The 57,137-nt window shown below is 53.7% G+C and carries 61 protein-coding genes, 5 tRNA genes and 1 other annotated feature (1 of these 67 running past the window's edge); of the genes, 35 read left to right on the forward strand and 31 right to left on the reverse strand.

Going from position 1 to position 57,137, the window contains the following annotated elements; translation table 11 throughout:
• Positions 1–540: 540 nt before the first annotated feature.
• The 11 genes from V2546_RS10230 to leuS form a co-directional block, all read right to left on the reverse strand.
• Positions 541–1,380, reverse strand: a complete 840-nt coding sequence (locus V2546_RS10230; RefSeq protein WP_329752253.1) for a hypothetical protein — start codon at positions 1,378–1,380, stop codon at positions 541–543.
• Between the two features lie 281 nt (positions 1,381–1,661).
• Positions 1,662–3,644, reverse strand: a complete 1,983-nt coding sequence (locus V2546_RS10235) for a S9 family peptidase (protein ID WP_329752254.1) — start codon at positions 3,642–3,644, stop codon at positions 1,662–1,664.
• 194 nt (positions 3,645–3,838) lie between these two features.
• Positions 3,839–4,795 (reverse strand): ABC transporter ATP-binding protein, encoded by a 957-nt coding sequence (locus V2546_RS10240; protein ID WP_329752255.1) that lies wholly within the window; start codon positions 4,793–4,795, stop codon positions 3,839–3,841.
• Positions 4,795–5,799, reverse strand: a complete 1,005-nt coding sequence (locus tag V2546_RS10245; RefSeq protein ID WP_117469695.1) for an ABC transporter ATP-binding protein — start codon at positions 5,797–5,799, stop codon at positions 4,795–4,797. The genes V2546_RS10240 and V2546_RS10245 overlap by 1 nt, the downstream gene beginning before the upstream one ends.
• A 13-nt stretch (positions 5,800–5,812) precedes the next feature.
• A complete protein-coding gene (locus V2546_RS10250; protein WP_118531965.1) occupies positions 5,813–6,709 on the reverse strand; it encodes an ABC transporter permease in 897 nt (298 codons plus the stop codon).
• 12 nt (positions 6,710–6,721) lie between these two features.
• Positions 6,722–7,654, reverse strand: coding sequence for an ABC transporter permease (locus tag V2546_RS10255; protein WP_118531963.1), 933 nt, complete (start codon positions 7,652–7,654; stop codon positions 6,722–6,724).
• A 202-nt stretch (positions 7,655–7,856) separates the two neighbouring features.
• A complete protein-coding gene (locus V2546_RS10260) occupies positions 7,857–9,449 on the reverse strand; it encodes an ABC transporter substrate-binding protein (RefSeq protein ID WP_329752256.1) in 1,593 nt (530 codons plus the stop codon).
• 267 nt (positions 9,450–9,716) lie between these two features.
• Positions 9,717–10,604, reverse strand: coding sequence for a MurR/RpiR family transcriptional regulator (locus V2546_RS10265; protein WP_329752257.1), 888 nt, complete (start codon positions 10,602–10,604; stop codon positions 9,717–9,719).
• A gap of 286 nt (positions 10,605–10,890) precedes the next feature.
• Positions 10,891–12,486 carry an ABC transporter substrate-binding protein gene (locus V2546_RS10270; RefSeq protein WP_329752258.1) on the reverse strand — a complete coding sequence of 532 codons (1,596 nt, stop codon included), beginning with the start codon at positions 12,484–12,486 and terminating at the stop codon, positions 10,891–10,893.
• Positions 12,487–12,915: 429 nt separating this feature from the next.
• Positions 12,916–14,511 carry an ABC transporter substrate-binding protein gene (locus V2546_RS10275; RefSeq protein WP_329752259.1) on the reverse strand — a complete coding sequence of 532 codons (1,596 nt, stop codon included), beginning with the start codon at positions 14,509–14,511 and terminating at the stop codon, positions 12,916–12,918.
• 304 nt (positions 14,512–14,815) lie between these two features.
• A complete protein-coding gene (gene leuS, locus V2546_RS10280; RefSeq protein WP_329752260.1) occupies positions 14,816–17,227 on the reverse strand; it encodes a leucine--tRNA ligase in 2,412 nt (803 codons plus the stop codon).
• Positions 17,228–17,403: 176 nt separating this feature from the next.
• Positions 17,404–17,677, reverse strand: a binding site (T-box leader).
• A 189-nt stretch (positions 17,678–17,866) separates the two neighbouring features.
• On the opposite strand from leuS, the gene V2546_RS10285 reads away from it, so the two are divergent.
• Complete coding sequence (locus V2546_RS10285) at positions 17,867–18,625, forward strand: sulfite exporter TauE/SafE family protein (protein WP_015554655.1); 759 nt, start codon at positions 17,867–17,869, stop codon at positions 18,623–18,625.
• 181 nt (positions 18,626–18,806) lie between these two features.
• Here V2546_RS10285 and V2546_RS10290 read toward each other — a convergent pair whose 3' ends face one another.
• Positions 18,807–19,826, reverse strand: coding sequence for a glycosyltransferase family 2 protein (locus V2546_RS10290; protein WP_215702480.1), 1,020 nt, complete (start codon positions 19,824–19,826; stop codon positions 18,807–18,809).
• Positions 19,827–20,233: 407 nt separating this feature from the next.
• On the opposite strand from V2546_RS10290, the gene arcC reads away from it, so the two are divergent.
• Positions 20,234–21,163 (forward strand): carbamate kinase, encoded by a 930-nt coding sequence (arcC, locus tag V2546_RS10295; protein ID WP_117552390.1) that lies wholly within the window; start codon positions 20,234–20,236, stop codon positions 21,161–21,163.
• 218 nt (positions 21,164–21,381) lie between these two features.
• Here arcC and V2546_RS10300 read toward each other — a convergent pair whose 3' ends face one another.
• The 10 genes from V2546_RS10300 to V2546_RS10345 form a co-directional block, all read right to left on the reverse strand.
• Positions 21,382–22,176, reverse strand: a complete 795-nt coding sequence (locus tag V2546_RS10300; protein WP_117484145.1) for an RnfABCDGE type electron transport complex subunit B — start codon at positions 22,174–22,176, stop codon at positions 21,382–21,384.
• Positions 22,177–22,189: 13 nt separating this feature from the next.
• Positions 22,190–22,765, reverse strand: coding sequence for an electron transport complex subunit RsxA (gene rsxA / locus V2546_RS10305; protein WP_021904899.1), 576 nt, complete (start codon positions 22,763–22,765; stop codon positions 22,190–22,192).
• A 15-nt stretch (positions 22,766–22,780) separates the two neighbouring features.
• Positions 22,781–23,614: an electron transport complex subunit RsxE gene (gene rsxE / locus V2546_RS10310; protein ID WP_015554659.1), complete on the reverse strand. Its 834-nt coding sequence runs from the start codon at positions 23,612–23,614 to the stop codon at positions 22,781–22,783.
• Positions 23,615–23,627: 13 nt separating this feature from the next.
• Positions 23,628–24,245: an RnfABCDGE type electron transport complex subunit G gene (locus V2546_RS10315; RefSeq protein ID WP_015554660.1), complete on the reverse strand. Its 618-nt coding sequence runs from the start codon at positions 24,243–24,245 to the stop codon at positions 23,628–23,630.
• Positions 24,232–25,176 (reverse strand): RnfABCDGE type electron transport complex subunit D, encoded by a 945-nt coding sequence (locus tag V2546_RS10320; protein ID WP_015554661.1) that lies wholly within the window; start codon positions 25,174–25,176, stop codon positions 24,232–24,234. Before V2546_RS10320 ends, V2546_RS10315 begins: the two co-directional genes overlap by 14 nt.
• Before the next feature lie 12 nt (positions 25,177–25,188).
• Positions 25,189–26,517 carry an electron transport complex subunit RsxC gene (gene rsxC / locus V2546_RS10325; protein WP_021904897.1) on the reverse strand — a complete coding sequence of 443 codons (1,329 nt, stop codon included), beginning with the start codon at positions 26,515–26,517 and terminating at the stop codon, positions 25,189–25,191.
• Between the two features lie 242 nt (positions 26,518–26,759).
• Positions 26,760–28,634: an ABC transporter ATP-binding protein gene (locus tag V2546_RS10330; protein ID WP_329752261.1), complete on the reverse strand. Its 1,875-nt coding sequence runs from the start codon at positions 28,632–28,634 to the stop codon at positions 26,760–26,762.
• Positions 28,631–30,391: an ABC transporter ATP-binding protein gene (locus tag V2546_RS10335; protein WP_329752262.1), complete on the reverse strand. Its 1,761-nt coding sequence runs from the start codon at positions 30,389–30,391 to the stop codon at positions 28,631–28,633. The genes V2546_RS10330 and V2546_RS10335 overlap by 4 nt, the downstream gene beginning before the upstream one ends.
• Positions 30,392–30,449: 58 nt before the next feature.
• Positions 30,450–31,799 carry an MATE family efflux transporter gene (locus tag V2546_RS10340; protein ID WP_329752263.1) on the reverse strand — a complete coding sequence of 450 codons (1,350 nt, stop codon included), beginning with the start codon at positions 31,797–31,799 and terminating at the stop codon, positions 30,450–30,452.
• Between the two features lie 201 nt (positions 31,800–32,000).
• Positions 32,001–32,993: a DUF4397 domain-containing protein gene (locus V2546_RS10345; RefSeq protein WP_329752264.1), complete on the reverse strand. Its 993-nt coding sequence runs from the start codon at positions 32,991–32,993 to the stop codon at positions 32,001–32,003.
• Between the two features lie 205 nt (positions 32,994–33,198).
• Between V2546_RS10345 and V2546_RS10350 the strand changes: the two genes are divergently transcribed.
• A tRNA-Thr gene (locus V2546_RS10350) sits at positions 33,199–33,271 on the forward strand.
• A gap of 260 nt (positions 33,272–33,531) precedes the next feature.
• Here V2546_RS10350 and rlmB read toward each other — a convergent pair.
• From rlmB to V2546_RS10375, 5 genes are all read right to left on the reverse strand, one after another.
• Positions 33,532–34,278, reverse strand: coding sequence for a 23S rRNA (guanosine(2251)-2'-O)-methyltransferase RlmB (rlmB, locus tag V2546_RS10355; protein WP_015554667.1), 747 nt, complete (start codon positions 34,276–34,278; stop codon positions 33,532–33,534).
• Positions 34,268–34,744, reverse strand: coding sequence for a Mini-ribonuclease 3 (locus V2546_RS10360; RefSeq protein WP_118531945.1), 477 nt, complete (start codon positions 34,742–34,744; stop codon positions 34,268–34,270). The genes rlmB and V2546_RS10360 overlap by 11 nt, the downstream gene beginning before the upstream one ends.
• The gene (cysS, locus tag V2546_RS10365) at positions 34,729–36,138 is read right to left on the reverse strand and encodes a cysteine--tRNA ligase (RefSeq protein ID WP_118531943.1); all 1,410 of its coding nucleotides are present in this window, start codon (positions 36,136–36,138) and stop codon (positions 34,729–34,731) included. The genes V2546_RS10360 and cysS overlap by 16 nt, the downstream gene beginning before the upstream one ends.
• Positions 36,139–36,180: 42 nt before the next feature.
• The gene (ispF, locus tag V2546_RS10370; RefSeq protein WP_118532113.1) at positions 36,181–36,732 is read right to left on the reverse strand and encodes a 2-C-methyl-D-erythritol 2,4-cyclodiphosphate synthase; all 552 of its coding nucleotides are present in this window, start codon (positions 36,730–36,732) and stop codon (positions 36,181–36,183) included.
• A 71-nt stretch (positions 36,733–36,803) separates the two neighbouring features.
• Complete coding sequence (locus V2546_RS10375; protein WP_118299215.1) at positions 36,804–37,730, reverse strand: diacylglycerol/lipid kinase family protein; 927 nt, start codon at positions 37,728–37,730, stop codon at positions 36,804–36,806.
• A gap of 437 nt (positions 37,731–38,167) precedes the next feature.
• On the opposite strand from V2546_RS10375, the gene V2546_RS10380 reads away from it, so the two are divergent.
• Positions 38,168–39,079 carry a hypothetical protein gene (locus V2546_RS10380; protein WP_329752265.1) on the forward strand — a complete coding sequence of 304 codons (912 nt, stop codon included), beginning with the start codon at positions 38,168–38,170 and terminating at the stop codon, positions 39,077–39,079.
• Positions 39,080–39,231: 152 nt separating this feature from the next.
• On the opposite strand, the gene V2546_RS10385 is transcribed toward V2546_RS10380, so the two are convergent.
• The 4 genes from V2546_RS10385 to V2546_RS10400 all read right to left on the reverse strand — a co-directional run bounded on the left by V2546_RS10385 (position 39,232) and on the right by V2546_RS10400 (position 39,583).
• Positions 39,232–39,305, reverse strand: a tRNA-Met gene (locus V2546_RS10385).
• A 28-nt stretch (positions 39,306–39,333) separates the two neighbouring features.
• Positions 39,334–39,406 (reverse strand) — tRNA-Val (locus V2546_RS10390).
• Positions 39,407–39,412: 6 nt separating this feature from the next.
• A tRNA-Met gene (locus tag V2546_RS10395) sits at positions 39,413–39,486 on the reverse strand.
• 24 nt (positions 39,487–39,510) lie between these two features.
• Positions 39,511–39,583 (reverse strand) — tRNA-Val (locus tag V2546_RS10400).
• A 180-nt stretch (positions 39,584–39,763) separates the two neighbouring features.
• Here V2546_RS10400 and V2546_RS10405 point away from each other — a divergent pair.
• The 31 genes from V2546_RS10405 to V2546_RS10555 all read left to right on the forward strand — a co-directional run.
• On the forward strand, positions 39,764–40,024 hold the full coding sequence (locus V2546_RS10405) for a helix-turn-helix domain-containing protein (protein WP_020989852.1): 261 nt from the start codon (positions 39,764–39,766) through the stop codon (positions 40,022–40,024).
• A gap of 205 nt (positions 40,025–40,229) precedes the next feature.
• On the forward strand, positions 40,230–40,652 hold the full coding sequence (locus V2546_RS10410; RefSeq protein WP_329752266.1) for a hypothetical protein: 423 nt from the start codon (positions 40,230–40,232) through the stop codon (positions 40,650–40,652).
• Positions 40,653–40,665: 13 nt separating this feature from the next.
• A complete protein-coding gene (locus V2546_RS10415) occupies positions 40,666–41,052 on the forward strand; it encodes a hypothetical protein (protein ID WP_329752267.1) in 387 nt (128 codons plus the stop codon).
• On the forward strand, positions 41,040–41,771 hold the full coding sequence (locus V2546_RS10420) for a hypothetical protein (protein WP_329752268.1): 732 nt from the start codon (positions 41,040–41,042) through the stop codon (positions 41,769–41,771). Before V2546_RS10415 ends, V2546_RS10420 begins: the two co-directional genes overlap by 13 nt.
• Positions 41,768–41,947 carry a hypothetical protein gene (locus V2546_RS10425; protein ID WP_329752269.1) on the forward strand — a complete coding sequence of 60 codons (180 nt, stop codon included), beginning with the start codon at positions 41,768–41,770 and terminating at the stop codon, positions 41,945–41,947. The genes V2546_RS10420 and V2546_RS10425 overlap by 4 nt, the downstream gene beginning before the upstream one ends.
• On the forward strand, positions 41,944–42,648 hold the full coding sequence (locus tag V2546_RS10430) for a DUF6273 domain-containing protein (RefSeq protein ID WP_329752270.1): 705 nt from the start codon (positions 41,944–41,946) through the stop codon (positions 42,646–42,648). Before V2546_RS10425 ends, V2546_RS10430 begins: the two co-directional genes overlap by 4 nt.
• Complete coding sequence (locus V2546_RS10435) at positions 42,641–43,351, forward strand: 3'-5' exonuclease (protein ID WP_329752271.1); 711 nt, start codon at positions 42,641–42,643, stop codon at positions 43,349–43,351. The genes V2546_RS10430 and V2546_RS10435 overlap by 8 nt, the downstream gene beginning before the upstream one ends.
• 4 nt (positions 43,352–43,355) lie before the next feature.
• The gene (locus tag V2546_RS10440) at positions 43,356–43,619 is read left to right on the forward strand and encodes a hypothetical protein (RefSeq protein WP_033120894.1); all 264 of its coding nucleotides are present in this window, start codon (positions 43,356–43,358) and stop codon (positions 43,617–43,619) included.
• A gap of 12 nt (positions 43,620–43,631) precedes the next feature.
• Positions 43,632–44,312, forward strand: coding sequence for a cell wall hydrolase (locus V2546_RS10445; RefSeq protein ID WP_329752272.1), 681 nt, complete (start codon positions 43,632–43,634; stop codon positions 44,310–44,312).
• Positions 44,309–44,455, forward strand: a complete 147-nt coding sequence (locus V2546_RS10450; RefSeq protein ID WP_195278354.1) for a peptidylprolyl isomerase — start codon at positions 44,309–44,311, stop codon at positions 44,453–44,455. Before V2546_RS10445 ends, V2546_RS10450 begins: the two co-directional genes overlap by 4 nt.
• On the forward strand, positions 44,452–44,739 hold the full coding sequence (locus V2546_RS10455; RefSeq protein WP_329752273.1) for an N-6 DNA methylase: 288 nt from the start codon (positions 44,452–44,454) through the stop codon (positions 44,737–44,739). Before V2546_RS10450 ends, V2546_RS10455 begins: the two co-directional genes overlap by 4 nt.
• Before the next feature lie 17 nt (positions 44,740–44,756).
• The gene (locus V2546_RS10460; protein WP_329752274.1) at positions 44,757–45,134 is read left to right on the forward strand and encodes a DNA-methyltransferase; all 378 of its coding nucleotides are present in this window, start codon (positions 44,757–44,759) and stop codon (positions 45,132–45,134) included.
• Positions 45,131–45,763 (forward strand): host-nuclease inhibitor Gam family protein, encoded by a 633-nt coding sequence (locus tag V2546_RS10465; protein WP_329752275.1) that lies wholly within the window; start codon positions 45,131–45,133, stop codon positions 45,761–45,763. The genes V2546_RS10460 and V2546_RS10465 overlap by 4 nt, the downstream gene beginning before the upstream one ends.
• Positions 45,764–45,775: 12 nt before the next feature.
• A complete protein-coding gene (locus V2546_RS10470; protein ID WP_271949202.1) occupies positions 45,776–46,567 on the forward strand; it encodes an ERF family protein in 792 nt (263 codons plus the stop codon).
• The gene (locus tag V2546_RS10475; protein WP_329752276.1) at positions 46,567–46,989 is read left to right on the forward strand and encodes a single-stranded DNA-binding protein; all 423 of its coding nucleotides are present in this window, start codon (positions 46,567–46,569) and stop codon (positions 46,987–46,989) included. Before V2546_RS10470 ends, V2546_RS10475 begins: the two co-directional genes overlap by 1 nt.
• 74 nt (positions 46,990–47,063) lie before the next feature.
• Complete coding sequence (locus V2546_RS10480) at positions 47,064–47,915, forward strand: hypothetical protein (RefSeq protein WP_227144320.1); 852 nt, start codon at positions 47,064–47,066, stop codon at positions 47,913–47,915.
• Positions 47,830–48,795: an ATP-binding protein gene (locus V2546_RS10485; protein WP_329752277.1), complete on the forward strand. Its 966-nt coding sequence runs from the start codon at positions 47,830–47,832 to the stop codon at positions 48,793–48,795. The genes V2546_RS10480 and V2546_RS10485 overlap by 86 nt, the downstream gene beginning before the upstream one ends.
• Positions 48,796–48,805: 10 nt before the next feature.
• Entirely contained in the window at positions 48,806–49,303 is a 498-nt protein-coding gene (locus tag V2546_RS10490) for a DUF7768 domain-containing protein (RefSeq protein ID WP_329752278.1), read from the forward strand.
• Positions 49,304–49,308: 5 nt separating this feature from the next.
• Positions 49,309–49,926, forward strand: a complete 618-nt coding sequence (locus V2546_RS10495) for a Holliday junction resolvase RecU (RefSeq protein WP_329752279.1) — start codon at positions 49,309–49,311, stop codon at positions 49,924–49,926.
• Entirely contained in the window at positions 49,910–50,554 is a 645-nt protein-coding gene (locus V2546_RS10500; RefSeq protein ID WP_329752280.1) for an MT-A70 family methyltransferase, read from the forward strand. The genes V2546_RS10495 and V2546_RS10500 overlap by 17 nt, the downstream gene beginning before the upstream one ends.
• Complete coding sequence (locus V2546_RS10505; RefSeq protein ID WP_008981445.1) at positions 50,514–50,882, forward strand: hypothetical protein; 369 nt, start codon at positions 50,514–50,516, stop codon at positions 50,880–50,882. The genes V2546_RS10500 and V2546_RS10505 overlap by 41 nt, the downstream gene beginning before the upstream one ends.
• A 13-nt stretch (positions 50,883–50,895) precedes the next feature.
• Positions 50,896–51,162, forward strand: coding sequence for a hypothetical protein (locus V2546_RS10510; RefSeq protein WP_195278362.1), 267 nt, complete (start codon positions 50,896–50,898; stop codon positions 51,160–51,162).
• Positions 51,159–51,530, forward strand: a complete 372-nt coding sequence (locus tag V2546_RS10515; RefSeq protein ID WP_227107443.1) for a hypothetical protein — start codon at positions 51,159–51,161, stop codon at positions 51,528–51,530. The genes V2546_RS10510 and V2546_RS10515 overlap by 4 nt, the downstream gene beginning before the upstream one ends.
• A gap of 33 nt (positions 51,531–51,563) precedes the next feature.
• Entirely contained in the window at positions 51,564–52,277 is a 714-nt protein-coding gene (locus tag V2546_RS10520; RefSeq protein WP_329752281.1) for a hypothetical protein, read from the forward strand.
• A gap of 54 nt (positions 52,278–52,331) precedes the next feature.
• A complete protein-coding gene (locus tag V2546_RS10525; protein ID WP_329752282.1) occupies positions 52,332–53,108 on the forward strand; it encodes a hypothetical protein in 777 nt (258 codons plus the stop codon).
• A gap of 15 nt (positions 53,109–53,123) precedes the next feature.
• A complete protein-coding gene (locus tag V2546_RS10530; protein WP_329752283.1) occupies positions 53,124–53,342 on the forward strand; it encodes a hypothetical protein in 219 nt (72 codons plus the stop codon).
• A complete protein-coding gene (locus V2546_RS10535) occupies positions 53,342–53,689 on the forward strand; it encodes a hypothetical protein (protein ID WP_329752320.1) in 348 nt (115 codons plus the stop codon). The genes V2546_RS10530 and V2546_RS10535 overlap by 1 nt, the downstream gene beginning before the upstream one ends.
• Positions 53,682–55,409, forward strand: coding sequence for a DNA methyltransferase (locus tag V2546_RS10540; RefSeq protein ID WP_329752284.1), 1,728 nt, complete (start codon positions 53,682–53,684; stop codon positions 55,407–55,409). Before V2546_RS10535 ends, V2546_RS10540 begins: the two co-directional genes overlap by 8 nt.
• Before the next feature lie 12 nt (positions 55,410–55,421).
• The gene (locus tag V2546_RS10545; protein ID WP_195385490.1) at positions 55,422–55,919 is read left to right on the forward strand and encodes a hypothetical protein; all 498 of its coding nucleotides are present in this window, start codon (positions 55,422–55,424) and stop codon (positions 55,917–55,919) included.
• 239 nt (positions 55,920–56,158) lie between these two features.
• Positions 56,159–56,797 (forward strand): serine/arginine repetitive matrix protein 2, encoded by a 639-nt coding sequence (locus tag V2546_RS10550; protein WP_329752285.1) that lies wholly within the window; start codon positions 56,159–56,161, stop codon positions 56,795–56,797.
• 243 nt (positions 56,798–57,040) lie between these two features.
• A protein-coding gene (locus V2546_RS10555) for a protoporphyrinogen oxidase (protein WP_227144331.1) crosses the window boundary here: on the forward strand, positions 57,041–57,137 show its 5' end (the start). 479 nt of this gene lie beyond the right edge of the window; 97 of the gene's 576 nt are visible here — the first part of the coding sequence; the start codon lies at positions 57,041–57,043; its stop codon lies off the right edge, out of view.

Consider the following 57,137-nt stretch of genomic DNA (forward strand, 5'->3'; position numbering starts at 1 on the left):
TGTTTGCCATACAGAAAAACAGAAAATTTCGCCATAGATTACTTGTATTATAGCATAGATTCCGCTTTTCTTCTTAAAAATCACTAGATTATAAGCAACTTTTAAAAGAGCGGTGGAATTTACTTTTGCACTGGAATTTACTTTTTCAAGTCAGCTTTTTTGCCCATTCGCGTCGATTTCTGTACTAAATACATAAAGTTTGATGGATTTTATCCATTCCGTTCAGTGAAATTTCAGAGCTGTTATCCGTGTAGCGACAGATTTTGTCCTGCTTCTCTTCCTATTATAATGTGTCTTTTTATAATATGTCTCTGTGCCATAGGGAACTTTTTGAATTTTCCAATCATAAAAATAGACTACGCCTTGGCACATTCTCTTGTCTCGCGCGGTCGCTTGTGACAATCTACATCTTCGCGCGGGTGCGCACCATTGGCGCGTTAGTGCCTTTTGTGTAATAGGAAATTCCTCGGAATTTCCTATTACACAAAAAATGCCTCCGGATATCGTTACTGTATCCATGAGGCATCTTTCTCTTCTTATTTAGTTCACCATATCTTCCAGATCTTCTACTTCCCCGGCGATCATGATTCTGGTCCCGGAATCCATAGACTGGATCAGCATTCTCACATAGGACTGGGCGAGCTGGATCCCGCAGAGAGATCTGTTCTTCGCACCGGACTGCTGGCAGTTTACCACCAGAGCCGGATACCCTTCCGCGCCCTCCTCCGGTTTTAATATCATTCCAAAATTAGAAAAAGCACGCATTGCTTCCAGATTGACAAATTGAGCCGCCGGAAGTCCTTCCGGCTTCTTTCCGGCGATCACGCCGAAACCGTCTGCTTCCGGATCCGTGATCCAGTAATCATTTTCCGTAAGTTTCCGGTATGGTGCAAGACTGCCCGGGTCATTCTCACTTCCGAAGGTACTCTCCAGACGGTAAACACCATACACCTCGGAGTCATCCTCCTGTCCGCCGGAAACATAGCAGTTGACCGAAAAATTTTCCTGCCAACCGGTATCCGTTCTCGAGAGGTAGAGAAGTCTCGAGTTCCCCGGAAGCTGTTTTCTCTTCGCGCGGACAACCTTCTCGCTGGAGGTACGATCTTTTGTTGTTTTTACTGTATCTGTTTCGGTGTCCAGATTATTGATGATCAGGAGCAGGCTGTTTACATCGTCACCAATCCCCATCTTATCGATCCAGCGTCCTTTATCCTGCTGGGTTTTCCAGCCGAGGTCTACCTCTACCTCATCATCGGGCATCTCTGCGTCCATCGTGATCGTATCGACTTGCGCAGATCTTACTGCGCCAGACGCAGTACCGCCAGAAATCCCAACTGCTGCTGTCAGCGCAAGAACTATCGCAAATAAGCGTTTCCGCATGCAAAAATCTCCTTCTCTGATCCGGTCCCGCCTCAAAGCTTACTGCTTTCGCATTCCCACAGGGATCACGTTTTTCGAAAACCGGATATAAAATCGAATTCCTTCCGGGATCTGTAAAGACAGACCCACGCTTATATGTATCGTACCATACTTTACACCGCTTGTCACTGAAAAATCTACACTGACGAAATTTTGCCACAAAAATTCCATAATAAAGGCTGCCCTTTCGGACAGCCTCTTTCCTTTAATATAAATTGCTGATTTTTCTGTTGTCTGCCATCTTACTTCAAATACTTCTCAAACCACTCCATCATCTCCGTCATTCTGCGGATCCTATGCTTCGGCTTACCGCTTCTTGAAAGTTCGTGGTTCTCGCCATGGAAGAGGCACATGCGGGCTTCAACGCCGAAGTATTTTAACGCGGAGAACATCTGGATCGCGTCGCCCATCCAGCAACGGTAGTCTTCGTCCGACTGGATAAAGAGGGTCGGGGTCTTAGCCATGTTAGCGTATTTTAACGGGGAGTGCTGCCACATCTTTTCCGGACTGTTCCACGGGTCTGCTTTGATCTGGTCCATGTTAAAGTAGTATCCGATATCGGTGGTCATGCACTTGGATACCCAGTTGGAGATACTTCTCTGGGAGCAGGCCGCCGCGAATCTAGTGGTGTTTCCGATCACCCAGTTTGTCATGAAGCCACCGTAGCTTCCGCCCATAACGCCCAGGTGCTTCTCGTCAACCTGCGGATAGCGCTTCAATACCTCATCTGTGAGTGCCATGCAGCATTCAAAGTCGATTCCGCCGTGCTTTCCGGTGATGTCTGCGAACTCATTTCCGCGTCCGTCACTTCCAAGCGGGTTCGTAAAGAATACGAAATATCCGGCATTCGCAAATACCTCGCTCTCGTGGAAGAACGTCGGTCCGAAGGTTGCCCGCGGACCGCCGTGGATCGTTAAGATTCCCGGATATGTCTTATTCGGGTCAAAGTTCACCGGTTTGATCACATAGCCGTCCAGCTCCAGATCTTTATATGTAAAGGTAAACTCCTCAACCGGGCAAACACTTCTCTCCGCCATCACCGCGTCGTTAAAGGAAGTGAGCTTCGTCTCCTCTTTTCCGTCAAACGCGTAGCACTCGATGAGTCCCATATCGCGCATTCCGGTAAAGTAGACGGTATCGCCGGACTTCGCCAGTGTGTGGACACTTCCCTGACGGTCCACGATCGTCTCCATGTGACCCTCAGCGTCAAAGGTACGAATCACGCTCTGTTTTCGCAGCGTCGCGATAAAGTAGATCTTGTCGTCGTCATGGATCGCGGAAGCTCCGTCCGCAAACTTGCAGTCGCAGCAGATCGAGTTGTGGACGCTGTCATCATAGTCGGAAAGAAGCTCTACCCTGCCGTTCTCCACCGTATACAGCTTGTCATTCTCATTAAAGCCGTATTCTTTCATGTAGGAACCGAAGAAGGTTACTTTTCCCTTGAGGATGCACGCGTAATCGATGCTCATATCCTTTTGCTCTACAAGAGTCTTTAACTCACCCGTGGAGATCGTATACTGCTTTAATCCCTGGTAGACATCCTTTTTATCCGTGTAAAGGCTGGAAACATAGAGGATCGTATCATCGCCTTCGACCCAGGAGCTCTCGACATTCTCGTAATCCGGAGTCACAATCTCACAGGAACCGCTCTCCATGTCATAGATTGCAAGTCTCGTTCTCTTCTTATTTACAATGCCCTGACCATTCGCCCAGAACGGAAGCTCATCGAAGACTTCATAGTCTTTCTCGTCCTTCCACGCCTTTAAAGCAGCTCTCTTCTCCTCGCCCTCTTCCATGTGGGAGAGATCCGGCTTGTTGTAATCATATTTCACTGTGAGGACAAGTTTCTTTCCGGCTTTTTTCATCTTCACTGCCTTATACGGAACAGCGAACGCGAACTGTGCCTCACCGCCATGGATGTTCAGGGTGTAGAAGCAGGTCCAGTCTTCCTCATTCTTCGCTTTTTCCTGATAAGTCTTCTCACGGTCCGCAATAAAGAGGATCGTCTCGGAATCCATCCAGATGAAGGTGCGCTCTTTCTTTCCGCCTGTCAGTCTGGAAGTTTTCTTTGTCTCCATATCATAGAGCCATAAGCAGGACTCATAGCAGTTGTCCTTCTCGTTGGCATCCACCACCGCCATCACCGCGTGCTTTCCATCCGGTGCCGGGATAAAGATCGTAGGATAATGATAATTTGTAAAGTCTCTGATATCGATCTGTTTCATGGTTCCAGGTCCTCTCTTTCCTTTTTATATATGTAGTTTTATCGCAGGATCATTTCCCTGTCAAATTTATTATACTTACAAAAGAAGCTGCCCTCACAGCCCTGCACAGCATCCACTGCATCCATTTCTGTCGGCATTTCCTATTACACAAAATACCCCCGCCAGAATACCGGCGGGGGCATACGAATGTCTCCTTATTTGCCTTCCGTCAGATGGCATGCCACGAAATGATTCGGTTCGATCTCGCGGAGCACCGGTTCCTCGCTTCTGCAGCGGTCTGTCGCATACGGACAGCGGGCAGCAAAACGGCAACCTGGCTTCGGGTTGATCGGGGAAGTGATCTCACCCTTTAAGATGATACGCTCTCTCTTCTTTTTCAGGCTTGGTACCGGAATTGCAGAGAGCAGAGCCTGTGTATACGGATGAGTCGGCTTATCGAAAAGCTGTTCAGACGGAGCTTTCTCGATGAGCTGTCCAAGATACATAACCGCGATATCATCCGCAAAGTGGTTGACAACGGAAAGGTCGTGTGTGATGAAGATATAGGTCAATCCCATCTGTTCCTGAAGATCCTGCATCAGGTTTAAGATCTGTGCCTGAATGGATACGTCAAGGGCAGAAACCGGCTCGTCGCAGACGATAAGCTTCGGTTTCATCGCAAGTGCTCTCGCGATACCGATACGCTGGCGGCGGCCACCGTCAAGCTCATGCGGGTATGTATTGATCAGGCGGTCTGCAAGACCTACGACCTGCATCAGCTCACGCACTCGATCCATACGGGCTTTCGGGTCCGTAATAAGCTTCTGGAGCTTTAACGGCTCAGCAATGATCTCACTGACTGTCTTTCTCGGGTCAAGGGACGCGTACGGGTCCTGGAAGATCAACTGCATGTCACGTCTTAAGAGACGGAGTTCATTTTTATTCTTTTTACATACATCCTCACCATCGAAGATGACCTCACCGGCAGTCGGCTCGATGAGACGTAAGATCGAACGTCCTGTGGTGGACTTACCGCATCCGGACTCACCTACGATACCGAGGGTTTTTCCACGTTCCAGAGTGAAGTTCACGTCATCGACCGCATGGAGCAGTCCCTTTGGAGTGTTGAAATATTTTTTCAGGTGTTTTACTTCAAGGATCGTATCTGCCATTACTGCTCACTCCTTTCAATGGAAAATCCCGGCTCTTCGTAGCGGACGCAGCGCACATAATGCGTATCGCTCGCCCACTTCTTTTCCGGTCTGTCTTTTTTGCACGCTTCTGTGCAGTACTTACATCTCGGGGAGAACGGGCAGCCTTTCGGAAGGTTTGTCGGATCCGGCATCAGGCCCGGAATCGGCTGAAGTCTCGCCTTGCGGTCTTCAATGTTCGGAAGGGAACCGAAAAGACCTTCTGTGTATGGGTGCATGGTGTGGTTGAAGATATCTTCCAGAGTTCCATGCTCAACGATCTGTCCCGCGTATACAACGGAGACCTCATCACAGACCTCTGCGATAATTCCCAGATCATGGGTGATCATGATCATCGCGGAACCAAATTTCTTTCTTAAATCCTTCATTGTCTCGAGAACCTGTGCCTGGATCGTCACATCGAGAGCGGTTGTCGGCTCATCGGCAAGAAGAAGCTTCGGGTTACAGGCAAGAGCCATAGCGATAACGACACGCTGCTTCATACCTCCGGAGAACTGGTGCGGATACTCACCGAAACGTTCTCTCGGGATACCTACCACTTCCAGCATATCGCCGGCTTTCTGTTCAGCCTCTTTCTCACTGATCTTATCATGGAGCTTGATAACCTCGGCGATCTGGTCACCGACGGTGAGCACCGGGTTTAAGGATGTCATCGGATCCTGGAAGATCATGGAAACGGTATTTCCACGGATCGCCTCCAGCTCCTTCTGCGGCATATTTAAGATATCTTTTCCGTCAAGAAGGATGGAACCGTTTTTAATAACTCCCGGCGGGTCCGGAACGAGACGCAGGATTGAAAGAGCGGTTGTTGTCTTTCCGGATCCGGTCTCTCCTACCAGTCCTAATGTTTTTCCGTGCTCTAACTGGATATCGATGCCGTTTACCGCCTCTACAACGCCGTCATCGGTCTCATAATGGATCACAAGATCCTTAATATCAAGAATTAAGTTTTTGTTATCTTCCAATATTTTGTCCTCCCTACTTCTTCAGTTTCGGGTCTAATGCATCACGAAGACCATCGCCTAACAGGTTCAGGGAAAGGATCGTAATGATAATCGCAATACCCGGGAATATGGTCAGGTGCGGAGCGTTTCTTAAGTAAGCACGTCCGCCGGAAAGCATTGCGCCCCACTCCGGTGTCGGAGCCTTTACGCCAAGGCCCAGGAAGCTTAAGCCGGATGTAGAAAGGATCGCGGATGCAACCTTTAAAGATACCTGAACGATGATCGGTGCCATACAGTTCGGGAGAATATGGGAGGAAATGATCTCGAAGTTGTTTGCTCCGATACATTTCGCCGCCTCTACGAATTCCTGATCCTTTACGGTAAGGACGGAAGCCCGGACGATTCGCGCGTAGCCAGGCACAGAAGAGATCGCGATGGCAAGCATTAAGTTGAAGATGCTCGGTCCAAGTGCGGATACGATCGTGATGGAAAGAAGAAGGCTCGGTACTGCAAGGAAGATATCCATGATACGCATGATCACGTTATCGATCTTTCCGCCGTAGAAGCCTGCGATCGCTCCTAAGGATCCACCGATCAGAAGTGCGATGGATACAGCTACAACGCCGACACTTAAGGATACTCTTGATCCGTGAACAAGACGTGCCAGAATATCGCGTCCGAACTCATCTGTTCCGAGCCAGTGAGCTGCACTCGGAGTCTGGAGACGGATGGCTGTGTTCTGCTTGATAACAACGGTATTGTAATCGAACAGGAAATCTGCAAAGATGGAGATCAGTACGAGGAAAACGACGATTCCAAGACCGATCATTGCCATTCTATTCTTTTTCAAGCGGCGCCAGATCTCTTTGAACTGGCCGCGCTTCTTTACAGTCGCGCCGGACGCCGCTTCCTGATTCTTTGATGTTCCCATACGCTTTCCTCCTTATTTTTTCTTATACTGCGCTTTGATACGCGGGTCAATGAAAGCGTAGAGAATGTCCACGCAAAGGTTTACGATACTGAAGGTGATCGTCATCATGATAACGCCGCCGAGGACTAACGGGGCATCTTTACTCTTGATGGAGTCTACCAGGAGACGGCCAACGCCAGGCCATGCAAATACAGTCTCGGTAAGAGTCGCGCCGCCAAGAAGGGAACCGAACTGAAGTCCGATAACGGTAACGACCGGGATCAGTGCATTCTTTAATGCGTGTTTCCGGATCACCATTTTCTCCGGCACACCCTTCGCTCTCGCGGTACGGATATAATCCTGACGGATGACCTCAAGCATGGAGGAACGCGTCATACGGCAGATCAGTGCTGCGTCGCCGGTACCAAGGGTGATCGCCGGCATAATGTAGTTCTTCCAGGATCCCATACCGCCGGATGGAAGCCATCCAAGGTTTAAGGAGAATACGATAATGAGCATCAGGCCCAGCCAGAAGTTTGGCGTCGCGACACCCAATAGGGCGGCGACCATACCCACATTATCGACCATACTGTACTGCCTCGTGGCACTGATGATACCGATCGGAAGCGCGATGGCTACTGCTACCAGGATTGACCAGAACGCAAGCTTTGCTGTATTCGGGAATGCAGCCATGATCGTCGGGAAAACATCACGTTTTGTCTTGTAGGATTTACCCATATCGCCGTGAAGAAGGTTCAGCATATATTTTCCGTACTGAACGATAACCGGCTGGTCAAGTCCGAGGTCTTTTCTTGTCGCTTCGATCGTCTCTGCGTCTGCCGACTCACCTGCGATCATCGCTGCTGTATCACCTGGTGAAAGGCTTAAGATGAAATAAACCATGAAGGTTACGCCGATCAGTACCGGGATCAGCATCGCAAGTCTCTTTAACACATATTTGCTCATGCACACCATCCAATCTACCGCATCCCGCGGCTGTTTTTTGTGTTTCCGAAACCCGTCTGTCGGGGCCGAAGTTCCGGATCCTTGTCTCAGGGTTTCTGGAATGTTTTCCGGGTTTTCACCGGATTCTGGAAAGAGGTACGGATCCCTTTTCGTGACCCGTACCCTGTTTTTGCATGGACTCTGTCCTTTTGGGGATCAGATATTATTTTTCGTAATGGCAGTTGCCAAGGTAATGCTGTGCGCCTTTGTGAAGCTTGAAGCCTTTTAAGTCTGCGCGGACACCAACATTATCGTATTTGTAGTATAACGGGCACCACGGGGAAATCTCGTGGAGACGATCCTGAAGCTCCTTGTAGAGACCCATACGCTTGGTATCGTCGCTTTCCTTCTGAGCAGCGATGATGAGCTCATCGACCTTCTCATCTGTTAAGAATGCACGGTTACCGGTCGCACCATGGTTCTCAGAGTAGAATAACTGGTAGGTGCTTCCGTCTGCGTCAAAGCTTGTGTTGGACCATCCGAGGATGAACATCTCATGATCGCCTGCATTTAAGGAATCAAGGAATGCGCCCCACTCATATGTAGAAATATCAACGGTGATTCCAACTTCAGCGAGCTGTGCCTGAACGATCTGCGCGGAACGTGTACGAACGTCACCGTTTACATAGAGGTTGCACTCAAATCCATTCGGATAACCTGCTTCTGCAAGGAGCTCTTTTGCCTTTTCCGGATCATACGGATAAGCTTCCTCCTCTTCAGACCAGCCCGGGATCGTGGAGTTGATATAGCTGTTTGCTACAGTTCCACGTCCCTCAACGATCGTATCAACGAAGGTCTGCTTATCCAGTGCGTAGTTGATTGCCTGACGGACTCTCTCATCGGAGAACTTCTCTTTCGTTGTATTCATTCCGAGATACTCGATGGAAGAAGACGGCTGGGAAAGAAGCGCTACGTCGGAGTTTGCTTCCACATTCGCACAGTCTGTCGGGTCAACGTTCCATACAAGATCGACTTCTCCTGCCTCAAGAGCGATCGTTCTTGCACTTCCCTCCGGGATTACGCGGACGGTAATGGAGGTTGCGATCGGTTCCTCACCCCAGTATTTTTCGTTTTTTGTAAGGGTGTAGTGATCGTTCGGAACCCACTCCGTAACCGTGAACTCACCGGATCCGAGTACATTCTCCACATCGCCGTAAGCATCGCCTGCTGCTGTGACAGCTGCCTCAGAAACGATACTTAAGTTTGTCTGGGTAACGATCGTCTTGAACGCTGCATATGGCTGTGTGAGCTTGAAGGTTACGTGGTAATCATCGTCAGCGATAACCTCTGCGATCTTTGAAGTATTGGACTTTGTCTTCGGCATATCCTTCGCACGGTCATACGTAAACTTTACATCCTTCGCCGTTACCGGTGTTCCGTCTGAGAAGCATGCATCCTCACGGAGCTTGAAGGTATACTCTGTATCACTCTTCATCTCATAGCTCTCAGCCAGATCAGGAACAAGGTTACCGTCATCGTCGATATCCATCAGTGTGCTGTATACGTGATGGATCAGTACTCCGGATGTGGTATCCTGCTGTCCTGCCGGATCCAGTGTTACAACATCTGCACCCTGAGCCACAACGATATCCGTCTTTGTGATCTCGCCGCTTCCGCCGTTATCGGTAGTTGTCTGCGCGCTGCTGCCTGCCGGTGCGTTTGTAGACTGATCAGCGTTCCCTCCTCCGCAGGCTGTAAGGATCATAGCTGCTGCCATTGCCATTGCTGTTGTTCTTGCAATACCCCTTCTTTTCATTCACAAATTCCTCCTGTTATTTTCTTCCGCTCCCCACAGCGGTCGTACTTCATAACGGTAGCATATGTCAGTATTCACTATACCCGTCATGCAGTACTTAGTTCGTTCTTATAGACCAAGAATAACAGTTTTGAACATATTTGTCAATAAAATTCAATTTACAAGGGGTTGTTTTAGCAATTTTCACAAATTGCTGTGACCTTTTTTGTATTGTATTTACTATACTCCTATTAAGCTAATAGGTTGAACTATCCGAAGATCCACTGCCTATAAACCGTCTTTAACGAAGTCGATGCTGCCGATCGCACTTCTCACTTCCGAGAGGCGCCCACGGCGTTTATTCGTCTCCTCCGGGTTATCCATGGCGGCAAAATATATCAGGGCATTCGCCACAGACATATATCCCATCACGGAATTATAAAAGAACAGGTCGTGGTTATTGCAGGTAAAAACGGTCGTTCCGTAGGACGCGATCGGTGAAGTCCTCTGATCCGTGATGGCGATCTGCGGGATCTTCTTCTTATCGAGATACCTTGCGGTATTCACGATATGTTTCGCGTATCCGGGTGCGGAAAAGATGATCGCGCAGTCCTCCGGTGTAGCGTGGGCCAGGTAATTATTGTAGAGAGCCCGGCTCAGATTCGAGAGGTCGAGCGCCTCCAGCCCCAACGTCAGGAGTCTTCTCGTTGTATAGGCACAGAGTCCAGTTACCAGCTCGCTCCCCACCACATAGATCTTCCGAGACTGCCTGATGATCGCCACAGCGGAGAGGATATCCTTTAAGGAGACCTGTTCAAAGGTCTTCGCGATCACATTTTTCTCGTTCGCGACGAACTCCTGGAACATCTCCTCCTTGTCGTGATCACCGAACCGGATCCCGCCCACATGATCCGCGATCCTGTTCAAACCGTCCCCATGGACCAGTCTCGTCTGCAAATGCTCCCGCAGACGGTTCTTCATCTCCACGAAGCTCTGGGCCCCGATCTTCTTTGTGAACCTTAATATGGTCACCTCCGTCACACCCAGTGTCTCCGAAAGCTCTTTCAGGGAGTAAAAGCAGACCTGATCCGGATATTTGAAGATAAAATCCGCGATCCTTTTCTGAACCGGGCTGAGTTTTTCATAGCTTGCGTTTACTTCTTCGAGAATTCCCATGCTCATCTCCTCCTGTTTTACTATTCAGCCCTATCCCTATTTTATCAGCGAATTCTCTGAATAGTTATAATTCACTATACATCTTACTATACATGATAGTGACATTATAACCGAACATTCCATGCATTTCCAGTATTTTTTGTGTAATTTTCAAAGAATGGGTTCTTACACCTCCGGGCATCCCGTGTGGCCGTTTGCGGCGATCTGCATCTTCGCACGGGTGCGTGTCGTTGAAAAGGGGCAGACACCTTCATGCCTGCCCCCGTCTTTCACATTTTAAATATTATCAATCTTCATAGTGGCAGTTGCCAAGGTAGTGCGTTGCGCCCTTGTGAAGCTTGAATCCCTTTAAGTCTGCGCGGACACCGACATTGTCATTTTTGTAGTATAACGGACACCACGGGGAGATCTCATGGAGATATACCTGAAGCTCTTTGTATAACTCCATACGCTTGGTGTCGTCACTCTCTTTCTGCGCGTTGATGATCAGCTCATCGACTTTATCATCAGTTAAGAATGCACGGTTACCGGTTGCTCCATGGTTTCCGGAATAGAATAACTGGTAAGTACTTCCATCCGCGTCGAAGCTTGAATTCGACCATCCGAGGAGGAACATCTCATGCTCACCTGCATTTAAGGAATCGAGAAGAGCGCCCCACTCATAGGTAGAGATATCAACCGTGATTCCAACCTCTGCAAGCTGGGCCTGAATGATCTGGGCGGAACGGGTACGAACGTCGCCGTTTACATAGATCTTGCATTCGAATCCGTTCGGATAGCCGGCTTCCGCAAGAAGCTCCTTCGCCTTCGCCGGATCATACGGATAAGCTTCCACCTCGTCGGTCCAGCCCGGGATCATCGAATTGATGTAGCTGTTTGCTACAGTTCCACGACCCTCAATGATCGTATCAACAAATGCCTGTTTATCCAGCGCGTAATTGATCGCCTGTCTGACTCTCACATCCTTGAATTTCTCTTTTGTCGTATTCATACCGAGATATTCGATGGAAGAAGACGTCTGGCTCAACAGCGTTACATCCGGATTTGCCTCGATGTTCGCACAGTCTGTCGCGTCAACATTCCATACAAGATCGACCTCTCCTGCCTCAAGGGCAATGGCGCGGGCGCTTCCCTCCGGGATCACGCGGCAGGTGATCGTTGTAGCGATCGGCATCTCACCCCAATATTTTTCGTTTCTTGCAAGGGTGTAGTGATCGTTCGGAACCCACTCTGTAACCGTGAACTCACCGGATCCGAGAATATTGTCAACATCACCGTAGGACTCTCCCGCCGCTGTGACCGCTGCCTCGGAGACGATGCTTAAGTTGCTGTTTGTAATGATCGTCTTAAAAGCTGCATACGGCTGTGTCAGTTTGAAGGTAACATGTTGATCGTCATCCGCGATAACCTCCTCGATCTTGGAGGTATTGGATTTCGTCTTCGGCATATCCTTCGCGCGGTCAAATGTAAACTTTACATCCTTCGCTGTAACCGGCGTGCCATCAGAGAAGCATGCGTCCTGTCTCAGGGTGAAGGTATATTCTGTATCACTCTTCATCTCGTAGCTCTCTGCCAGATCCGGAACAAGGTTGCCATCATCATCGATATCCATCAAGGTACTGTACACATGTTTCATAAGTACACCGGAAGTGGTATCCTGCTGTCCTGCCGGATCCAGGGTCACGACGTCAGAGGCCTGGGCAAAGACGATATCTGTCTTTGTGATATTTCCGCCGCCGGAGCTTTCCGCTGTCGCCTGAGTCTCACTGCCGCCTGCCGCCGCGGTCGTTGCCGCCGCATTGTTTCCGCCTCCGCACGCTGTCAGCACCATTGCTGCTCCGACAACGGCTGCCACCGATCTCGCTGCTGTTCTTTTTTTCATTCACATGCCCTCCTTCAAGTTATTTCTGATTCGTCAGAGTGTTATTGGTAATCCGTGAATGTAAATATTTACTATACCTATATATACACTCTTTTCTGAATTTCATGATTAAAGGATATCATTTTCTAATATTTTTGTCAATAAAGTTTTCCTTTCTGCGCATTTTTTGTTTAATTTGTTTATTTTATTTGGTTTCAGCAATTCTATAGCCATAATCTGTTTACAATTTGTTCAAAATTAACAAAGCGGGATTTCTGCTATGTATAGTAAATGCTAACGCTTTCCGGTCTTCGTATCTTCAGATGGATCGTTTTATCCTTTATTTTCTCAAAAGGGCGGGATCAAAAAGATCCCGCCCCCAAATTTCTCTGAATATTTATATTATCAGAAATTTATAAAACGATTTGAATGCTCCTGATTTCGCTGTATCTATTCTTCGTAATGGCAGTTACCAAGATAATGCTGTGCGCCTGCATGAAGAGTAAATCCCTTTAAGTCTGCGCGCACACCAACGTTATTCTCTTTGTAGTATAACGGACACCACGGAGATTCTTCATGAAGTACAAACTGGAGCTCTTTGTAAAGTTCCATACGTTTTGACTCTTCGCTCTCCCGCTGTGCAGAAAGGATCAGTTCATCAACCTTGTCATTTGAGAAGAATGCGCGGTTTCCGGTTGCACCATGATTTCCAGAATAGAATAACTGATAGGTACTACCGTCCGGATCAAAGCTCGTGTTGGACCAGCCAAGAAGAAACATTTCGTGTTCGCCTGCATTTAAAGTATCAAGAAGAGCACCCCACTCATATGTGGAAATGTCAACCTTGATTCCTACATCCGCAAGCTGAGCCTGAAGAATCTGTGCAGAACGGGTACGGAGATCGCCATTTACAAAAATCGAGCATTCAAATCCATCCGGATATCCGGCTTCCGCTAACAATTCTTTCGCTTTTTCCGGATCATACGGATAAGCTCCCACTTCATCGGTCCATCCCGGGATTGCTGCATTGATATAGCTGTTTGCTACAAGACCGCGACCTTCAATGATCGTGTCAACGAAGGCCTGCTTGTCAAGGGCGTAGTTGATAGCCTGACGGACTCTTTTATCAGAAAACTTTTCTTTCTGGGTGTTCATTCCCACGTAGTCAATACCTGTTGACGGCTGTGAAAGAAGTTTTACTTCGGGATTTGACTCTACATTTGCGCAGTCTGTCGGATCTACGCTCCAGACAACATCAATCTCTCCTGCTTCAAGAGCGATCGTGCGGGCACTTCCTTCCGGGATCACACGACAGGTAATAGAGGTTGCGATCGGCATCTCCCCCCAATAATTATCGTTTCTTACAAGAGTATAATGATCGTTTGGCACCCACTCTGTTACTTTAAATGGCCCTGATCCGAGAAGATTATCCACATCACCATATGAATCTCCCGCTTCCGTCACGGCTTTCTCTGAAAGGATACTCAGGTTGTGCTGTGTTACGATTGTTTTAAATGCTGCATACGGCTCTGTCAGTTTAATCGTTACCTCATGATCCCCATTTACGGTAACCTCCTCGATCTTTGAGGTATTCGACTTTGTCTTCGGCATTCCCTTCGCGCGATCCAGAGAAAATTTAACATCCTGAGCTGTCACCGGAGTGCCGTCCCAGAAGCAGGCATCCTCGCGGAGTTTAAACACATACTCCGTGTCGCTCTTCATCTCATAGCTTTCTGCCAGATCCGGAACCACCTTTCCTTCATTATCAACGTCTAAAAGCGTACTGTACGCATGTTTCATCAGCACACCCGAAGTCGTATCCTGTTGTCCCGCAGGATCAAGCGTAACAATATCCGACGCCTGACCGACAACGATATCTGTTTTTGTGATCTTCCCGCTTTCTGCACTCTCAGAAGCTGTCTGAGTCTCTCCGCCGGAAGAAGCACCTGTCGTAGGAGCTGTAGTGTTTCCACCTCCACAGGCTGTGAGCACCATTGCTGCCCCCATAAGTGCCGCCATCGACCTCGCTGCTGTTCGTTTTTTCATTCGCATATCCTCCCTCTTATTTTCAGACAGGTATCTCATCTGCACTGTCCTTCTCAAAATTTATGAAATAAGAATATCACCATTTGTTACTTATTGTCAATTAAATTCACACTTTTACGATTATTTTGTTTATTTTGTATAATTTATTTTCTGTTTTTCGACATTATGTACACGTGCAAGGAACATATGTCTTTATTGACTCGTAGAAGCAAAAAAGGCACTGAAAGCCGTTTCTGCTTAGGAAGCGGCTTTCAATGCCTCAATCTGACGCAGCAGATGCGCAGACCTGCTGAATCATTACTTTTTATTTTACAACAATATTTACGATCTTCTTCGGAACATAGATCTCCTTCACGATGTTTCCGGTGATCTTTCCTTCTACCGCAGCTTTACCCGCAGCGATCGCATCCTCTTTTGCGATGTCAGCCGGAACCATGATGACCGCTTTTACCTTACCGTTAACCTGTACGGCAACCTCGATCTCATCGTCCTTCATTGCTTCCTCATCGCACTCCGGCCATGTTGCATGGAATACGCTGTCCGTGCCGCCGAGTTCTCTCCAGAGTTCCTCGCCAAGATGCGGTGTGAACGGAGCCAGTAAGATCACGAATGTCTTTAATGTCTCCTTGTCGATTCCGCCCTCTCTCTTCGCAACGTCTATGAGCTTGTTGCAGTACTCCATGAATCCGGATACGACCGTATTCAGGCTGAACTGGTTGAAACGTGTCTCGATATCGTAGACAAGTTTGTGGCGGAGTTTCACCATCTCCTTTGTCTCCTTGATATCCTTGTCCTTGCTGTCCATCACAAGATTGTAGAAACGGTTTAAGAATCTGGCAACGCCCTCGATTCCTCTGTCATCCCACTCGGCATCAAGCTCCGGCGGTCCAACGAAGAGCTCGTACATTCTTAACGCGTCGCAGCCGTAATCTCTTACGAGATCATCCGGGGAAACGACATTTCCTTTGGACTTACTCATCTTGATGCCGTTCTTACCGGTGATCATACCCTGGTTGAACAGCTTCTTGAACGGCTCATCGAAGTCGATCACTCCGATATCATATAAGAACTTCGTGTAGAATCTGGAGTACAGAAGGTGAAGAACGGCATGCTCAACACCGCCGATGTACATATCTACCGGAAGGTACTTGTCTGCTTTCTCTTTGGATACGAGTTCCTTGTCGTTCTTGTTATCTACATAACGTAAGAAGTACCAGGAGGAACCAGCCCACTGAGGCATTGTGTTTGTCTCACGTTTTGCCGGAGCGCCGCAGCACGGGCATGTGGTGTTTACCCAGGAGTCGATCGCCGCAAGCGGGGACTCACCGGTACCGGTCGGCTGATAGCTCTCAACCTCCGGAAGTTTTAACGGAAGCTGGTCTTCCGGAACCGGAACATTGCCGCACTTCGGGCAGTGAACGATCGGGATCGGCTCGCCCCAGTAACGCTGACGGGAGAATACCCAGTCACGGAGCTTGTAGTTGACAGTCTTTTTACCGATACCCATCTTCTCGATGATGTGCGGAGCTTCTTTCTTTAATACGGAGGATTCCATGCCGTTCCACTCGCCGGAGTTGATCATGGTTCCCTTCGCGTCTGTGTAAGCTTCTGTCATATTCTCGATCTCTTTGCCATCCTGGGCGATGACCTGGATGATCGGGAGACCAAATTTCTTTGCGAACTCGAAGTCGCGGTCGTCGTGTGCCGGTACGCACATGATGGCACCGGTACCGTAGTCAGCAAGTACATAGTCGGACAGCCAGATCGGAACCTCTTTGCCGTTTAACGGGTTGATGGCGTAGGAGCCTGTGAATACACCTGTCTTTTCCTTGCCCTGGAGACGGTCTACGTTGGACTTCATGGAAGCGTCGAAGATGTACTTCTCTACTGCTTCTCTTGTCTCGTCCGTTGCCAGCTCTTTCGCGAGCTTGTGCTCCGGGGAGAGAACCATAAATGTCGCGCCGTGAAGTGTATCCGGTCTTGTTGTGTAGACGGTGATCTTCTCATCGCGTCCCTTAACCGGGAAGTTTACCTCTGCGCCGTAGGATTTACCGATCCAGTCTGTCTGCATCTTTTTAACTTTCTCCGGCCAGTCGAGCTTGTCGAGGTCGTTTAAGAGACGGTCTGCGTATGCGGTGATCTTTAACATCCACTGGCGGAGGTTCTTCTTTGTAACCGGTGTGCCGCAGCGCTCGCAGCAGCCATTTACAACTTCCTCATTTGCAAGACCTGTCTTACAGGACGGGCACCAGTTGATCGGGAATTCTTTCTCGTATGCAAGACCTTTTTTGAACATCTGTACGAATATCCACTGGGTCCATTTGTAGAAGGACGGATCTGTCGTGTTTACTTCCATATCCCAGTCATAGAGCGCTGCGATCTGGTTGATCTGGCGTTTGATATTTTTGATATTTGACGCTGTGGAGATTGCCGGATGAACGCCCATCTTGATCGCGTAGTTCTCAGCCGGAAGACCAAACGCGTCCCAGCCCATCGGGTGGATCACATATTTTCCCTTTAATAACTGATAACGGCTCCATACATCGGAGATTACATAACCTCTCCAGTGACCTACATGAAGTCCGCTGCCGGACGGATACGGGAACATATCCAGGCAGTAATATTTTTCTTTCTTTCCATCATTGACATTGATCGGATTCTTTTCCCAGTTCTCACGCCACTTGCTCTCAATGGCGGTGTGGTTGTACTGTGCCATGACGCTTTTCTCCTCCATTTCATATCGTTGAAGGCGGTACAAAAATACGCTCCGCGGATTTCGACCGCCGCCGCTGCATTTACCAGAATCCGGGAGCTGCCCGGTCCTGTTCGATTGCCTGACCGCTTTTCCGGCTGCCGGGCAACAAAAAAGTCCCTCTATCTCTATCATAATTTTATAGAGACGTGGGGGACTTAGATTCTCACGCGGTACCACTCTATTTCATACAGGGCTTTCACCCGTATGCACTCATTTTCCGATAACGGCGGAAACCGGCAATGCCTATCTGAGGATATCCGCAGACAGCGTTTCGTTTTCCCGCTGCCCTGCCCGCTCTTTCAGCATGCTGCTCCGAGGCGAGTTCGGAAAGCTTCTGGACTCTGCCTCGCACCGCCCGGCAGTTCTCTGTACCCCGTCTTCTCTCTTACTGTTCCTCTTCGACGCATTTTAACTCAATAAATTTACCATAGAATCCCGGTTCTGTCAAGGTGTCATGCACGGTTCGATTCTGCAGAAAACCGATTGACTTTTTGAAAATTCTTATATAGTATGGAAGGACAGGTCTCTGCCTGAATTTTATCAGAAAAAGCGGTATTGCGGCATTTTTCTGCCCGCCGCCAAAATACAAGGGGGATATCCATGGAATACATCCATAATCTGATCTGGCTCTGCCCGCTCCTCTTCATTGCGGGATTTATAGACTCTATCGCCGGAGGAGGCGGCCTGATCGCGCTTCCGGCTTATATGATGTGCGGAATGCCGATCTACTATGTTTACGGCTGCAACAAGTTCCAGTGCGCCTTCGGAAGCACCGTGGCGGCATGGAAATACTTTAAAAACGGCTGTCTCGACCTTAAGATCACGCTGATCAGCGCAGTGACCTCGTTCCTCTGCTCCATGCTCGGAACCAGAATCATCTTTTACCTCAAAGAGGAACAGATCCGCTCGATGTTAATGGTACTGCTTCCACTCACCGCGGTCCTCGTGATCTTTATGAAGAACGCTTGGAACTATACCGATACGAAAAAGCCGCTGATCCTGCCGAATGTGCTCCGCGCCCTTTTCATCGGAATGACCATCGGTCTTTACGACAGCCTCTACGGGCCGGGCGGCGGTACGATCGCCATGCTGCTCTTCACGTTTCTTTTAAAATACGATGTCCGCACTGCCTCCGGAAACGCGAAGCTCACGTTGATCGTTTCCAACTACACAGCGCTTCTCTCCTATATCCTTTCCGGAAATGTGTTCTACATGATCGCGATCCCATGTGCCGTAAGCAACGTTCTCGGAAACTATATCGGTGCCGGCTTCGCCATCAAAAACGGCGCGAAGATCATCCGGCCGGTGATGATCTGCGTGGTCACAGTGCTGATCGTGAAAATTGTTCTTGGAAAGTAAATGATACGAGCGTGCTTATTTTACATAGGCACGCTCGTTTACTATCATCCATTCAACCGTATCCGTTTTCCCGCTATTTCCCTCTTACCAAGCCGGAAACTGCCTGCGCTTTCCATCCCAGCTTCCGTCCGGGATCGGGTTGAAGTAGTACCATTTTTCATTGATCTCGATCTCCCGGCACTTAGTTAAATCCAAAGAACTTCTGCGCGATCTTATATCCCGCGATGGAGAGGGATCTTCCGCCTTTTCCCGGAAGGTTCATGCCCTGTCCCAAGAAGCCCCAGCGGAGGCGCAGGTAGAGCGCCGGATTGGATTTCTTTAACTCTTCCCACAACGCTTTCTTCTTTGCCATATTCTCCTCGCTGCCGGATTTGATCGCGAGGATCGAGCAGATGACCATCATGATCTCTAAGTAACGGACCATATAGTGGCGGAGCTTCTTATTCTGGATCTTCGTCACATCATAGTAGCCAAGCATCAGCTTCGTCACGCGGATCTGCTGGTCGATTCTTCCGATCATGACCTGTTCATTGACAGACTGGTCGGAGCGGCCGATAAAGTAGCGGTAGAAGTTCACATCCAGGTAGTACATCGTATGTACATGCGGGAGCGGCTCGTAGACGAAGATATTGTCCACGTAGAATGTGTGCTCCGGGAGCTCCAGTTTACAGTCTCTCAAAAGTTCCGTTCTGTAAACGACAGAATGCATCAGGATATACTGTCCTGCAACGAACACCTTCACATCGCTCCAGGTAAAGATCTCGTTCTTCGGAAGCGCCAGATTATAGTTCATGACTTTCTTGTGCTTCGCGCCCTGTTTCTCATAGACAAAGTTTGTGATCAGCATATCCAGGGTATCTTTTCCGTAAACAAAGCGGCGCAGGGTGTCGAGCACCTGCCTGTAGGCCTGCTCATTTACCCAGTCATCACTGTCCACAACCTTAAAATAGATTCCGGTCGCGGCCTTTAATCCCGCGTTAACCGCAGCGCCGTGTCCACCGTTCTCCTGGTGGATCGCCTTACAGATACCCGGATATTCTTTCTCATAACGGTCAGCGATCTCCGCCGTATTGTCTTTTGTGGAACCATCATCCACGATCAGGATCTCCACCTCGTTTCCGCCCGGAAGCAGAGACTTGATACAGTTTTCCATATACGCCGCTGAATTGTAGCATGGAATTGCTATCGATAACAGCTTCAAAATTGTTTCCTCCTTACGTTCCCCGTGTTGGGGATCATTCACTGCCGCCACACAGAGCGCACGCCACAGTGATCTCTCGACTCAGTTGTTCCTATTTTAGCATAAGTTATCTGAAAATGCAAAAAATTATTTCTTTCAATTCTCTTTCATTCCGGCATAAAATTCATCCCGTAAGCTTCTGCCGCCGCAGCGCCATATATAATTTTCAGTTCAGGAAATTTCTCCTGTACTCAATCATAAAACTTTGAGTTTTTTCTTCCATAATCTATCAAAATATGGTAAAATATCTGAAAATACACAGGCGCAGACCGTTTTGTGCCGGTCCGCGGAGAAAACTTATCCGCGGCTCCCGCGCAATTTTATCTGCCCAGACGATATCGGTACATAATAGAAATGAGGTATTAGATATGGCAAAGAAAAGACTTGTTTTAGCACTTGGACATGACGCTCTCGGAACGAACCTTCCGGAGCAGAAGACAGCCGTTACAAAAACAGCGAAAGCCATCGCTGATTTTATTCAGGACGGCTGGCAGGTTGTGATCACCCACGGAAATACTCCGCAGCTCGGTATGATCCACACCGCGTTAAATGAATTTGCGAAAAATCACGAAGGTTACACTCCGGCTCCGATGTCTGTCTGCTCCGCAATGAGCCAGGGATATATCGGCTACGATCTCCAGAACGCTCTCCGCTCCGAGCTTATCAAACGCGGCATTTACAAAGCTGTATCTACGATCTTAACACAGGTTACAGTTGACCCGTACGATGAGTCCTCCTACACTCCAATGAAGGTGGTTGGACGTGTGATGAACGCCGAGGAGGCAAAGGAGGAAGAGGCAAAGGGCAACTTCGTTGTGAAGGAAGGCGAAGGCTATCGCCGTATCGTTGCGGCTCCGAAGCCGGTCGCAATCGTTGAGATCGACGCGATCCGCGCTCTCGCTGATGCTGACCAGCCGGTGATCGCTGCAGGCGGCGGCGGAATCCCGGTTATGGAACAGGGCTCCCACCTAAAGGGTGCCAGCGCTGTGATCGAGAAAGACCGCGCAGCCGGACTTCTCGCGAAGGAGCTTGACGCTGATGTCCTGATGTTCATCACAGGTGTTCCGAATGTCGTATTAAACTACGGCAGTGACCATCCGATCAACATCGATAAGATGACAACGGCTGAGGCAGCCCGCTATGCCGGGGAAGGCCACTTTAAGACAGGGTCGATGCTGCCGAAGGTTGAAAGCTCCATCGACTTCATCAACGCAGGAAAAGGTCGACGCGCGATCATCACTTCCCTTGACGGTGCGAAGAGCGCATTAGCCGGTAAGGGCGGCACAACGATCCAGTAGTCTATACATTCTGATTTGACTTAGGCCAATCTGATTTTAATCCGGAAGAAACAAAAATATGATCCCTGGGAGTTCTATATTTGAACTTCCCTGGGATCTTTTTTTCAAATAACGTTTTCCCAACTTTTCTAATCGTACAAATCCCTTCATAAAAAGACCCGCCAGAAAGCATTTCTGCCTTCCGCGGGTCTTTCATTTTTCTACAAGTTGTTACCCAATCAGATAATAACATGGGCCGGACACTTCGCCGCGCACTTGCCGCAGCCGGTACACTTTGTGTAATCGATCACAGCAACGTTGTTATCCATATGGATCGCATCGAATTCACACTGCTTTGTGCAGAGCGTACATCCGATACAGCCTGCCTCGCAGACCTTCTTGACAGCCGGTCCTTTGTCGTGGGAGCTGCACTGTACGAGGTGGTTTGCCTTGTACGGAACAAGCTCGATCAGGTGACGCGGACAAGCCTCCGCACACTTACCACAGGCAACACACTTCTCCTTGTCGACAACGGCAACACCGTTTACAACATGGATCGCGTCAAACTGACATGCCTTCACACAGCTTCCGGAACCGAGACATCCGTAGTTACAGCCCTTGGAGCCGCCGCCCGGAACTGCATCTGCGATCTTGTGACAGTCGTCAATACCATAATAGTTGTATTTCACGGTTGCCTTATCGCAGGTACCTTTACATTTTACAAATGCAACCTTCTTCTCAGCGGAACCAGCCTCAACGCCCATGATCGCAGCGATCTTTTCTCCTACCGGAGCGCCGCCGACCGGACACTGGTCAACCTTTGCCTTGCCCTCTGCAATTGCTTTTGCAAGAGCGTCACAGCCTGCGTAACCGCAGCCGCCGCAGTTGTTGCCCGGAAGCTCTGCACGAACCAGAATTTCCTTCTCGTCTACTTCTACTTTAAACTTCTCGCTGGCGATTCCAAGGAGTACGCCGATGACGATACCGACGATACCGACAACCGCAGCAGCGATGATAATGCCTGTCATGTTCATCTCTCGTTCCTCCTTAAATCATTCCGGAAAATCCGAAGAGAGCGATCGACATTAAGCTTGCTGTGATCAGGACGATCGGGGATCCCTGGAAAGCGTGCGGCACATCATTGTGCTCGATCTTCTCACGGATACCTGCAAGCAGGACGATGGCGATCAGGAATCCAACGGAAATACCGATACCGTTTACGACACTCTGAATGAAGTTGTAGCCCTTCTGTACGTTTGTCAGCGCAACACCGAGAACCGCACAGTTTGTTGTAATTAACGGAAGGTATACGCCGAGTGCCTCATAAAGGCTTACCATGTTCTTCTTTAAGAACATCTCAACGAACTGTACCAGAGCCGCGATTACAAGGATAAATACGATCGTCTGTAAATACTCGATATGGAGCTTTACGAGAACGAAATCATAAACAAGGCTTGTGCAGGCAGATGCAATCGTAATAACGAATACGACTGCAGCGCCCATACCAGCTGCTGTCTCTGTTTTCTTGGATACACCAAGGAACGGGCAAAGACCGAGGAACTGGCTTAAAACAACGTTATTCACCAGGGCAGAACCGATGGCGATCAATAAAAGTTCTTTCATTTCTCCATTTCCTCCTTAATTTTCTTTGCCGGCGTCTGCTGCTTCAGTCTTAGCTGCCTCTGCCGCTTTTGCAGCCTCAGCTGCCTTCTTAGCTGCGAGAGCCTTCTCTGCTGCTGCCTTCTTTGCTGCCGCTGCGGCTGCTGCTTCCTCTGCCTTCTTCTCAGCAAGAGCAGCATGGTTTGTCATGCTGACACAGCCTGCACAGCTTGCGCAGTTACCGCCGCATACAAGGTCAGACTTCGGTGCGTCACCGTTGGTCGCGCATGGAAGACGGAGCTTGTTCTGGATCGCGGAAAGCATAGCCAGAGTGAACAGAGCACCCGGTGCAAGGATGATGATGGAAATGTGGTAAGCTTCCGGAATGATGGTGTGTCCGAAGATCGCACCTGCACCGAAGAGCTCACGGCACATACCGATGACGGTAAGGGAAAGGGAGAATCCAAGTCCCATACCAAGACCATCGAAGAAAGATTCAACCGGACCGTTCTTGCAGGCATATGCCTCTGCACGGCCAAGGATGATACAGTTAACAACGATAAGCGGGATATAAATACCCAGGGATGCATACAGGGACGGAACGTAGCCCTGCATTAAGAGCTGTACGACTGTAACCAGGCTGGCTACGACTACGATGAATGCCGGAATACGGACTCTGTCCGGAATGATCTTACGCAGTGCGGAGATCAGCAGGTTGGAAAACATCAGTACGGCTGTTGTGGAAAGTCCCATGCCGAGACCGTTGATGGCGGATGTTGTCGTCGCAAGAGTCGGACACATACCTAACATCAGGATGAAGGTTGGGTTTTCCTTGATAATACCGTTATATAAACGTTCTACGCATTTATTCATGAATGCCCACCTCCTAGTTTAAGCAGTTATGCAGATAGTATAAAGCTGCATTGACTGCGTTTGTTGTAGCGTTTGATGTGATGGTGGCACCGCTGATGGCATTGATCTCAGTGTCAGACGCAGAACCGGATTTTGTTACGCTTAAGCTCTCGCAGTTCTTGCCAACGTACTGATTTCTGTAGTCATCATCTTTTGCCTTTAAGCCAAGACCAGGAGTATCACTTGTCTCACGGATACCAACACCTGTGATAGTGCCGTCTGCATCAAAGCCGATGGAGAGCTTGACAGCTCCGCCGTAGGAGTCGTTGGACAGGGAGTTGATCACATGTCCTACTACTTCGCCGCTTGCGTCCTTTGCCTCGAGAACGGACTCGATCGCAACGCCGCCGAAGCCGAGGTTTGCGATCTCATCAGCTGTCTCAGCGATCTTTTCTGTGGAACCTTCCACGTCATCGAAGCTCTCTGCCTCCGGAAGGACCTGTTTGTAGGTTGCATTGTTGGCTGCGATGGTAGCCGCCTCGATCGGAGCTTTTGTCACATCATAGACAACACCGAGACATAAACCGGAAACCAGGGTGATCGCAAAAAGGATCAGGGCATCTTTCATGAATCCAGACTTACTTGCTGCCATTTTTCTTACCCCCTTTTCCGAATGCTGTCGGGAGAGTTACCTTCTCAATCAACGGAACAAGCATGTTGCAGAAGATAATTGCGTAAGAAACGCCCTCTGCACCGCTTCCGAAGATACGGAACAGTCCTGTTAAAATACCAAGGCAGATACCGAATACGATCTGTCCTTTTGCAGTGATCGGGCTTGTTACATAGTCGGTAGCCATGAAGAATGCACCGAAGATCAGTCCGCCGCCGCAAACCTCTGCGAGCACGTAGTTAATATTGTGCTGGCCGAAGATAAATGCGAATACTGCGAAGGAAAGGATGTATGCTGCCGGGATGCGGATCGTAATTACTTTCTTAACGAGCAGGTAAGCTGCACCGATTAAAAGGGCAATTACGGAAACCTCACCGATGGTTCCCGGAATCTTACCAATGAACATAGCTGCAAGATCATATGTATCACCGGCTTTGATCGCCGCAAGAGGAGTTGCGCTCGCAACTGCGTCTGTTACCGGGTCTGTGAACTTTGTCATAGCCTGTGCAAAGGAGATCAGCATAAAGCATCTCGCTGCCAGAGCCGGGTTCATCCAGTTCTGACCAAGTCCGCCGTAAAGCTGTTTTACGACGATGATCGCAAATACACCGCCAAGAATCGGCATCCATAACGGAATTGCCGGCGGCATATTTAAGCCTAAGATCATACCTGTGACAAGGGCACTGCCGTCACTGATGGTAACCGGCTTGTGCATCAGTGTCTCAAAAAGGTACTCACTGAGTACACAGGAAAGAACCGTTGCAACAACAACGATAAGGGAATAGATACCGAACTGCATCACGCCCCAGATCGTAGCCGGAAGCATTGCGATCGCCACATCGTACATTAAGTTCTTTGTGGAAACACCGCAGCGTACGTGAGGGGATGATGATACGTTTAATAATTTACTCATTTGTCACACCTCCTACGCTTTCTTTCTTCTGGCTGCCATGACGGCTTTACGCATCTCTTTGAATGCCTGTGTCAGCGGTCTGTGGGCAGGACAGATGAAAGTACAGGAACCGCATTCGCAGCACTCCATACCATTTAATTTTTCGAACAGGGCAAGATCATTTCTTTCTGCTGCCGCCATCATCATCTGCGGAACAACATGACCTGGACATACCTCGATACAGCGTCCACAGCGGATACACGGAGATTCCGGATTTGCCGCAACCTGATCTTTTGTGAAGCAGGTCAGGGCAGAGGAGTTCTTCATTACCGGAATGTCCAGAGAGAACAATGCCTGTCCCATCATAGGACCACCAGAGATCATCTTCTCCGGCTCTTCCTTAAAGCCGCCTGCAGCTTCAAGGATCTCGCGGTAGCACATACCGAGCGGAACCTGGAAGTTCTGCGGATTCTTAACCGCATCACCGGTAACAGTAATGATCTTACGAATTAACGGTGTGCTCTCGCAGACAGCGTTATAAATAGAAATAACAGTGTCTACGTTATCTACGATACATCCTGCATCCGCCGGAAGCATCGTGGAGTTGATCTCGCGTCCGCCTGTAACCGCATAGATCAGGAAACGCTCGCCGCCCTGCGGATACTTTGTCTTTAACGGACATACCGTGATCTTTGGCTCGTCTTTTACGAGACCTTCCAGAAGCTTGATCGCCTCCGGCTTGTTCTCCTCGATTCCGATCACGCCTTTCGCGTTCGGGAACATGCTTAACATGACTTTGATGCCGCCGATCAGTCTCTCCGGCTGCTCCATCATCAGGCGATAGTCACTTGTCAGATACGGCTCACACTCAGCCGCGTTTACGATAATGTGATCGATCGCGTTGTCATCCTTCGGTGCAAGTTTTACGTTGGTCGGGAAACCTGCGCCGCCGAGACCTACGATACCGGCTTCTTTTACGATATTCCGGATCTCTTCCTTGGAAAGTTTTGTGTAATCGCGTTTTTCGCCAAAACCTTCGATTGCTGTGTACTCGTTATCGTTCTCAACGATAATGGACTGTACGATTGCTCCGTTCGCAACCAGACGCGGTTCGATTCCCTTTACTGTACCGGATACGGAACAGATAACATTTGCGGAAATGAAGCCGCCTGCTTCAGCGATCTTCTGGCCAACCAGGACCTTGTCACCCTTGGCAACAAGTGGTTTCGCCGGAGCACCGATATGCTGGGAGAGAGGATAAACCAGCTCACCCTTCGGCTGGATCACCTGAATCGGCTTATCTGCGGACAGTTCTTTTCCCTCATAAGGATGAACGCCGCCTATAAATGTGCTCAGACCCATTTAACAAACCTTCTTTCTATAAAATTTCATAGTACCCATCACACCGTAGTATAGCATATTTGGAATTTTTCTACAATTGGAAATCGGTTAACTTTTTAACAGAAATGGCCTTTTTCGGCGTTTGTATCAAAAAAAAAACAAAAATATGGTAGGAGACCACTTAAGAAAATGAAGTTTTCAACAAAAAAAGCGGACAGGAACCGCGATTCCGTCCACTTTTTTCCATTTTCTGTTAGTTTTTACTAATTTAATTCAGCCATACCTGTGTACAATCGGTAATAACGTCCTTTTTCTTTCAGGAGATTCTCATGATCACCGCGCTCGATGATCTCTCCATTCTCCAGAACCATGATGGCGTTGGCGTTGCGCACGGTGGAGAGGCGGTGGGCGATCACAAAGGTAGTCCGTTCTGCCATCAGACGGTCCATGCCCTGCTCGATGTGCTTTTCTGTTCTCGTATCGACGGAGCTCGTCGCTTCATCGAGGATCAGAATCGGTGCCTTGGATACCGCCGCTCTCGCGATATTAAGAAGCTGTCTCTGGCCCTGGCTCAAGTTCGCGCCGTCGCTCTCCAGAACCGTGTCATAGCCCTTGGGAAGCCGCATGATAAAGGAATGGGCAGATGCCATCTTCGCTGCCTGAATGACCTCCTCGTCGGTGGCATCAAGCCTTCCGTACCGGATATTTTCCATGACCGTTCCCGTAAACAGGTGGGTATCCTGAAGCACCATGGCGATATGGCGGCGCAGCTCGTCCCGCTTAATGTGGCGGATATCGATGCCGTCGATGGCGATGGTCCCACTCTGGATATCGTAGAAGCGGTTGATGAGGTTCGTGATCGTCGTCTTTCCGGCTCCTGTGGAACCCACGAAGGCGATCTTCTGTCCCGGCCTCGCGTAGAGGCTGATATCCTTTAAGATGACCTTGTCCGGGTTATAGCCGAAGGTCACATGATCTAATACCACTTCCCCGCTCATACCGTCCATGGATACTGCGTCCTTATCATCCGCCGCCTCCGGCTCCTCATCCATCACGGAGAAAACGCGCTCCGCTCCGGCGAGGGCTGAGAACACGTTGGAGACCTGCATGGAGATCTCGTTGATCGGCCTTGAGAACTGTCTCGAAAAGTTCAAAAATACCGTGAGCCCGCCGACATCGAAGTTTTTCACCACGCAGAGGATCCCGCCGATGCACGCCGTCAGGGAATAGTTTATCTGGCTTAAGTTGTTCATCACAGGTCCCATCATGCCCCCAAGGAATTGGGCGCGGATCTGTTTTTCGCGGAGATCCCTGTTTAATATATCAAATTCTTCCTCCGCGATCTCCTCATGGCAGAAGACTTTTACTACCTTCTGTCCGGTGATGGTCTCCTCGATGTATCCGTTTAAAGCACCGAGAGCCGACTGCTGGGCGCTGAAGTATTTCTGACTCCGCTTTGCGACTTCTCCGCCGGCCCGCAACATGAGCGGGATCATGATCAGGGTCACAGCTGTCAGCCAGATGTTCGTGTAAAGCATGAGGAACAAGGTTCCGATGATGCTTAAGGTTCCGGAAAAGAGCTGCACAAGAGTACTGCTCAGCATATTTCCGATGGTGTCCACGTCGTTTGTGAAGCGGCTCATCAGATCCCCATTGGAATTTGTATCGTAAAATCTCACCGGAAGCTTCTGCATCTTTGTAAAGAGGTCTGTCCGGATCCGCACAAGGGCGCTCTGGGCAACCTCTAACATCAGTCTTGACTGGAGATAATTTGCGATAACCCCCAGAAGATAGACGCACGCCATCATGGTCAGCCCTTTAAAAAGTCCCGCCACATCTCCGGGACTTCCGTCCGGCGGTGCAATAAAGCGGTTGATGATCGGGCGCAGCATATAGGAACCGGTCAGTGTCGCCACCGTGTTTACAATGACACAGAAAAATGCGATCCCCATCCGGAGCCTGTCCGCTTCCAGATAAGAAAGCAGGCGCTTTAAGGCCGCTCCTGTGCTCTTTGGGCGTCCTCCGCCTCTGGGAGCACCCGGTCCTCTTCCCATTCCTCTCCTTTTCGGTGCGGCTGCCACGCGTCCGGCATATCGTTTTTTCAGACTCGCTTCGCGGTCTGCTCTCGTGACGCTCATACTGCCGCCTCCTCTCCTGCCCCAATGGACTGATTTCCGATCTGGGTCGTATAGATCTCGCTGTATGTCTCACAGGTCTTTAAAAGTTCCTCGTGGGTTCCGTGACCGATGATCTTTCCGTCCTCCAGTACCAGAATCTGGTCTGCCTCCTGAACGGAGGAGATCCTCTGGGCGATGATGATCTTTGTGGTATCCTTGAGATCATGATAGAGACTCTCCCGGATCTTCGCCTCCGTCGCCGTGTCAACAGCGCTGGTGGAATCATCCAGGATCAGGATCTTCGGGCGCTTTAAGAGTGCTCTCGCGATACAGAGACGCTGTTTCTGACCGCCGGAGACATTGACGCCGCCCTGCCCCATCTCGGTGTCGTACCCGTTTTTGAAGGTCTTAACGAAGGGATCTGCCTGGGCGCTCTCTGAAAACCGGATCACATCCTCCATCGGCGCGTCCTCATTTCCCCATCGGAGATTTTCCTCGATCGTTCCCGAGAAAAGGACATTTTTCTGAAGGACCATGCCGACACCCTCACGAAGGTGTTTTAAAGAGTACTCTTTGACGTTCACGCCGTCGACAAGGACTTCACCTCCGGTCACATCATAGAGTCTCGGGATCAGCTGCACAAGGGAGGTCTTTCCGCTTCCCGTGGAGCCGATGATCCCGATCGTCTGTCCCGGTTCTGCCGTAAAGGAGATCCCTTCCAGAACGAGATCCTTTCTCCCGTTCTCTCCGCTGTAGCCAAAGCTTACATTCTTAAACTCCACACGGCCTTCCGTGACTTTTTTATCCTTATTTTTCGCATTATCATCATTTAAGCCGATCTCTGTGTCGAAGATCTCATTGATCCGCTTCATGGATGCGCTGGCGCGGGAGCTCTGTAAGAATACCATGGAAAGCATCATGAGGGACATCAGGATCTGCACGATATACGTCGTAAACGCAGTGAGATCCCCCACCGGCATCTTTCCGGCAATGATGATATTTCCTCCATACCAGACGACAGCCAGTGTCGTCACGTTCATGGCGAACATCATCACCGGCATCGTAGTGATCACGATCCGGAGGGCCCGGAGACTGCTCTCCTTTAAGTCGCGGTTCAGTCTGCTGAATTTTTCGATCTCATGAGCCTCCCGGACAAAGGATTTGACCACGCGGACATTCGTCAGGGATTCCTGAATCCCGGAATTCAAACGGTCCAGTCTCCTCTGCATCTCTCCAAAACGCGGGAATGCAGTCTTTAAGATCAGAATGATCGCCGCGAGAAGAAGTGGGATCACGATGAGGATGATGACCGCAAGCTGACAGTTCATCATAAACGCCATGATCAGGGCGCCGAGGAACATTCCGGGCGCTCTAAGCGCCATACGGAGCCCCATCATCAGGACGTTCTGAACCTGCTGGACATCGTTCGTGAGCCTCGTGACGAGAGAACCGGTGCTGTAACCGTCGATGTTCTCAAAGGAGAACTGCTGAACCTTTCTGAAGAGGTCGTTTCTCATGTCACTGGTAAAGGAGATGGACGCCTTTGCGGAAAAGTAGGCGCCGAGGATCCCACCCACCGCCATAAAGAGAACGGTCAGCACCATCAGGGCCCCCATCTTTCCGATATAGGCGAGATTCCGATCCGCAACGCCGTTGTTGATGATCATGGACATAAATTTCGGGAGCATGACCTCTCCCGCCACCTCGGTGAGCATCATCAGCGGACCAATCACGAAGGCACTGAGATACGGGGTGATGTATTTTTTGTATCGTTTCAATTCTGTTGTTTCCTTTCTGGTCAGATCTGCATTCGTTGGATTCTTTTGATGCAGTTTATCACGCATCTTCCCTCGGAAGTTTTCTCCTAACGATATAGAAGCAGATCATATGGGCCGTCGCCGTGACGATCCAGGTAAACGGATAAGATAAGTACAACACCGTCAGGTTATGGTATACTTGGAACACCGTAAAGATCCAGACGATCCGGAGTCCGCACGCTCCCAGAAGGGAGACGCACATCGGTATGACGGAATATCCGAGACCGCGGATGCTGCCCACCATCGTATCCATGATCCCACAGAGGAAATATGTCGTTCCAAAGACCACAAGTCTTCTCATTCCGTATACCATGACCTCCGGGTCCGAGGAATAGATCCGGATCAGGGCATGTCCGCAAAGATAAGCCGGAATTCCCATTCCGAGTCCCACGGCCGTTACAACGCCAAGGCAGGTAAACATGATCCGGTTGATCCTCGAATACTTTTTGCCGCCGAAGTTCTGGCTTGTGAAGCTTAAGTTTGCCTGATAAACCGCATTCATGGCATTATAGATGAATCCCTCAATATTCTGGGATGTCGTATTTCCTGCCATTGCGACAGAACCGAAGGAATTCACAGAGGACTGGATCAGAACATTGGAAATAGAAAATACTGCGCCCTGCATCCCCGCCGGAAGGCCTACCTGAATGATCTGGCGGAATTTTGAGCGGTGGATCTTCAGAGCTTTTAAATGAAGCTTCAGACAACCCTCACTCTCCATCAGGCAAAGGATCACCAGACACGCCGAAATCGCCTGAGAGATCGCGGTCGCCAGAGCAACTCCCGCCACATCCATCCGGAACATGATCACAAAAAAGAGGTTTAAGACCACATTGATCACGCCCGCCGCCGTAAGGAAATACAGCGGGCGTTTCGTGTCTCCCACCGCGCGGAGGATCGCGCTTCCGAAGTTGTAGATCATATTCGCAGGCATGCCGATAAAGATGATCCGCATATAGATCGTAGATTTATCGATCACATCGTCCGGTGTTCCCATGAGTTCCAGCATCGGTCTTGAGAGAAGCTGGCCCATAACGATCAGGAAAAGACCGCTGACGATACTGAGCGCCATGGCCGTATGGATCGTATCCTGCACGTCTTTTTCCCGCTTCGCTCCGTAATATCTCGCCACGATGACATTGACACCCACGGACAGTCCGATAAAGATATTGATCATCAGGTTGATCAGCGCCGTTGTGGAACCCACCGCCGCCAGAGACTGGCTGCCCGCGAAGCGTCCCACAACGATCACATCCGCAGCGTTGAACAGAAGCTGCAGGATTCCGGAAAAGATCAGCGGAATCGTAAAGGTGAGCAATTTTCCGAGGATCGGGCCGCTGCACATGTCCATTTCGTAATTTCTCTTCATAATACTCCTTTTTCCCGTATCTGTATTTTCTTTCCGGCAGCATCCGGAAAGAAAAGCAGACTGGCATTTCCCGTCCCTGTCCGTCTGCTCATTCTATCCACGGCTGCTCCCGGTGCCGGAATGCGTAAGGCACATTCCTTTTATCTATTACGCAGATTATAGACGATTTTTACAAATAATGCAATCCTTCCACAACATGCTTCAGTCCTCAAGGACATACACCCGGAAGAGGCCGGACCACGGATTTCCGATAATATAGCATGTGTAGGCTCTTCCCGCACGGACGTTGACGTTGAAGGTGAGAAGCGGATTCGGCACGGTGCAGGTCGGACAGGAAACGCCGACGATGGAAGAAAGGACAAGGACCGGGAGCTCGCCTAATGCCGAAACTGCATACTGGGAACCTGTCACAAAGAAGGTATAGGTTCCGCTGGATGTCTGTTTATAGCTCGTCACTTCCTTGTATCCGATCCCCGCAAATGCTGTCTGGTTGTTGAAGGTCCGCACATCGTAGCTGGATCCCGCGTAGGACATGTTCGCGACGCGGAGGCAGCCGTAACCTGCCGGAACGTTCGTGCAGCCCATGTCAGAGACTCGGGTCAGGGACACTCCGGATACCGTGTCTAAGATCACCATCGTGAGTCTCTCACCGGACACAAAGGCAATCGTCTGCTGATAATAGATCTGACCGTTGGTCCTGCGCACAGTGACGGTGTGGAATCCGTCCGTCACGCGGATATAAGAAGAGATCGTGGCAAACTCGGAACCGGAAAAGATATTCCGGCCATCGATATAGACATCCAGAGTACGGCCTGATGTGCTGGCATTTAAAAACCGGACTCTGCTGTAGTAATTCCCTCCTGAGACCGTCGGGTATGTGATCGGAAAAGAAATCGTCGGAAAGCCCGGGCGTCCGATGGTATTGTCGGGATAGACGGGACGTCCGCCAGACGGCGCGACCGGTGTCGTCGGGATTCCAGCGAGATCGTCATCTCCGGGATAAACAGGTCTTCCGCCCGGTGAAGCGATGGGCGGCACAGGGATCCCCGCAAGATCATCGTCTCCCGGATAAATAAAAGCTCCTCCTAATGGCTCGGCCGGTATCTCCGGTACATTTGCGTCGTTCTTCCCTGCCACAACCTCCGCCGTATTCTCCCCCGACGGCTCCGGCATTGATGTTGGATTCTCTGGCATATTAACACCTCAGTATCTTTTTTACTACAAAATATGAAAGCAGAACGGAAAATGTTCCCTGCCTGTGTTTGAATCTCCATGGGCTTTCCGAAGAATTGATCTTTTTGTATAAAAAATTTATTCAAATTTTTTTGTTTTTATCGTTGACAAACCTGTTGATCCATGATAATATATTGAAGGTTCGAAAAACACAGCAACTGTGTTCGCTGCCTTGGCTCAGCTGGTAGAGCGTCGCCTTGGTAAGGCGGAGGTCGGCAGTTCAAATCTGCTAGGCAGCTTAAACCATGAGGCTTTCCGGAATATCCGGGAAGCCTTTTTTCGCGTGACAGGGAATTTCCTGTTGTACGAAAAGGTACGAACGCGCCAGTGATGTACACACACGCAGGACGCCCGGACATGTCAGAGCAATTGTTTATTACAATTGATAAGGCTCCCGCCTCTTTCAGGCGGTGAGTACTTGCAGGAAATCCTTCGCGCACAAAAAAGACCCGGGAAACTCCTCTCCACGGGTCTTTTTTCATAATCAAAATTTTAAATTCTATGCCTTCGCCAGTCTCTGTCTCACGATCTCATACGCGAGAACACCTGTCGCAACGGACGCGTTCAGGGAATCGATATCACCCTTCATTGGGATCGACGCGATCATATCGCATTTTTCCTTCACAAGACGGCTCACGCCCTCCCCCTCATTTCCAATCACAAGGCCGATCGGTCCGGTGAGGTTTAAACGGTACATGCTCTCTCCACCCATGTCAGCGCAGACGAACCAGATGCCGCGTTTCTTTAAATCCTCGATGGTCGCCGCCATATTGGTGACCTTTGCGACCGGCGTATAGTTTAACGCACCTGCGGAGGTTCTCGCAACCGTCGCAGTAAGTCCCACCGCGCGGCGTTTCGGAATGATCACTCCGTGAGCGCCCGCAAGGTTCGCGGTACGGATGATCGCTCCAAGGTTGTGCGGATCCTCAATTCCGTCAAGCAGGAATAAAAACGGCGGCTCGCCCTTCTCTTCCGCGATTTTCAAAATATCTTCCACTTCAGCGTACTCGTAAGCAGCGGCATACGCCATCACGCCCTGATGGTGTCCCGTCTCGGACATGGAATCCAGACGTTCCTTCGGAACAAAGTTTACGATCGTGTCATGCTTTTTCGCCTCTCTCACGATCGTGCGCACCGGTCCGTCCTGACATCCGTCAAGGACAAACAGCCGGTCGATGGTCTTTCCAGAGCGGAACGCCTCCAAAACAGCGTTGCGCCCTTCAATCGTCAGTTCTTCATATCTCATCGGAGTTCTCCTCTTTTTGTTTTTCCGTATCGCCGGAGTCAGCTTTTCCGGTCTTTGTCATTGCCAGCGCCACAAGATCCACCATGCGTTCCGTTCTTCCGGACAGGTAAAGATATCCCATCAGAGCCTCAAAGCCTGTCGCCATCCGGTAATCCTTCATCGTCGCGTTCTTCGCCATGGAAAAGGATTTTGCATTTCTTCCCCGCTTATAAACGGCATGTTCCTCCTCCGTGAGGTCTTCCTCGATCGCCATCAGGAATTCCGCCTGTGCGGCAGCCTTTACGAGAGCCGAAGATTTTTTGTGCAGCTTATTGACCTGCATATTTCCCTCGCTCACAACGATCGTCCGGATCAGGATCTCATACACCGCATCCCCGAGATAGGCGAGGACCAGTGGGGAATACTGGTTCGCGTCCGTCTCTTTTAAGTGAAATTTTTCCTTTAAGAGGATTAAGCTCTCTTCCATTTTACGCCCTCTCTTGTGTCCTCGAGAACGATTCCCATGTCGAGAAGCTTTCCTCTGATCTCATCTGCAAGTGCAAAGTTCTTTGCCTTTCTCGCCGCCTGTCTCTGGGCGATCAGGTCCTCCACCTCGGAGTCAAGAACCTCTTTCTTCTTCTCCGTGATGATTCCCATCACATCGCAGAGTCTCTGGATCTCATTCTTCATCCAGGAAACATATGCCTTTGTGCTCGTCTCGGATACTGTAGAGTTGGAGAGCTTGATAAGTTCGAAGATCGCAGAGATCGCGTCCGCGGTGTTGAAATCATCATCCATCGCCGCCTCATACTTTGCAACGAGCTCCATTGCCTTTTTCTGATTCTCCTGCTCTTCCGCTGTCATCGCGTCTCCGGATACCTTTGCCTCCATCTCGCGGAGTTTCTCCATTCCGGTTAAGATCCTCTCAAGACCGTTCTTGGAAGATTCCATCAGATCTGCGCTGAAGTTTAACGGACTTCTGTAATGTGCGCTCAGCATAAAGAAACGGAGTACCTGGAGATCATATTTCTCGCTGATCTCGCGGACAGTGAAGAAGTTTCCGAGAGATTTGGACATTTTCTTATTGTCGATATTTAAGAATGCGTTGTGCATCCAGTATTTCGCGAAGGGCTTTCCGTTTGCTGCCTCACTCTGGGCGATCTCATTCTCATGGTGCGGGAAGATCAGGTCCTCGCCGCCCGCATGGATATCGATCTCATCACCGAGGTATCTCTTTGCCATAACGGAGCACTCGATATGCCAGCCCGGACGGCCTTCGCACCACGGGGACTCCCAGTACGGCTCACCTTCTTTTTTCGGCTTCCAGAGAACAAAGTCGTTCGGGTCCTGTTTTCCTTCCTCACCGGTTACCTTGATCTCACGGAAACCGGACTGAAGATCATCCAGGTTCTTGTGGGACAGCTTTCCGTAATCTTTAAACTTGCGGACACTGTAATAAACCGTTCCGTCCGCAGCAACATAGGCGTAGCCTTTCTCGATCAGGGTGCTGATCATGTTTAACATGCCGCAGATCTCTTCCGTCGCGAGCGGATTCTTTGTCGCCGGTTCGATATTCATGCCTTCCATGTCTTTTTTGCACTCTGCGATGTAGCGTTTGGAGATCGTCTCGGCGTCAACGCCTTCCTCGATCGCTTTCTTGATGATCTTGTCATCGACATCGGTAAAGTTGGATACATAATTGACATCGTATCCTTTATATTCAAAGTAACGTCTCACCGTATCAAATACGATCATCGGTCTTGCGTTTCCGATATGGATAAAGTTGTACACGGTCGGCCCGCATACATACATTTTTACTTTTCCCGGCTCGACCGGAACAAATTCTTCTTTTCTCTTTGTAAGTGTATTGTAGATCTTCATACCTTAGCTCCTTCATCTATCTTTCTGTCTGTGAGTCTCTTTTCATCCCTGCTGTTTACAGCCCGGGCAGCCTCCACAGCCCCCGGAGATCACTCCGACGCGGTCCTCCGGCGCGTAATCCGCAACCGAACTCAAAAGCGCGATCGCCTGGGCGGAGATTCCTTCCCCGGCCCCGGTAAATCCAAGACCTTCCTCCGTCGTCGCCTTCACGCTCACCTGATCAGGCTCGATCCCCAGCGCATCCGCGATATTTTTCGCCATCTGCGGACGGTACGGCAGAAGTTTTGGTCTCTGCGCGATCACCGTGGAATCGATATTCTCGATCAGATATCCGTTTTCCTGCAGGATCTTTCCGACTTCTTTTAAAAGTTCAACGCTCGAGATCCCTTTATATCTTTCATCTGAATCCGGGAAGTGCTGACCGATATCTCCGAGAGCCGCAGCCCCTAAAAGCGCGTCCATCACCGCGTGAAGAAGGACATCCGCATCCGAATGTCCTAAAAGTCCCTTTTCATACGGGATCTCCACACCGCCGAGGATCAGTTTTCTCCCTTCTACCAGACGATGTACATCATATCCCTGTCCGATTCTCATGAGAATCTCCTTTCCATAGCTGTTCATCTTCTTCCGTTTATGGGCAGTCCAAGACCGGCCCCGATACCACCTCAAGAACCGATCATCCGCATCCGCTTCGGGATACAGCGCACCACGAGATTCTGCTGGCACATACAGCTCTCACCGTCCATATGGACCGCGAGCGGTCTTGCCAGATGGACTTCCGCCTCGTTGCACTCAAAGACCCGGATCCCACGTTCTTTTTTCCGGACCCCCATCACAAGGTCCCGGAGGATCGGGATCATTTTTGTCTTTCTCGCGCTGTTTCCGATATAAACTGTCATCTTGCCATCATCATTCATCAGTTCGCTGTTCTTCCGTTTCTTCTTGTCTTCCCTGCGGACCATAAACGTAATGAAATATATATGATTAAACTCCACTTTCTGCGTCCCGTCAAGCAAAATATATCCTTTTGTCGGTTTTGCGAGAAAAAGCTGCTTGAGACCAAGGCCGAATCTGAGTATTTTCGTCAGATGAAGTCTCGTCATCTGGTTTCTCACCGGGCAGCACAGAAGATTATGGCAGATCGCCGCGTCCAGTCCGATCCCGCACCGGCCCGCAAACCGCCTGCTCACGATCTCCTCATCTCCGAATGTTGCGACCCCATAGTCCAGCATCCGGTAATATTTCGGATGAAGGATCCGTTTTGCCTGACAGTTGACCTTCCAGAAGGATTCAAATCCCTTCGACAGCGCATTCCGAAAACCCGCCGGTACATATCCGAATGTCAGGAGTCCCCGGAAGGATACGCCATTCAGCACTTCATTATAAGTTCCTTCCCCGCCGACGATCACGATCACTTTCGCGTCATCCCGCTCGGCAGTCAGTACTTTTGCGATCTCAGCCGCGTCCCCCTGGTGTTCCGTAAAAAAGACCCGGTACTCCCGGCTGTCCATCTCCAGCTGATGTTCCAGTCGTTTCCAGATCCGGTATCCTCTTCCGGCACCGGCACTGGGATTTACGATAAACTGATACATAACGTCCTCCGAATCTTATATGTTCAGAATTTTCCGTGCAGCCATACACATCCTGACCGGGTCAGTACCATATGACATACGATATAGATTATAGTATATCACATAACCGCTAAAAAAAGGCTAAATTTTTTCTAAACTTCATGCAAGTGCACCGCGGGCACGTTACTGTTCGTTCCTTGCGCAGACAGTAACTGATTTTGCCGAGGCTTCGCATTCCAAATCAGCGAAATGCACACACCACTCTATTGTCCGGAATTTTCAGTTCAGAAAATTCCTGCCCGCATACAGTAGTACGGACACATCCGCGTTGAAACGTAAGGAAATAGTAAATATCTCTTTCTTGTCAGCCAATATCTGTATCGATTATAATAAAAACAGATATAAGAAGCAAAGATATATAATTTTATGAACCCAAGCTCTGAAAGGAGGTCCCTGCTATGAAAAAAAGAATGCATGTCAGGCTTTTCATGTTGCTGTTCTTTCTGATCTTTACAGTCACAGCACTTCCGATAACCGCGAAAGCTGATACGGGTCCAAAGCCCTCGGTGCGCATCCAGTTCAAAAATATGGGTGATGACCTGTGCTACGGCACGCTGCTTTCAAAGGAGAAAGGTGCAGGACCTGCACGTGTCTGGGACGGCACCGCCAGAAACGGGCAGCTCTATGATCTTGACCGGAACATCTGGAAAGCTTTTGTAGATTACAAAGATCCTGACGGGTATTATTTCCTGCAGAGGGGCTGGACGGTAAGCGAAACAGGCGAGATCGCGTGGACCTATTATCCACCCGAAGATTTTAAGATCCTCCTGTATTATCCGGAAGCCGGGACCTTTGTATCAAGCGGAAGCTATGAGCGTTATGCATTTGATACTTATTACACCGTTGACATGGAGGGCGTCCGGATCGGATCCGTGGAATACAATGAGGGTCTGAGCACAAACGAGCGGATCAACGCGTATCGTTCCTATAATTATCGAAAGGAGCTTTTATCGCTCGCGGTCCGTATCCTTCTTACGATCGCAATTGAAATGGTCGTCGGGCTGTTATTCGGCTTCCGGCAGAAAAAGCAGCTGCAGATCCTTGCGCTTGTAAATATCACGACGCAGCTTCTCTTAAATCTGCTTCTCAATATCATTCATTACAATGCCGGTCCGTTGGCCTTTATCACAAGCTATGTCTTTTTCGAGGTCATAGTCTTTGCGCTGGAGGCAGGTCTGTATTGCAGGTTTTTGAAGAGAGTGTCCCCCAAAAAGGAAAACGGTGACTTCGTTCTCTATTCGTTTATCGCGAATTCAGCATCATTCTGGGTCGGATATTATCTTGCGACAGTATTACCGGGAATCTTTTAAGTGAGAATCCAGGCACCGACAGAGCCTCCCTTATGTCTGCAAGATCATTGCGGATGTTCTTTCCCGTTTTGGTGCAGCAGAATATTTCAGAAAAATTATTATGATCGAAAAAAATCCCGGGATTCTTCTCAGATTCCCGGGATTTCCAATCGTAGCGGAAGGGAGATTTGAACTCTCGACACCACGGGTATGAACCGTGTGCTCTAGCCAACTGAGCTATTCCGCCATGATCAATATGAAATTTTTCATATAAATGGGACCTATAGGGCTCGAACCTATGACCCTCTGCTTGTAAGGCAGATGCTCTCCCAGCTGAGCTAAGATCCCATTAAGTAGCGGAAGGGAGATTTGAACTCTCGACACCACGGGTATGAACCGTGTGCTCTAGCCAACTGAGCTATTCCGCCATAACATATGTATTTTCATATGAATGGGGCCTATAGGGCTCGAACCTATGACCCTCTGCTTGTAAGGCAGATGCTCTCCCAGCTGAGCTAAGACCCCATTACTTCCGGCTGACGTTTCCGTCAAGCGCGATTGCTTGTACAGTTTAACCTATTTTTTCGGAATTGTCAACAGTTTTTTTAAATTTTTTGTGATGAGCTGTCCATTATCATTAAACGCACAGAGACTCAACTGAGTCGGCTGTGCGTTTTTTCTTTACTACAACCCCATAGGACGGAGGTGAGACTGACGGGAAAGTACCGCTACCTGACCTTCGAGGACAGGAAGAAGATCGAGGCGTGGCATCTGCTTGGAGATCGGCCGGTCGATATTGCGGCCCGCCTGAGCGTCCACCACACCACGATCTACAAGGAGCTCCAGCGAGGCGCGACCGGCGCGCTGGACGCCAACCAGCGCGAAGGGTACAGCGCAGAGCTCGCCGAGAGGCGGCTGCGTGAGAGCTTCAAGCGCAGAGGTAAACGAGCACCGGCCGCACAGTAGCCAAGAACACCCGGCAGCGCCGGGCCGAAGAAAGGAGAGCCCAACATGAAAACGATCACACGACCCCGACGCTGAAAATGGACGAGCTGCGCACCCCCTCCGCGCTGCTCTCTGAAGCGATCCGGCGGTCGTGTTTCTGCTTTTCAGGGACTCGACACCACTAAGATCCCCGGCTCTGGCCGGGCCAAGACGAAAGGAGACCACCATGACACGCAACCCCAATGTGTACGGCTATGTAAACGGGAAACCCGTCTTTTCCCGCGACGAGTTCATCTTTGAACACCGCAAGCGCGGCCCTATTGAGGACGACGCCGAGCTCATAGCCTTCGCCGAAAAAGCAACGAGCGGCTGGCATAACGCCGGCTGGAGCCATAGCTTTATCAGCTTCTACCTCAGCGACTACGCGCTGAGCGAACCCCTTGCAAGCCTGACGCTAAGCGAGTTCGGACGCCTGAAGGAGCTCCAGCAAGAAGCACGCGAAGCCGCCAAAGCTGTGGACGACGCTCGGTGCTGGCGGCTCAAGGAGACGATCAACTGGGCCGACAACAGCGTCGAGGAAATCTACGAGGACAAAGACGGTAACACCAAGCACGTCACGGTCGTCGGCCCGCACGGCGACGCCTGCTGAGGAGGTGCGGAACATGAACGCCAAAGCCATCCGGCAGCTCGCCGACGTCACGCTGGACAAGTACCGCAGCTCGATCCCCCGCAAAGCCTTTGAGGAGTTCGTGAAGGACATCATCGCCGGCGAGAACCGCGCGACCGCCTTCAGATACGAGGCGACCCCAATCTGCCGGGCCTCGTTCCCGTCCACGCTGGACGAGGACGGCGCCCGCTGCACCGTGGAGGTCACGGTCTACCGGCTGAACGCCGTGGCCGCCACAGCCTTCCTGCTGGACGGGCCCGAGACGCTGCTGCGGCACATCGGGCTCGACGAGCGGGACACATACACCACCAAGCACGAGATCGACGACCTCGTCACCGTCGTGCACATCGCCAGAGAGGAGGCGCCAGCATGGCAGCACTGAGAGACATCGCCCGAGACTTCGCCGCGGAGATCCGCGACGGCATCGGCTGGACAATCGTGTATCGCACCGGCCGCTCGTGGAACGCCCTGACGATCTGGAGCGACATCTGGAACGGCGAGTGGGAGACTGACGACCTCAACGACGCCATCGGGATCCTGAAGGCAGACCCGGACGCCGTCATCGTCAACGGCTACTACTGCGGCCACTTCGGTGAGGACATGACCATCGACGAGATCGCCGCCGGGATCCGCTGGCACTACGAAGGCGGCCGCAACCGCCTCGCGGACTATTGCGAAGTCACGCAAGGCCGGGACGCCCTCGAGGAGGGCCGCAAGGCTGCCGAAGCTGCCGGCCTCCCGTTCTGTGAGCGCCTGACCGACGGAGGCGACGACGAGCTGAGCCCCTACGTCTACGACGGCAGCATGACGCTCGCCGATCGTGAGAAGATGCAGCAGGCCCGCGAAGCCTTCGAGAAGCTGGCCGACGCTCTGCGGGAAATCGCTGCCAAGCTGGCCGAGGCCCTGAAGCCGGTCATCAACGCCGTGCTCTCTGCCCTCAAAAAGCTCTGGAAGGTATCGGCCAAGGCCATCGGAGTGCCACCGAAGTGGCTGCACCTCGCAGCTCACGCAAAGAAAGCCAGAACCCGGAAGAAGTACCGCAACCGCATCCGGCGCTACGTTTTCGAGGCTCTGGCTGCGGAAGGAGGTGGAGGCCCATGACAGCCAAGTGCGTCGGCTGCGGGCTCGACTGGAACGTCAGCATCTACCAGAAGATCCCCCGCACCGGCTACATCTGCCCGCACCGTGAGAGCCGGCTCCGCGCCGGCGAGACCCTGCCAAACATTCAGGCCAGCCAGAAGGCTCGGCCGCAGAGAACGAAAGGAGCAACCCCATGAAAAAGATCGCACTCAAGAACGCCGCCCGCGGCACGGCCTTCGACTATGCCGGCCAGAGCTGGATCCTGCTGGAGAATGATGACGGCCGCGCCCTCTGCCTGAGCAAGGACATCATCGAGACCCGAGCCTTTGACGAGGGCAACTGCAACAACTTCGCCGTCGCCAGCAGCAAGGAATACCTCAACGGCGCCTACCTCGACAACCTGCTCGAGGACGTGAACGGCCCCAACGCCTTCCTGACCACGGAGCTCGACCTGACCACCGACGACGGCCTGAAGGACTACGGCACCTGCACCGTCACCATCTTCCTGCTGACGGTCGACCAGTACCGGCGCAACCGCGACGTCATCCCAAATGCAGACGACTGGTGGTGGCTGTCCACCGCCTTCAGCACGAAGTCTAACGGCTACGAGTCACTCGCCCGCCTCGTCTGCGCCGATGGCACTCTGCTCAGGAACAGCGCCTGCCGCGGCAACTACGGCCTGCGCCCCGCTTGTTATCTGGACTCTGATCTCCTGATCTCCGTCGAGGACGACGAAGCCACCGATGACGTCACGCCGGAGCACGCCGGCGAGATCATCGCGGCGCTGGCCGAGCAGTTCGGCGGCACCTTCGCCACCGAGGATCAACTGACCACGGCCCTCTCGTTTATGCTCGGCACCCTGAGAGCTACCCGCGAGAAGGAGGCCCGGCATGAGTAACCTCTCCACCCTGCTCGACCGCTACAAGGCCCTCGTCGTGTTTGATACCGAGACCAGCGGCCTCGACTTCGACAGCGACCAGATCATCGAGCTCGCCGCCCTGCGCGTGGAGCGCACGGCCACCGGCGGCCTGCGGATCGCCGGCAAGATGGACACCTTCATCAAGCTGCCCGAGGGCGAGACCCTCCCGGAGAACATCGTCAGCCTGACCGGCATCACCGACGAGCGGCTCCAGACCGAGGGCGTGCAGCCTGCCAAGGCGGCCAGCCAGATCGCCAAGCTCATGCAGAACGGCCCGACCCTGATGATCGCCCACAATGCGCAGTTTGACGCCTGTTTCCTCCGTGGCCTGCTTCGCGGCCAGAAGGTCGGCCGGATCGACTGGCTGGACAGCCTGACGGTCTACAAAGACCGCAGGGCCTACCCGCACAAGCTCGCCAACGCGATCATCGCCTACGACCTCACCGGCAAGGTGCAGAACAGCCATCGCGCCATCGACGACGTGCTGGCTCTGTTCGAGGTACTGAAGGCGATGGACGACGAGCGCGAGGATCTCGGCAGCTACGTCAACCTGTTCGGCTACAACCCCAAGTACGGCGTCAGCGGCCGCCGGATCGTGGGCGTCAGATATGAGCCGCAGAGCTTCAGCAAGGGCCTGACTCGCCCGGAGCAGACGCTCCCGGCCCGCGTGGCGCGGAGGTGACAGCATGAGCCCGGAGATCACGATCACGAGCGAGGAGCTGCGCGAGCGCGTCGAGGATCACCTTGACCGCTGGATCCCTGATGACGTCTGGAACCGTGCCGAGCCCTACGCCCGCCACAAAAACGAAGTAAACCGGCAGCGGCACCCCGAGATCGACTACTACGACAACGACTACCTCGTGCTGCTGACCGCTGACACCGTCCGAGAGACCGAGTTCAGCGACCTCACTCACGCCCTCTGTGATCTGACCGTCGCACGGGCTCAGTGAAAGGAGAAACCAATGGAAACCACAAAAGAAAGGGCCGCCCGTTGCGACCGGGCGACCCATGCGAGAAGATCCAGCAGCCTGCCAGCATACGGATCCCGCACCGCAAGTATAACACGCCGGCGCCGCCGTGCCAAGAGGAAAGCCCTGAGAGCTGCCACGCTGGCCGCTGCCGTCCTTCTGCTGGGCGGCATCTCTGTGGCAATCTTCACCACCCCGACCGGCAGCAAGCAGGAGACCAACATCCTGCCGCCGACCACAACCGTCGGCACATACATCCCGGACACCACCGCACCGGCCACTGAGACCGTGGAGCCGACCGAGCCCGCCGTGCGCTACCCTCTGACCGACGCCGAGCGCGACGTCGTCGAGCGCGTGGTCATGGCCGAGGCCGGCGGGGAGCCCTTCGAGGGGCAGATGCTCGTCGCTCAGTGCATCCTCAACGCAGCCGAGAAGCGCGGCGTCGCCCCCTCTGAGGCCGTCGTCCTTTACAGCTACACCAAGAGCCGGCCGGATCCCACGCAGCGCGTCAAGGACGCCGTCGCGGCCGTGTTTGACCGAGGCGAGACCGTCGTGGACGAGCCGATCCTCTACTTCTACAACCCCGCCCTCGTAACCAGCGACTTCCACGAGAGCCAGATCTTCGTCATCGAGGAAGGCGGGCACCGTTTCTTTGCAGAAAGGAGTACCAGATGAAACACCTCACCGAAATGAAGCCGGGCGAGACCCTGCACCTCCGCAGCGGCCGCGACCTCGAGCTCGAGAGCGTCACCCCTGTCACCTGCGGCGTGATGCTCACCTTCAACGTCACCGAGAGAAAGGAGGCTGCTGAAAAATGATCCAAGCCAACACCGTCATCACCGGCGACAGCCTGACCGTGCTGCGTGACATGGAGGCCGACAGCGTCGACATGGTCATCACTGACCCGCCCTACGGTATCGACTACCAAAGCGGCCGAAAAGAAAAGGCCAGCCGTCTCGCAAAAATCGCCAACGACAAGGCCCCGTTTATCTGGTGGATCTATGATGCCGCCAGAGTCGTGAAACGCGGGGGGGGGTACTCTGTTTTACCCGCTGGGACGTTCAGCAGGTATTCATCGACGCGCTGCGTCTCGCTGGCCTGACGGTCAAGTCGGTCATCGTGTGGGACAAAAAGGCGCACGGCATGGGAGACTTGAAAGGATCTTTTGCCCCGCGATATGAGGCCATCATCTTCGCAACCAAGGGACGCTACGAGCTCCCGGGAAAACGGCCGGACGACTTGATCGCCTGCGCCAAGGTCGGAAACCAGAGCCTCACCCACCCCAACGAGAAGCCCGTGGCGCTGCTGGAGCAGCTCATCGAAGCTACCACCATCCCCGGCGCCCTGATCCTCGATCCCTTCGCCGGCAGCGGCTCCACGCTGGCTGCGGCCGCGAAAACCGGCCGGCAGTACATCGGGATCGAGATAGACGAACAATACAGCAAGCTCGCGGCCGCCAGAGCCGCCGAGCACCATCAGAAAGGAGAAACAACATGAGCGATAAGACCACCGCGGCCCTCGCTGCCGAGCAGGCAGACGTCGAGGCCACCACCACACAGGAGCCCGAGCTGCTGCCTGCTGCCACGCTGGACGAGCTGGAGCAGGTCGACCTCGGCACCGTTGCAGAGGGCGAGCGCGCCCCGTTCCGCATCACCGACGACCGCTGTGCCGACTGGGCCATCCGCAAGATCGCCGACGAGCGCAGCGAGTACGACCGTCTGAAGGCTCTGGCAGACGAGCAGATCGCGGCCATCAACGAGAAAGTCGCCGCCGCCCGCAAGCGCATGGAGAACGGCACCTCGTACCTCACGAGCTGTCTGGCCGACTTCTTCGCCACCGTCCCCCACAAGGAGACCAAAACGACGGAGAAGTACCGCCTCCTCTCCGGCACGCTGACCTTCAAGAAGGGCACCACCAAGACCAAGCTCGACGAGACCAAGCTGGTGCCGTGGCTCAAGGCCAACGGCTACGGCGAGCTCGTAAAGGTCGAGGAGTCAACCCGCTGGGCTGATCTGAAGAAGCTGCTCAGCTACACCGGCGACATCGCAACCCTGACCGAGACCGGCGAGATCGTGGAGGGCGTCACCGTCTACGAGACCCCGGGCATCTTCACGGTCGACGTGTAAGGAGGCACCGACATGGCAGAAACCAAGAAAACCGAGGCGGCCGCTGCTGCGGCCCCTCCTGAAGCCGCCTGCCTGACGCTCCGGCAGAAGCTCGTCGAAATGCGGAAAGCCTGCCCGGAGATCGTCAAGAAGCAGCACAGCGACGGCGTCAGCTACAAGTACGCCAAGATCTACGACGTGTGGGAGAAGATCACCCCCATAATGAACGAGCTCGGCGTCGACTTCGACGTTATCAGCGAGCAAGCCACGCGCCACGCCGAGAACGGCGACCCGGTCTACTGGATCACCATGCAGACCAAGACCCGCAACGGCGACAAGCTCATGTTCCTCTACGAGGCCGACCTGACGATCCGCTGGCTGAACCTCGACAACGACGACGAGACCATCGAGGCCACCGTCCACGCCGTCGGCTGGAACGATGACCCCGCCAAGGCCAAGGGCGCGGCCCACACCTACGCCCTGAAATACTACCTTTTCGAGAAGTTCACCGTCGACCAAGGCGAGGACGACCCCGACAACAGTGACTTCGGCGCGCAGGGCAAAGGATCCGGCGCTGGAGGCCGCCAGCAGGCCGCACAGGGCCGTCAGGGGCAGGGCTCCGGCCGTCTGAGCGACGCGCAGCTCGCGCGCCTCTACAAGAAGGCAGAGGCCGCAGGAATGACCAAGGAGCGCACCAACGCCCGGATCGTGGAGAAGTACAAAAAGCAGGATCCGGCCACCCTGACCCGCCAAGAGTACGACGAGATCTGCACGTCCCTCGACAACGCGGCCGCACAGCATAACCAGCAAGGAGGAAACGCCTAATGTATAACCACACCGGCCTCCAAGGCCGTCTAACCGCTGACCCTGAGCTCAGGTACACGCAGCAGGGCACGGCGATCACCAGCTTCACCCTCGCCAGCGACACCGGCCGCAAGACCAAGGACGGCAAGAAGATCACCAACTTCATCGAGTGCGTCGCATGGCGCGCACAGGCCGAGTTCGTCTGCAAGTACCTGAGCAAGGGCCGCCTCGTCCTCGTCGAGGGCGAGCTCACGAGCCGCAGCTACGAGGACAAGGACGGAAACCGCCGCAAAGCCGTCGAGATCACGGTCGACTCCGTCCACTTCTGCGACAGCAAGAAGGACGGCGGCCAGAGCTCTGGCGGCGACTTCGCCGATCCGGGCTATTCTGAGGGCTCCGGCGGCTTCACGGAGATCGAGGACAATGGCGACCTTCCATTTTAACATGACCGCCGGACGACCGGCAGACGACCAAAAGCAGGCCACAAACAAACGACCACAGAAAGGAGGTGACGACCGTGGCATGGCTGCAAGTGCATCAGACACTCAAGGATCACCGCAAACTGTTCGACGCTGCTGACCAGCTCGAAGTCGAGCCGCCGCACATGATGGGGCTGCTCGTCTCGTTCTGGCTGTGGGCCCTCGACAACGCCCCGACCGGCAGCCTCGTCGACATCACGCCGCGCATGATCTCGCGGGCCGCTCAGTGGGACGGAGACCCCGAAAAGCTGGCGAAAACGCTGATCCGGGCGGGCTGGATCGACGAAAAAGAGGACGGGACGCTCGAGATCCATGACTGGTACGAGTACGCCGGCAAGCTGATCGACCAGCGGCAAGCCGAGAAAGAGCGCTCCCGCAGTCGCCGGGCCGCTGCTGCGGCGTCTGCCGACGCCTCGCCGGACGACCAAACGCCGACCGCAGGACGACCGGCAAACAGCCGCAAGAAAGCCGGAGGCAGAGTAGACCAGAGTAGAGAAGATAAGACAAGAGAAGGTAATACACCCCCTTCCCCCTCTGACGAGGGGAGTGACGGCGGCACGAAGTCGCTCGTCGAGGCCAGATTTCTCGAGTTCTGGAAAGCCTACCCGAAAAAGACCGGCAAGCAGTACGCTCTGAAGGCGTGGAACAAGATCAAGCCCACCGCTGAGCTCCACGAGAGGATCATGCAGGCGGTCGACGCTCAGAAGCGGAGCGACCAGTGGCGCCGGGAGAACGGACGCTACATACCGAACCCGAGCACATGGCTCAACGGCGGCTACTGGGACAATGAGGAGGTGAACGAAGGTGCAGAAAATCAGCGAGATCCTGAACAGCCCGACAGCTCCGGCCGAGACTGGGGCAAGGGCTTCAAGCCGGCCGACGACGAGTGACGCTGGTAACTGGATCTGGAGCAACGACGAGCGCCTCGCCGGCCGTCCCGGAGTCCCTGAGCCCGTCCCCTGCGAGTTCTGCGGCGCCCTGCGCTACCACAAGGGCATCCAGCTCGGCAACCGCATCCTCTGGCCTCCCTACGGAGCCGAGCGATGCACCTGCCCCGAGGCCGTGGCTGCCTATGAGAAGGCGAAGGCAGAGCGCGAAGCTGCTGAGGCCGCGGCCGCCAAGACTGAGGAGGAGAAGAAAATGCGCGATCGCATCAAGCGCATCGTCGGCGAGTCAGGCATGGGCGACCGTTTCCTGCGGCGCACCTTCTCCACCTTCCAGCTCACCGACGACAACAAGCGAGCAGCGGCAGCCGCCCGGCGCTATGCCGAAGGCTTCGACGCCATGCTGCCGCAGCCCGGCCGTCAGGAACCCGGCCGCAACGGTCTGTTTATCGCGGGCCCGCCGGGCACTGGCAAGACCCACCTCGCCGCTGCCATCGCCAACCACCTGATCGCGCAAGGCAAGCCGGTCATCTGCATGACGATGATCGACCTGCTGGAGCGCATCAAGCGCACCTACTCCACGACCGGCGGCAGCGAGAGCGACGTCCTGAAGATCTACAAGACCGTCCCGCTCCTCGTGATCGACGACATCGGTAAGGAGCCGCCGACCGAGTGGGCGATCTCCACGGTCTACAACATCATCAACGGCCGCTACGAGGCATACCTGCCGACAATAGTGACCACCAACTACGACACCGAGGCCCTGATCGACCGCATGACGCCGCGGGAAAGCCACGACAGCATGACGGCCCGGGCCACCATCGACCGGCTCATGGAAATGTGCAGGGGCATCACCCTCACTGGCCAGAGCTGGCGCTCACGATAGGAGGAACAACATGAAAAAGGTTTACATCTGCTCCCCGTGCCGCGGGGACTACGAGAACAACATCCAGCGCGCCAAGGAGTACAGCCGCGCGGCTGTGGAGAAGGGCGTCATCCCCGTCACCCCGCACATCTATCTCACGCAGTTCATGGACGACAACGTCCCCGAGGAGCGTGAGCTGGCCCTGAAGATCGGCAGCGAGCTGGTGCTCGGCTGCTCCGAGCTGTGGGCCTTCGGTATTGACCACCCTTCGGCCGGTATGGCCGCGGAGATCGAGCTCGCCAAGGCGCACGGCATCCCCGTCCGCAACGGCTTCGAGGCCATCAGCGAGCTGAAGCCTGACGAGGAGCTGGAAAACAGCGAGGAGGACAAGCCGGACATCGGCAGCGTGACGATCCACCTGCCTGCCCGCGGCGGCTCCATCCACGTCCACCTCGACGGTGCCACCATCCTCACGCTCGCCGACCGCCTGATCTCCGATCCGGGCATCCACATCGAGATCGGAGGCTGAACGCCGTGACGAAGTACGACCCGAGAAAGAACGCGGAGGGCTACAACGACCCGACGCCCTACGCAGCCGAAAAACACATGATGGCGCAGATCCGCGGCAAGCAGGCCAGAGTCGCCGGCGGCTACTTCGAGAATATCATCTCGGCCTCGTGCGACTACTACCTCAGCCGCGGCCTCGCAAAGATCGAAAAGACGCCGGAGCCCATGAAGCCCCTCGGCGCCAAGAACCGCAAGGGCCAGTTCCTCGCCTGCTATACCAAGCAGGCCCAGCCGGACTATGGCGGCACCCTGAAGGGCGGCCGGAGCATCTACTTCGAGGCCAAGCACACCGACGACGAGCGCATCGAGCAGCGCCGGCTCACTCAAGAGCAGCAGGACGACCTCGAGGCCCATCATAAGCTCGGCGCCATCGCCTTCGTGCTTGTCTCCGTGAGCCTGACGGACTTCTACCGCGTGCCGTGGCCCGTCTGGCGTGATATGGCCGAGATCTACGGCCGCAAGTACATGACGCACGCAGAGCTCTCCCGCTACGAGGTGCCGGCGACGGCCGGCTTCATCAAGTTCCTGCACGGCATCGAGTCGGAAACGCTCGGAAAGGAGGACGCCCATGATCCCACTCCCTGACAAGAAGTACAGCATCATCTACGCCGATCCTCCGTGGAGCTATCAGAACCGCGGCACCAGAGCGGCAGCCTCCAAGCACTACGACACCATGACCATCGAGGACATAAAGCGCATGAGCGTCGGAGCTGCGGGGGGGGGTATTGCTAACGAGGATTGCGTGCTTTTCATGTGGGCGACCTTCCCCATGCTCCGCGAGGCCCTCGACGTGATCGAGGCGTGGGGCTTCAGCTACAAGACCGTCGCCTTCAACTGGGTAAAGCAGAACAGAAACGGCACCGGCATCTTCATGGGGCTCGGAAACTGGACGCGCAGCAACTCAGAGATCTGCCTGCTGGCGACCAAGGGCAAGCCGAAGCGCATCAGCGGCAGCGTCCGCAGCATCGTCCTCTCCCCGCTCCAGCAGCACAGCAGAAAGCCGGCCGAAATCCGCGACAGGATCGTCGAGCTGATGGGAGACCTGCCCCGTATCGAGCTTTTCGCCCGAGAGGCTGCCCCGGGATGGGACGTGTGGGGCAACGAAGCGCCGACGCCTGAAGTCAAGGACGCGCCAGCCGACAGCGTCGAGCTGGCCGGAAAGGAGGAAACACATGAACCAGACAACCAAAGAGACCCGGCGCCGCAGCTATGACGCCGTACTCCCCAAGCGGGCCGCCCGCTGCCGCCTGATCCTCGAGACCCTCGGCAACCGTGAGCTCACGGCCAGCGAGATCACTGAGGAGCTCGTCGCAGCCGGCCGGATCCCGTACTTCAACCGCAACTACGTCGCCCCTCGGCTCACAGAGCTGAAGGAGATCGGGATCCTCACGACGGTCGGCCGCCGTAAGGCCACCCGCTCGGACGCCACCGAGGCCGTGTGGGCCAGAGCGGAGCCTTCAGGCCCCACGGGCCAGACGGCCGCAGCCTACGCAGACAACCCGACCGAGGCCGAGCAGATGACGCTCGGATCGGCCACCTGAGAGGAGGGCCAGCATGGAACGTCTGACCCACGAGAGAGTCAACGGCATAAAGACGGGCTACTGGAGCGCAGCCACCAAGGAGGTGCTCGTCCAGAAGCTCGCCGCCTATGAGAACACGGGCTATGAGCCCGACGAGATCCGCGCAGCCATTGAACAGGCTGCCAAGAGCAGCGAAACCAAAACCGCGACAGTCATGGCCGAGTGTATTGCGGGCGCCCTGAAGGACACGCTCGAGAAGTACGGAACGGCCGGAGACAAAGAGAAAGGAGCAACCACATGAACGAACAGAACCAGCGCGACAGCATCATGTCGATGGCCCGCGGCGCCTTCGAGGAGCGCGTCGACTATGAGATGGACAAGGTGATCCAGAACATCCTCGACCCCAACACGAAGGCCACGGCCAAGCGCAAGATCACCCTCACCATCGAGCTGACCCCGGACGACGAGCGCCGCACCATCGGCGTCCAAGTGACGGCCAAGTCTACGCTCGCAGCCACCAACCCCGTCGCCACGGCCCTCTATGTCACCTCCGACGGCAACGGCGAGCTCGTCGTCGCCGAGATGGTGCCGCAGGTGCCCGGCCAAATGAACATGGACGGCACGCAGCAGGAGGCCCCGAAGCTCCTGAAGCTCGTCCAGCACGGATAAACACCCACAACACAGAACAAGGAGGACAACACAATGCTCGCAAAAATGATCGACAAAATCGTCAGCCTGAAGGAGACCAAGATCTTCGAGATCGGCGGCCAGACCTACGCCGACGCATCCCTCACCCGCATCCCACCCCACGTCGACCGCCCCGACTGCATCAGCGTCAGCGGCCTCGATAGCATCTGCAAGCTGATCCGCACCGAGCTCGAGAAGGTCGGCACGACCATCATGGTGCAGGTCAAGAGCAACGACACCGTCGAGGTGATGACCACCTACCTGAGCGACTTCTCCCGCAACACGCTCTACCGCGCCAAGGCTGACGCCCCGGGCCTGTACACCGGCTTCAGAGGACGCGAGGTAGCCCTGATCGAGCTGCGGAGTCTCTGCATCCCCAACGAGGGCACGGCCTACCTGCTCGACCTGCTGAGTCGCATGACCAACGAGAACAGCGTCAGCACCAACGACAACGGCGTCACGCAGACCGTCGAGGCCCGTCAGGGCGTCGCCCTCAACGCGCTCATCGAGATCAAGCCGCGCGTCATGCTGCGGCCGTTCCGCACCTTCCTCGAGGTGGAGCAGCCCGAGAGCGAGTTCCTGCTGCGCGTGGATCCCGACGAGGGGATCGGCTTCTTCGAGGCTGACGGCGGCATCTGGAAACTCGAGGCGAAGAAGAACATCGCCGACTACTTCCTGAAGAATATGGGCGATCTGATCGACGCCGGCAAGGTCGTCGTCATGCAGTAAATGGAGCGCCGGGCGGGCTCCGGCCCGCTCGGCTTTTCTGAAAGGAGCAGCACCGTGAAAGAATACGAAACCCTCACCCGTGAGAAGGTCGACGTCGTGCCCTTCGGCTGCGGTATGCCGGAGACCCACCTGATGCAGGACTGGAGCGACAGGATGCTCGACCTGATCCTGAACGGGCCCACCATCAACGGCATCAAGAAGGACGAAGTGCGGGCCATGCTGCGCGAGACCTACACGGCCCTGAAGCAGTACGAGAAGATCGGCCCGATGGCCTCGCCCTTCATCAACGACCCGACGGCCATCGTGGCCCGGGCCTTCTCTGAGCTCTACCCCGGCGTCGAGTACGTCGCGCAGTACGTCCCCGACCTGCGGGACGAGACCAACGGCACCGCCTACGGCCTGACCATCTTTCCAGACGACGGCAGCACGCCGATCGTCTGCATCTCGGCCGAGGCGCCCATCAGCGCCGCCCCTGAGCTGCTGGCGCACGAGCTGGCCCACGTCGCCACCCCGGAGGACACGGAGCACGGCGAGAGCTGGAGCGCAGCGTCGGAGGCCATATTCAAGAAGTACAACGAGCTCCTCGACACCATGATCCACGACGAGCCTGAACCCATCCTCTCGCCCCACCAGCCCGGAGACGGCGGGATCCTCACCATGCCGCTGCGCGATAACGTCCCGGAGCCTCCGACGGACGACTGGCAGCTCACCACCTGCCCCGTCTGTGGCGCTGAGTGCTGGCAGACAGACACGGCCCGCCGGATCCTCGCACTGGAGCCTGACGTCCGAACCGCCTGCACAGCCTGCGCGCTGAAGGGGCTCGGCAAATAATACTGGAGGTAATACATGAACAACGAAAGAAACAACACGACGGCCGGCGGGATCGGCTTCTGCGGCCTTCTCACCGTCGCCTTCATCGTCCTGAAGCTCACCGGCGTCATCAACTGGAGCTGGCTGTGGGTACTTGCCCCGATCTGGATCCCGACCGCCATCACCCTCGCCATCATCGTGATCGTGCTCGTGGTCATACTGGTCAGAGAGCTGACGAAGGGAGGCCGCCCGTGATGACCACGGAGGAACGCCGGGCCCTGCTGGATCGTGCGATCACGACCTACGGCGCGCCGGCACAAATGGACATGGCCGAGCTGACCAAAGCCCTCTGCAAAATCAAACGGGCACAGGCTGGCTGCGAAGTGACCGCAGCGATCGGTAACGTGATCGAGGAGATGGCCGACGTCCAGATCATGCTCGACCAGCTCCGCATCATCTTCCACCGATCCACCGAGGAGGTCGAGGAGGCGAAGCTGGAACGGCTGAAAAACCGTCTTGACGGCCGAAACAACTGGCGGGACTCCAGCCTCCACAAGTGGATTGAAAATCAATTTTCAGCAGGAGGTGACGGCCATGAATAAACCACAGCCGCAGACCGGCCCCGAGATCGAGGAGTACAGCACCACGGCCACGCCGAAGGCATACGCCGGCAGCGTCCCCGTGTTCTGTGCGCACGACGCCATCGTCCCGCTGAAGGATCTGCGGCCTAATCCCAAAAACCCCAACCAGCACCCGCCGGAGCAGATCAAACTTCTCGCCTCTATCATCCGGGCGACCGGCTGGCGCGCCCCGATCACCGTCAGCAAGCGCAGCGGGCTCGTCACCAAGGGCCACGGCCGTCTCATGGCCGCGCAGCTCGACGACCTGACCGACGCCCCGGTCGACTATCAGGACTACGCCAGCGAGGCCGAGGAGCTGGCCGATCTGACGGCTGACAACCGCATCGCGGAGCTCGCCACCACTGACAACAAGATGCTCGCCGAGGTTTTCGCCGACATCGACACCGGCGAGATCCCGTTCATGCTCAGCGGCTACACAGAGGAAGAATACGGCAATCTTGTCACGGCTCTGTCCGAAGCTCTGCATGATGACGAGTCGGAAAAGGAGGACGGCGACACCGAGCCCGAGGCGCCGCCAGAGGAACCATTCACCGAACCCGGCGACCTCTGGCTGCTGGGAGACCACCGGCTTTACTGCGGTGACAGCCTGAAGATGGGCGACGTTCAGAAGGCAACCGACGGGCAGCGCGCCGACCTTATTTTCACCGACCCGCCATACGGCATGGGAAAAGAGAGCGACGGCGTCCAGAATGACAACCAGAACCAGAACGATCTCCTCGAGTTCAACAAGAAGTGGATTGCGCTCAGTTTCTCGATCCTGAAGGAAAACGGGAGCTGGTACTGCTGGGGCATCGACGAGCCGCTCATGGATATTTACGCCTTCATCCTTCGGCCGATGATCGCCGCGAACCAGATCACGTTCAGAAACTACATCACATGGGCGAAGCACTCAGCCTTCGGAGTCAACAGCGAGCTCATGCGGAGCTACCCGAGGGAAACCGAGAAATGCCTCTTTGTTATGTGCGGCGTCGAAGGCTTCAACAATAACAAAGACCATTTCAACGACGCATACGAGGCGATCCTCGATTATATGGTCGGAGAGGCTCAGAAGGTCGGACTCAAGGCCAAGCAGCTCACGGAGATCACCGGCGTTCAAATGTGGGGGCACTGGTTTAGCAAATCGCAGTTCACGCCGATCCCGGAGTGGCACTACAAAAAGCTCCAGCAGGCATTTAAGGGCCGAGCCTTCAGCCTTCCACACGATCAAGTGATGAAACTGCGCAACAAGCCGTCCGAGGCATACCAGAGCATGAAAACAGAAGCGATGGAGCTGCGCGCCTTCTTCGACAACACACACAACGACAGCGACGAGCATGACATAATGACCGATGTGTGGCGTTTCCCGATCACAAACACAGCAGAAAGAGACGACGCAGGCGGGCACGCAACGCCGAAGCCGATCGCACTGTGCGAGCGGGCCATTCTGAGCAGCAGCCGGCCGGGCGAGCTCGTGGTCGACTTCTTCGGAGGCTCAGGCTCGACGCTCATAGCCTGCGAGAACACCGGGCGAACCTGCGCCATGATCGAGCTCGAACCCAAATGGTGCGACGTGATCGTGCGGCGCTACATCAAAACAACTGGAGACAATAACGTGCGCTGCGTCCGTCAAGGCCGAGAGCTACCGCGCGAGGAGATCGCCGCGATCTTCGAGCCTGACGAGGAAGGAGGTGAGCAGGAGTGACGCCCTGACATAATGAGCGAGAAGCCGATCACACAACGGATCAAGGACAGGCTCGCGGCCTACACCGCCATGCTGAGGGACATCGACAACCAACTCGAGCGCCTCGACCGCATGGAGATGACGATGGCCTCCCCGCCCGGCCCTGACCTGACAGGTATGCCCCGCGGATCCGGCACACCATCCGACCGCACCGGCATGATGGTGGAGCGGAAAATGGAGCTCGAGGAACAGATCGACCGGCTCAAGGCTGAGGAGAAGCAGGAGCGCAACGCCATCGAGGGCCTGATCCTCCAGCTCTCCGACCCCGACGAGCGCGCCGTCATCCGGCTGCGCTACTTCGACCGGGCCGACTGGGAGAGCACCTGCGGCGTCCTGTTCGGTGATCGGCGGGACTACATCGACAGAGTGGACGCCTACCAGAACAGGACATACAAGATCCACGGCCGCGCCCTGCTCAACCTCGCCGCCGTACTGGACGAGTTGGAGCCCCTGCCTGAGCTGCGGCAGTAAAACGCAGTAAAAGGAACAAAAGGGAAGTAAAAGGAATTGAAAAGCAGTAGCGACCCGTGCTATCCTATATCCTGCAAAAGACCGCCGGACACACGGGCAACGCCGTGACAATTCCGAGCGGCTGACCAGAGGAAAACCGAATAACAACCGACGGCAAGAGGCCGACGGGCGAACCAACGCCCGCCGGTCTCTTTTTGCATATTCAGGAGGTGACAATAACGGCAAAGGCAACTATCACCATGCAGGTCGAAAACTTCCAAAAGCTCATGGACACTGTCGCGCAGATCGACGAGCAGGGCCGCAAGGCCGTGAAGGCCACCGTCCGCGACGTCAAGGCAAGAGCGCCGAGCTGGATCGCTCAGGAAGTCACATCGGTCTACAACATCAAGAAGGGCGAGATCACCCCGTCCGGCAAGAACAGCAGCAAGCCGAAGAAGACGGCGGGCAGCGCCAACGTCTCGGGAGAGACCATCGAGGAGCTGACCATCACCTACTCCGGCCGGATGCTCACCCCTGTGCACTTCGGCATGACACCAAAGACCGCACCGCCGGGCAAGAGCTACACGCTGCGGATGCAGGTGGTCAAGGGGCAGAAGAAGGTCATCGGCCGTTACCTGAACACCCGCACCCCGGGCGGCCCGTACTCCGAGCGATCGCACAACATCCTCATGGGGACGGGCAACACCAAGGCCGGCGGCGTCAGCGCCATTCCATTCCAGCGAATGAGCCGGACGCGCACCGACATCAAGAAGTTCACCACCATCTCGGTGCCCTCCATGATAACCAGCGAGCGCACCAATGAGAAGATAATGACCCGACTCCAAGAGGAGACGGCCAAGCGCCTCCAGCACAACCTCGACCGAGCTCTCGGGAAGTAGCCCACAGCGGCCCGCAGGGCGCCCACCACGGCGCCCTGCACCGAGCCCGGCCCCACACCGCCAGACGCGCACAGAGTGCGCCACAGCGCCGCGCAGACGCCTCCACGGCCACGCGCAGCGCCGCAAGGTACTGTGACGGGCCTCTCTGGCCTGCGGTGCTGGCGAGCCCAAAAAACGCGCAGCCGGGGAAAATTTTTTTCGGGCCGTTTCGTTTCGCCCGAGCAGCAGAAAGGAGGGAGCACCATGCCGAACCCAACCAACAACAAGCTCGTCGACAGCAAGACCATCGCGGCCCTGTTCGACATGACGCCCCGCCGAGTGCAGCAGCTCACCAAGGATG

It is taken from the genome of Clostridium sp. CM74B_53 (genome assembly GCF_036318045.1).
GTDB lineage: Bacteria > Bacillota > Clostridia > Lachnospirales > Lachnospiraceae > Pilosibacter.

Bases quoted from the DNA above. Each gene is read 5' to 3' on its own strand.
- V2546_RS10470 (WP_271949202.1), top strand. From the start codon at position 45,776: ATGGCAGAAACCAAGAAAACCGAGGCGGCCGCTGCTGCGGCCCCTCCT.
- V2546_RS10540 (WP_329752284.1), top strand. From the start codon at position 53,682: ATGAATAAACCACAGCCGCAGACCGGCCCCGAGATCGAGGAGTACAGC.
- rsxE (WP_015554659.1), bottom strand. From the start codon at position 23,614: ATGAATAAATGCGTAGAACGTTTATATAACGGTATTATCAAGGAAAAC.
- V2546_RS10510 (WP_195278362.1), top strand. From the start codon at position 50,896: ATGGAACGTCTGACCCACGAGAGAGTCAACGGCATAAAGACGGGCTAC.
- V2546_RS10255 (WP_118531963.1), bottom strand. From the start codon at position 7,654: ATGAGCAAATATGTGTTAAAGAGACTTGCGATGCTGATCCCGGTACTG.
- V2546_RS10340 (WP_329752263.1), bottom strand. From the start codon at position 31,799: ATGAAGAGAAATTACGAAATGGACATGTGCAGCGGCCCGATCCTCGGA.
- V2546_RS10455 (WP_329752273.1), top strand. From the start codon at position 44,452: ATGATCCAAGCCAACACCGTCATCACCGGCGACAGCCTGACCGTGCTG.
- V2546_RS10380 (WP_329752265.1), top strand. From the start codon at position 38,168: ATGAAAAAAAGAATGCATGTCAGGCTTTTCATGTTGCTGTTCTTTCTG.
- V2546_RS10430 (WP_329752270.1), top strand. From the start codon at position 41,944: ATGAAAAAGATCGCACTCAAGAACGCCGCCCGCGGCACGGCCTTCGAC.
- V2546_RS10435 (WP_329752271.1), top strand. From the start codon at position 42,641: ATGAGTAACCTCTCCACCCTGCTCGACCGCTACAAGGCCCTCGTCGTG.
- V2546_RS10425 (WP_329752269.1), top strand. From the start codon at position 41,768: ATGACAGCCAAGTGCGTCGGCTGCGGGCTCGACTGGAACGTCAGCATC.
- V2546_RS10230 (WP_329752253.1), bottom strand. From the start codon at position 1,380: ATGCGGAAACGCTTATTTGCGATAGTTCTTGCGCTGACAGCAGCAGTT.
- V2546_RS10315 (WP_015554660.1), bottom strand. From the start codon at position 24,245: ATGGCAGCAAGTAAGTCTGGATTCATGAAAGATGCCCTGATCCTTTTT.
- V2546_RS10410 (WP_329752266.1), top strand. From the start codon at position 40,230: ATGACACGCAACCCCAATGTGTACGGCTATGTAAACGGGAAACCCGTC.
- V2546_RS10445 (WP_329752272.1), top strand. From the start codon at position 43,632: ATGGAAACCACAAAAGAAAGGGCCGCCCGTTGCGACCGGGCGACCCAT.
- V2546_RS10235 (WP_329752254.1), bottom strand. From the start codon at position 3,644: ATGAAACAGATCGATATCAGAGACTTTACAAATTATCATTATCCTACG.
- V2546_RS10490 (WP_329752278.1), top strand. From the start codon at position 48,806: ATGAAAAAGGTTTACATCTGCTCCCCGTGCCGCGGGGACTACGAGAAC.
- leuS (WP_329752260.1), bottom strand. From the start codon at position 17,227: ATGGCACAGTACAACCACACCGCCATTGAGAGCAAGTGGCGTGAGAAC.
- V2546_RS10450 (WP_195278354.1), top strand. From the start codon at position 44,309: ATGAAACACCTCACCGAAATGAAGCCGGGCGAGACCCTGCACCTCCGC.
- V2546_RS10420 (WP_329752268.1), top strand. From the start codon at position 41,040: ATGGCAGCACTGAGAGACATCGCCCGAGACTTCGCCGCGGAGATCCGC.
- cysS (WP_118531943.1), bottom strand. From the start codon at position 36,138: ATGAAGATCTACAATACACTTACAAAGAGAAAAGAAGAATTTGTTCCG.
- V2546_RS10505 (WP_008981445.1), top strand. From the start codon at position 50,514: ATGAACCAGACAACCAAAGAGACCCGGCGCCGCAGCTATGACGCCGTA.
- V2546_RS10465 (WP_329752275.1), top strand. From the start codon at position 45,131: ATGAGCGATAAGACCACCGCGGCCCTCGCTGCCGAGCAGGCAGACGTC.
- V2546_RS10270 (WP_329752258.1), bottom strand. From the start codon at position 12,486: ATGAAAAAAAGAACAGCAGCGAGATCGGTGGCAGCCGTTGTCGGAGCA.
- V2546_RS10550 (WP_329752285.1), top strand. From the start codon at position 56,159: ATGCAGGTCGAAAACTTCCAAAAGCTCATGGACACTGTCGCGCAGATC.
- V2546_RS10265 (WP_329752257.1), bottom strand. From the start codon at position 10,604: ATGGGAATTCTCGAAGAAGTAAACGCAAGCTATGAAAAACTCAGCCCG.
- V2546_RS10240 (WP_329752255.1), bottom strand. From the start codon at position 4,795: ATGGCAGATACGATCCTTGAAGTAAAACACCTGAAAAAATATTTCAAC.
- V2546_RS10250 (WP_118531965.1), bottom strand. From the start codon at position 6,709: ATGGGAACATCAAAGAATCAGGAAGCGGCGTCCGGCGCGACTGTAAAG.
- ispF (WP_118532113.1), bottom strand. From the start codon at position 36,732: ATGAGAATCGGACAGGGATATGATGTACATCGTCTGGTAGAAGGGAGA.
- V2546_RS10515 (WP_227107443.1), top strand. From the start codon at position 51,159: ATGAACGAACAGAACCAGCGCGACAGCATCATGTCGATGGCCCGCGGC.
- V2546_RS10500 (WP_329752280.1), top strand. From the start codon at position 49,910: ATGATCCCACTCCCTGACAAGAAGTACAGCATCATCTACGCCGATCCT.
- V2546_RS10440 (WP_033120894.1), top strand. From the start codon at position 43,356: ATGAGCCCGGAGATCACGATCACGAGCGAGGAGCTGCGCGAGCGCGTC.
- V2546_RS10320 (WP_015554661.1), bottom strand. From the start codon at position 25,176: ATGAGTAAATTATTAAACGTATCATCATCCCCTCACGTACGCTGCGGT.
- V2546_RS10475 (WP_329752276.1), top strand. From the start codon at position 46,567: ATGTATAACCACACCGGCCTCCAAGGCCGTCTAACCGCTGACCCTGAG.
- V2546_RS10330 (WP_329752261.1), bottom strand. From the start codon at position 28,634: ATGAGCGTCACGAGAGCAGACCGCGAAGCGAGTCTGAAAAAACGATAT.
- V2546_RS10535 (WP_329752320.1), top strand. From the start codon at position 53,342: ATGACCACGGAGGAACGCCGGGCCCTGCTGGATCGTGCGATCACGACC.
- V2546_RS10260 (WP_329752256.1), bottom strand. From the start codon at position 9,449: ATGAAAAGAAGGGGTATTGCAAGAACAACAGCAATGGCAATGGCAGCA.
- V2546_RS10360 (WP_118531945.1), bottom strand. From the start codon at position 34,744: ATGGAAGAGAGCTTAATCCTCTTAAAGGAAAAATTTCACTTAAAAGAG.
- rsxA (WP_021904899.1), bottom strand. From the start codon at position 22,765: ATGAAAGAACTTTTATTGATCGCCATCGGTTCTGCCCTGGTGAATAAC.
- V2546_RS10285 (WP_015554655.1), top strand. From the start codon at position 17,867: ATGGAATACATCCATAATCTGATCTGGCTCTGCCCGCTCCTCTTCATT.
- V2546_RS10275 (WP_329752259.1), bottom strand. From the start codon at position 14,511: ATGAAAAAACGAACAGCAGCGAGGTCGATGGCGGCACTTATGGGGGCA.
- V2546_RS10300 (WP_117484145.1), bottom strand. From the start codon at position 22,176: ATGAACATGACAGGCATTATCATCGCTGCTGCGGTTGTCGGTATCGTC.
- V2546_RS10545 (WP_195385490.1), top strand. From the start codon at position 55,422: ATGAGCGAGAAGCCGATCACACAACGGATCAAGGACAGGCTCGCGGCC.
- V2546_RS10520 (WP_329752281.1), top strand. From the start codon at position 51,564: ATGCTCGCAAAAATGATCGACAAAATCGTCAGCCTGAAGGAGACCAAG.
- rlmB (WP_015554667.1), bottom strand. From the start codon at position 34,278: ATGAGATATGAAGAACTGACGATTGAAGGGCGCAACGCTGTTTTGGAG.
- V2546_RS10375 (WP_118299215.1), bottom strand. From the start codon at position 37,730: ATGTATCAGTTTATCGTAAATCCCAGTGCCGGTGCCGGAAGAGGATAC.
- V2546_RS10530 (WP_329752283.1), top strand. From the start codon at position 53,124: ATGAACAACGAAAGAAACAACACGACGGCCGGCGGGATCGGCTTCTGC.
- V2546_RS10415 (WP_329752267.1), top strand. From the start codon at position 40,666: ATGAACGCCAAAGCCATCCGGCAGCTCGCCGACGTCACGCTGGACAAG.
- rsxC (WP_021904897.1), bottom strand. From the start codon at position 26,517: ATGGGTCTGAGCACATTTATAGGCGGCGTTCATCCTTATGAGGGAAAA.
- arcC (WP_117552390.1), top strand. From the start codon at position 20,234: ATGGCAAAGAAAAGACTTGTTTTAGCACTTGGACATGACGCTCTCGGA.
- V2546_RS10345 (WP_329752264.1), bottom strand. From the start codon at position 32,993: ATGCCAGAGAATCCAACATCAATGCCGGAGCCGTCGGGGGAGAATACG.